The following is a 56,478-nucleotide window of genomic DNA, read 5'->3' as shown; positions in this document are numbered from 1 at the left end:
GTTGTGGTCTCGGCAAGCTCGGCAATTGCGATGTCTACGCCTCGACGGTGGGCGGGATGCGGATCACCGACCCCTCGGCCGATCTCGCACTCGCGCTCGCCGTCGCCTCCGCGGTGCGCGACCAGCCCGTCCCGGTGGGCACGGTGCTGCTCGGGGAGGTCGGTCTCGCGGGCGAAGTCCGTCGCGTGGTGGGAGCGGGGCGCCGCCTCGCGGAGGCCGCCCGCCTCGGCTTCGACCGCGGAGTCGTACCCCGCGATGTCGAGGGAGTGCCGAAGGGCATGAAGAAGTTCGAGGTCGCCAACCTGGCACAGGCGCTCTCCACACTGACGCGCTGAGGCCTCCCGTCGGGCGAGCCGAGATGTCGGATGCCGGTGCGAACATGTGTTCGTGTCCGGTGCGACCGTCCTCCACGCCGATCTCGACGCCTTCTACGCGTCGGTGGAGCAACGCGACGATCCGCGGCTGCGCGGCAGGCCGGTGGTCGTGGGCGGGGGTGTCGTGCTCGCGGCGTCCTACGCTGCCAAGGCATACGGCATAGCCACCGCGATGTCCGGTCGTGCCGCCCGGGCGCTGTGCCCGGGGGTGATCTCCGTTCCTCCCCGCATGGACGCCTATGCGGAAGCCTCCCGCGAGGTCTTCGCGATCTTCGATCGCACGACTCCCGTCGTGGAGGGGATCTCGATCGACGAGGCATTCCTCGACGTCTCCGGGCTCGAGCGCATCGCGGGCAGCCCGGTCGAAATCGCCACGCGCCTGCGCCGTGAGGTGGCCGCCGAGGTCGGTCTGCCGATCACCGTCGGTATCGCGCGCACCAAGTTCCTCGCAAAGGTCGCGAGCGGGGTGGCCAAGCCCGACGGTCTGCTCCTCGTCCCTCCGGACGCCGAACTCGCGTTCCTCCACCCGTTGCCGGTCGAACGACTGTGGGGCGTCGGCAGAGTCACCGCGGCGAAACTGCACGCACACGGAATGCGGACGGTGGCGGACGTCGCCCGCCACTCCGAATCCGATCTCGTGTCGCTGCTGGGGCGAGCGACCGGACGTCACCTGCATGCTCTCGCTCTCGGGCACGACCCGCGTCCGGTCCGACACCGGCCGCGCAGTTCGATGGGCGCGCAACACGCCCTCGGCCACGGACCGCACAGCATCGAGTCGGTGGCGGAAACACTGCAGTTGCTCGTCGACCGTGTGTGCCGTCGGATGCGCCGGGCCCGTCGCCTCGGACGCACGGTGGTACTGCGGGTGCGATTCGCCGACTACAGCCGCGCCACCCGTTCGCACACGCTTCCCGGCGCCACCGCACGCACCGACCTCGTCGGGGCGGCGGCACGCGAGTTGCTGGACCACACCCATCCACTCATCGCCGACCGTGGGCTCACCCTGATAGGGATCGCGGTCTCGAACCTCACCGGCGAGGGCGCCGAGCAGCTCGAGCTGCCCTTCGACGAGGTGGTCGAGAACGGCCATCCCCTCCCGGCGCACCGCGCGATCGACCGGCACGCGCTCGATGCCGTCCTCGACGATCTGCATTCCCGTTACGGCGCCGGGGCCGTCACGTCGGCCACGCTGCTCGGACGCGATCACCGGCCCGGTACGCCCCTGCTCCCGGACCGACCGCCGGGACGGACGCTCTAAGGAGCGGAGATGTCGTGGTCGGTCTGCGGAACGCCGTCCGCGAAGTCCATGCCCTTCGCGAAGTGCTCGTGTCCCACCAGGACGAACAGACCCACGGACGACGCGACCACCACGTCCGGATCGGCCATCGGCCCGTCGACGATGCGGGCCTCCGAGCTCGTGTACACCTTGCGACGCACGGTGCCGTCGACGCGTGCCCGGAACTCGAGGACCGAACCGAGCGGGATCGGGCGGGCGAAATCGGTCTCGAAATGCCCGGTGACCACGGCGGAGCGAAGCGCGGCGTTGCACGCCATCCCCTGCACCTCGTCGAACGCCGTCATCAGGATGCCGCCGTGGATGAAGCCCGGACCACCCTGATAGCGGGTGGCGACGTCGAGCCGGCCCAGCACTTCCAGACCCTCGCCGAAGGTGAACTCCATCGCCAGGCCCGAGGGCTGGTCGTCGCCGCACCCGAAGCACTTCGCCCAATGCTGCGGAAGCGGGGCACCCGGGCCGGGATGATCTTCCGGCAGAGCGGGAACGACGAGGTCGTCGGGCAAAGTCCAGGTGTTGCGCATAAGCAAGTAATGTAGTTGCGCGGTCGGCGACGCCGGTTCGGGAGTTCGCGCAAATGTGACCGTGACCGCAGGCTGCACACGGAAGGGAGTCGCGATGACCGAGTCGGCGTCGGTATCGACGCTGGGCGAAACCATCGCCCGTCTGGCACCCGGCACCGCGCTACGCGACGGTCTCGAACGGATCCTCCGCGGCCGGACCGGGGGCCTGATCGTCCTCGGTTTCGACGAGCAGGTGGCCGCTCTGTGCGACGGCGGATTCGAGCTCGACGTGGAGTTCGCCCCGACCCGGTTGCGAGAGTTGTCGAAGATGGACGGTGCGGTGGTCGTGTCCACGGACGGCACCCGCATCGTGCGTGCCAACGTCCAGCTCGTGCCCGATCCGAGCATCCCGACCGTCGAGTCCGGCACTCGTCACCGCGCCGCGGAGCGCACCGCGATCCAGACCGGCTATCCGGTGGTGTCGGTCAGTCAGTCGATGAGCATCGTCAGTGTGTACGTCGACGGTCGCCGGCACGTCATCGACGATTCGGCCACGATCCTGTCCCGCGCCAATCAAGCCGTCGCCACCTTGGAACGCTACAAGGCCCGTCTCGACGAAGTGACGCGGCAACTGTCGGTGGTCGAGATCGAGGACATCGTCACCCTGCGTGACGCGCTCACCGTGGCACAGCGACTCGAGATGATGCACCGGCTGGCGGTGGAGATCGAACAGGACGTGCTCGAACTGGGCACCGACGGCCGCCAGCTCGCCCTCCAACTCGAAGAGCTGGTGGGCGACAACCAGCTCGCCCGGCAGCTCATCGTGCGCGATTACCTGGCCGGCGATCGTGTCCCCTCGTCACAGGAGGTCGATCAGGCGCTCGAGCGGCTCGCCCGGCTGACCGACGTCGACCTGCTCGATCTCACGACGCTCGCGCGGGCCTTCGGGTATTCGGGCACCATCGAAGCTCTCGACACGTCGATGAGCCCTCGCGGCTACCGCGTGCTCCATCGGGTGCCGCGCTTGCAGACCCGCCAGATCAACCTGCTGGTGGGCGCGTTCGGCACCCTGCAGGGCCTGCTCGCCGCCACCGCGGCCGACCTCCAGGCCGTCGACGGTGTCGGAGCCCTGTGGGCCCGGTACATCCGCGAGGGACTGTCCCGGCTGGCCGAAGCCTCCATCAACCATTACGACTGATCGGCCCCGATCCGGAAGGTGTCAGGGCGCGATGTTGAACGGCTCCGGCGCACTGCGGACACCACCGAGCTGACCCACCACGGTGTAGGCGCCCGGGCCGACCGGCTCGCGTGGTGCCTTGCAGCCGGGTTCGGAGGTCGTCGCCGACCACTTCACGGAATAGGCTGCCTGGTCTCCCGGTGCCAGGGAGCGGATGTCGGCAGTGGACTCCGGGAAGCAGTCGGTGTTCGCCCACAAGCGCTCATTGCCGTCGAGGCTGTAGACGAGCACCTGCTGCAGCCCGGCGCCGAGATCGCGTTCGCACGGCGACGTGCCGATGTTGGTGATGACGATCGTGAAATCGGGTTCGGCACCGATCTTGTAGTTCGCCTCGTCGGCAGTCACACGCACCGCGAGCGACTGATCGGGGCACTGCCCGGGCGCCACGGGCGCCGAGGACTCGGTGGTCGTGGGCGAATCGCCCGCTGTCCCCGAAGTCCCCGGCTCGCGGGAGCCTTCCGGTTCGGCCGAACCGGACGCGTCGTCGCCGCGCGGGGAACTCGCGGCCGCTGCCTCGGCGGACGCGTCGGCCGCGGTGGTCGTGGCCGAGGTCGTGACCTCCGCGGCGGCGGGCTCGGGTTCGGCTTCCCCGCCGTCACCGCCGGTCAACGCCAGTACCAGCCAGACGACCAGAGCCAGCACGACCACCGAGACACCGATTGCGAGAAGGCGTCGTCGCCAGTAGATCTCGGGGGGCAGAGGGCCGGTCGGTTCAAGCACGCCCCTCACGGTATGTGCCTGTACCTGCAGACAGCTACACCACGGTCGGCGTGTCGCCTTCCTCTGCGATCACACCGATGTCTCCGATGTGGCTCCGCAGGCTCACGTGACCGTCCTCGAGCTTGTAGGTCACACCCACGATGGCGCAGCGGCCGTCGGCGATGCGGTCGGCGATGATGCGCGAGCGATCCGTCAGGAGCTTTCCGGTCTCGACGACGTGCCGGCCCTCGAGTTCGTCGACGGTGTTCAGGCCCTCGGCGCGGCCCATGAGGATCGACGGTGCGACCCGCTCGACGAGACTGCGGATGTGACCACCCGGCACCGATCCCTTGTCGAGTGCCTCGATCGTCGCGGCGACGGCACCACAGCTGTCGTGCCCGAGGATCACGATGAGCGGAACGTTGAGGACGTCGACGGCGTACTCGATGGAGCCCAGGACGGAGCTGTCGATGACGTGGCCGGCGGTGCGGACGACGAACATGTCGCCGAGCCCCTGGTCGAAGATGATCTCCGCAGCCACTCGGGAGTCTCCGCAGCCGAACAGGACGGCAGTGGGATGCTGTCCGTTGACGAGTTCGGCGCGACGGTCGATTCCCTGGCTGGGGTGCAGCGGGGTACCGCTGACGAAGCGATGATTACCCTCGGTCAGGGCTTTCCAGGCGGAGATGGGATTCGAGTTCGGCATGCGTACATTATTCACCCGCATGCGCGACCGGGCTCGGGTGGACTCTCCGGAGCGAGACCGGACCCCCGTCACTGCGAACCGAGGAGATGAGAGATGCCGGTGGATTCACCGTCGTTGCTTCGCTGGTACGCCGCCCAGGCGCGCGACCTGCCGTGGCGGCACGACGGGGTGACGGGCTGGCAGATCCTCATGTCCGAGGTCATGCTGCAGCAGACGCCGGTCGCCCGGGTCGCACCGATCTGGGAGGAGTGGGTGCAGCGCTGGCCCGTGCCCTCCGCGATGGCCGCGTCGAGTCAGGCCGAAGTTCTGCGCGCGTGGGGCACACTCGGTTATCCGCGCCGCGCACTGCGGTTACACGAGTGCGCAGGTGTACTTGCCGCCGAGCACGGCGATCGTGTGCCCGAGGACGTCGACATCCTCCTGACCTTGCCCGGCGTCGGCGCGTACACGGCGCGAGCGGTGGCGTGCTTCGCGTACGGACAGCGTGTGCCGGTGGTCGACACGAACGTCCGCCGAGTCGTCGCACGAGCAATCCACGGCCGGGCGGAACCCGGAAATCCTTCCACGACAAGGGATCTCGCCGACGTCGAAGCGATCCTTCCAGCTTCCCGGCCGCAGGCGGCGACGTTCTCGGCAGCGCTGATGGAACTCGGTGCGACGGTGTGCACGGCCCGGACCCCGGACTGCGCCCGATGCCCGCTGCCCGACTGTGCCTGGGTGCTGGCCGGACGACCCGCCCACGACGGTCCGGCGCGGAAGGTGCAGAAGTTCGCCGGCACCGACCGTCAGGTACGTGGACGGCTGATGGCGGTGCTGCGGGAGAGCACCACGCCTGTCGAGCGCCCCGTCCTCGACAGCGTCTGGCCGGCGGATCCGGGTCAGCGCGACCGGGCACTGCACTCGCTGCTGGTGGACGGCCTGGTGGAGCAGACCGACGACGGGCGGTTCGCGCTCGCCGGAGAGGGTTCCGTCTCCTAGCCCGGCCCGCCGGGCAGCGCGTGCGCGGTGAGGAAGCACTCCACCGCTGCGCGGTATTCGGCGGGCCTGTCGTCGTGCACGAGATGCCCGGCTCCCTCGACGAGGACATGGTCGGTCCCGGGCCGTGTCGCCATCTGCCGCATCTGCCCCTCGGGCGTGATGGTGAATTCCCCTTCGAGGAGCAGGGCCGGCACCCGGATCGAATTCCACTCTTCCCAGAAGTGCCGCGACCCCCATTCCTCCGAGATGTCCCGGAAGGTGGCGACATCACCGTGCAGATGCCAGCCGTCGTCGCGGCGGACGAACGAGTCCAGGAAGTAGCGGCCCGCGACGGGACCGAAATAGTCGAGTACCGCGGCCTCCGACGGGAACGGCTGCGGCCACTGCGCGATCATCGTCGCCCAGTTCGCCGCCGTGCGTCCCCGGAAGTCGGGCGCCATGTCCTCGAGGACCAGTGCGGCGACCCGCTGCGGGTGTGCAGCAGCGAGACACCAGGCGTGCAGGGCACCCATCGAATGCCCGATCACGACGAGAGGTTCGATGATCTCGTGCAGGTGCATCGCGAGATCGGCGACGAAGGCCTCGGTGGTGAGTTCGCGGGGAGCGGGCCGGCCGTGTCCGGCGGCATCGAAGGTGTACACGTGACCGTGTTCGCGGAGCCACGCCACGTGGCGACGCCACGTCCGGGCGCTGCCCATGAGTCCGTGCAACAGCAGGATGGGTCGGCCGGTTCCGCCCTCGTCGTGCAACACAATCGATCAAGTTAGCGGAGTAGGCTCTCGCGCATGGCAGTCGTGAAGATCAACGCAATCGAAGTTCCCGAAGGCGCCGGCCCCGAGCTGGAGAAGCGGTTCGCCAATCGCGCGCACACCGTCGACAACTCCCCCGGATTCCTCGGCTTCCAGCTGCTCCGCCCGACCGCCGGCGAGAACCGGTACTTCGTGGTGACGCAGTGGGAGACCGAAGAGGATTTCGCGGCATGGCGGGACGGCGGCGCCCGGGCCGCACACGCCGGTGAGGCGAGGAATCCCGTCGCCACGGGTGCGTCGCTGCTCGAATTCGAAGTCGTCCTCGACGTCAAGAAGTCCTGAGATGCCGGCGTCCGGTGACCCCGGGCGCAACCCGACCTATCCGGAGGTGGGGGCGAGCCTGCGGGCGTTCCTGGGAACCGGTGCACTCCCTTCCGGTTACCGGCATCTGCGGGTCGAAGGCGAACTGGGCAGCGGCGATACCGTTTTCGATCTCGCCGCCGCCCGGTTGTTCGGATGGGACATGCATCGCGGAGCCGGAATCCATGTGCCGCCGGGAACTCCGGCCGCGACAGTCGGTCTCGACGTGGATCTCGGTTTCGGCGTCGGCCCTGTCCGTGCGACGGCCCCGTGCCGTGTCCTCGACGTGCTCCGCACCGATCGGCAGCGGGGCTTCACCTACGGCACGCTCGACGGGCATCCGGAGAGCGGCGAAGAGACCTTCGTCGTCACACGTGGCGCCGACGGGCGTGTGGTCGGAACGGTGATCGCCTTCTCCCGGCCCGCCCGCTGGTACACCCGCGCCGCAGGACCGGTCGGGCACCTGCTGCAGCGGCGTATCGCGCTCCGCTATCTCGCAGCACTCACAGCGTGACCGTCACGTCGTCGACCGCCCTGCGCAGGAAGGCCAGGAAGACGTCCGTCGGCTGAGCTCCCGAAACGGCGACGGCGCGATTGGCGACGAAGAACGGCACTCCCTGCACTCCGATGTTCCGCGCCTCCAGGAGATCGGCGGCCACCGCGTCGCCGGCGGCCTCACCGGCAGGATCGTCGCCCTCGAGGGCCGCGCGCGTCCACTCCGGATCGAGTCCGGCCGCGCCCGCGACCTTCACGAGGACATCCCGGTCGTCGACGACCTCGCCGTCGACGAAGTGCGCCCGGAACAGCGCGTCGAGGACCTCGTCGCGCTTGTCTCCCGCGAGATGGACCAGACGGTGCGCGTCGAACGTGTTGGCCGAGATCACGTTGTCGAAGTCGATCGAGATCCCGGCCTGCGCGGCCGTATCCGAGACCTGACCGAACATCTGCCGGACCTGCGCGGCCGGCATGCCCTTCATCGCGACGAGTGCATCGATCTCCGGGACACGCCGGCCGACGGGGGTGTCGGGTGAGAGCTGGTACGACCGCCACGTGACCTCCACTCGGTCGCGGTCCTCGAACGATGCGAGGGCCTCGGCGAAACGGCGCTTACCGATATAGCACCAGGGGCAGGCGATATCGGACCAGATCTCGATGTGGGCGGTCGGGACGAGTACCTCGGACATGCTCATATCCGGGTCAACTCCGGACCGGCGGGCTGTGTTCCCGGTCAGCCCTCGAGCGCCGCGTCCAGCGAGATCTCCACCCCCGTGAGCGCCTTGCTGACCGGGCAGCCGGTCTTGGCGTCCTGCGCGGCCTTGGCGAAGCCGTCGGCATCGAGTCCGTCCACCTCACCCCGGACCTTCAATGTGATTCCCGTCAGCCGGAACCCGCCCGCCGGATCCGGCCCCAGCGAGACGTCGGCCGTGACCTCGAGGCTCTGCGGAGTACCGCCCGCTTCCGCGATCAGAGCGGACAATTGCATCGCGTAGCACGAGGAGTGGGCCGCTGCGATCAGCTCCTCGGGACTGGTGGTGCCGTCCGCGTTCTCGGCCGAGCGCTTCGGGAAGGAGACGTCGAAGGTGCCGCGTCCCGAGCTGGTGAGCTCGACCTGACCCGACCCCTTCTGGAGATCGCCGTTCCAGGCCGTCCGCGCAGTACGTGTGGGCATGAAGATCTTCCCTTCGTGTCATGATTCGTGTTCACGGCATGCCGTGGCATGTCCACGGACCACCCTCGCAGACTCGCCTGCTCCACGCGGCGCGTTCGCGGCAGACGGTTCCCGATGTCCGGATCTACGCCGAGCGCAGTTCCCGGTCGCGCTCACCGACGGTCTGCACCGCCGTATCGCGCTCGTACGGGCGCACTTCGAGTCGTCGTTTCACCTCGGCGATCGCCTGCATACGCTCGAGATGTCCTCGGCGTGCCGCCCGCGCGGCTCCTCCGGGCAGTGCGACGCTCAGCCGATCCCGTACGAGATTGCGCGCGAACCACAGCGGATACAGTGCCGCCATCGGGCTCAGCCGGGGAATGCCGACGGCGTCGGAATACCCGGAACCCAGCGAGAGCCGGGCGAGGTCGGCGTGGAAGTGGTAGTACGCCCAGCTCCGGATGCGGTTGTGTACCCCGGGAGAATCCACCCCGTAGATCCGGGGAACGGCGCGCAGTGCGGCGTCGGTCAGCGCTGTGGACGACTCGTCCGGGTTCACCTCCGACCAGACCGCGAGCCAGATCAGGCGCAGGAGTTCGTCGAGCGAGGTCACCTGGAGTTCCGCCGTGACGCCCATGGTGTGGGCGATGTAGCGGTAGAGATGGACGATCGCGTCGCGTTCACGCCGGGAGTACCAGTGACCGGCGGCCATGACGGCGAGGGCGACACCGGCGATCGGAATCATCGTCACGCAGTAGTGCAGTTGGTTCACCGGCCGGCCGTGCGTATCGGTGTTCCAGCCTTCGACCCGGGCGATCCCGGCTCGGATGTAGGCGTGGACGACGCGCACCCGGGCGGTGTTCTTGGTGCCCGCTCCGAAGCGTTCCATCCCACCGGGTGCCGTGCAGTCCATCGACCACGCCACGGTCTCGACGATCCGTGCCGCGGCCCGCTTCGCGAGATCACCGCCGCGCAGGAGGACGTCGTTGACCCGCGGTGAGACGTAACTGGCGGGAAAGGCGATAGCGGTGGTGAACGCCATGAGAGTGCTCATCGGCATTCGCGCGATCGCGCGCGCAGCGAGGTCGAGCTTGTCGTAGTCCACCCAGAACGGCACGTCGTCGAGGGTGTCGATGAACGCCCGCACTTCGGGCGCGGGATCGTCCACCGATTCGATGCCGTGCTCGAGCGCCTGCTCGAACTGCCCACGGATCCGGGCCCGGTCCCGGCGCATGGCGGCGACGAGATCGTCGGCCACCGGGTCGCAGGTGTTCGCGAACTTGGCGAATGCCCGGGCCTGCGCACGGGTCGGGCGCACCGAGTCGCCGGCGAGAAGTGACATCGCCAGGCGAGGGCCGCCCTCGGACAGGATCGGCTCGGGCCGGAGCCGGTCGGCTCGGTCGTGCAGGCGGGTGGTCGATGGTGCATCGATCGTCACAGTTCCTCCTCATCCGGATTCGGTGACCGACTATTGCAAGAATCCCACATCTAGTAAACAGATGATTCCGGAATTGATCGATTCCCGAAGAAGGGTGCTGTGACAGACTCGACGATGTGCCCGAGCTCGAAACAACCCGCGCGTACCGCGGCGTCGGCCCGGCCGACCGCCGCGCCGAACGCCGCGAGCGTCTCAAGAACGCGGTGATGGACGTCGTCGCAACCGAGGGATGGTCGGCGGCGACGGTACGGAAGGTCGCAGCCACCGCGGGAGTCGGGCCGCGCTTCTTCTACGAGAGCTTCACCGACATGAACGACCTGCTGACGACCGCCTACGACGAACTCGGCGCCGAACTGCTCACCGCCGCCGTCGCCGCGATCGACTCGGCACCCGACGACCTGCACGCCAAGGCTCGGGCCGCCGTCGGCGCGATCGTCGGCGCGGTCGAGCACAACCCGCAGCAGGGCCGTTTCCTCATCTCCGACGCACCCCCGCTCGCCGAACGCAAGAGCGCGTTCATCCGGGCCGCGGCGGACGAACTCGTCGAGCAGAGCGACGCCGTGGGCACCCGCCTCGACACCCGGCAGGCGGAACTGTGCGCGGTGGTGGTCATGGCCGGCGCCGTCGAACTCGTACGCGGATGGCTCGACGGCAGCCTCGACATCCGTCCCGACGAACTCACCGAGATCGTGGCCAGCACACTGTCGACGCTGACCACGCACATGCCGAACATCGGCAGGTGAGTGTCGCCGGGGCCGGCTCCCGAATCAGCCCCGCACCACAGTGGACAACCCGGCCAGCGCCTGTTCGATGTGCGCGGGCCATTGCCGCGCATCGATTCGATGCACGGCCGACTCACCGGCGAACGCACTGGAGATCACCACGTCCGGGTTCAGTGTCGCCAGGAGTCTCAGGCTCCCGGCGAGGTCACGGGCATCGCTCATGCCGTCGATGTAGCCGGCCCTCCATCGTCCCGACGCTCCGGTGAACAGGGTGTCGCCGGTGAACAGATAGCGAGATCCGCCGGAGCCGGGCACCAGATAGCAGACGCTTCCCGGTGTGTGCCCGGGTGTCGGGACGATCTCCACCCCGTTGTCGTCCACGTGCCTATTCCTCAGGAGGACGTCGATGCGCGCATGGCCGCCGATCCTGTCGCTCTCGATCGCCGGGGCATGCAGTCTCGAACCGAACCGCTCGGCGATCCTGCCGAGCATCGGACCGGCTTCGTCCTGATGGGACAGATACTGATCGGTGACTCCACCCAGCCGCTCCAGTTCGGCGAAGTCCGCGTCACCGGCCACCGAGTAGAACAGCACGTTGCCGTTCCCGGTCCACAGATAGGCATGGGTCGTCAGCCCCGGAAACGGATTGTCCTCTCGTGTCTCCCACACATCGGGCAGTACTCGTCGCATCGTGATCACCTCCGCTGTCGTCGAACTGCACCCAGCCTGCAACCTCGAGTCCACTGGAGGTCAAGGGCGGTCCGGGCAGTCACGACGACGAGAAGGGGCGGCACCCGTATCGGGTGCCGCCCCTTCTCACGTGAACCGTGCGCCTATCCGGCGTCCGACTCGCCCTCGGTGGACTTCGCCAGTGCCACCGCCGGGGTGTCCGGAACCTCGGCCGGCTTCTCGCTCGGCGTGAACGTGAACTTCGCGTTCTCGCCTGCACCCTGGCCGTCCCAGCCGTCGACATCGACGAGCACGATCTGGCCGGGGCCGATCTCGCCGAACAGGATCTTCTCGGAGAGCTGATCCTCGATCTCACGCTGGATCGTGCGACGCAGCGGACGTGCGCCGAGCACCGGGTCGAAGCCGCGCTTCGCGAGCAGCGCCTTGGCCTTGTCGGTGAGCTCGATGCCCATGTCCTTGTTCTTCAACTGCACCTCCACACGGCCGATCATGAGATCGACCATCTGGATGATCTGATCCTGCGTGAGCTGGTGGAAGACGATGATGTCGTCGATACGGTTGAGGAACTCGGGCCGGAAGTGCTTCTTGAGCTCGTCGTGGACCTTGTTCTTCATCCGCTCGTAGTTCGACGCCTCGCCCGTACCGGCAGAGAATCCGAGACCGACGGCCTTCGAGATGTCGGACGTACCGAGGTTCGAGGTGAAGATCAGCACGGTGTTCTTGAAGTCGACCGTGCGTCCCTGGCCGTCGGTGAGGCGGCCGTCCTCGAGCACCTGCAGGAGCGTGTTGTAGATCTCCTGGTGTGCCTTCTCGATCTCGTCGAACAGCACGACGGAGAACGGCTTGCGGCGAACCTTCTCGGTGAGCTGGCCGCCCTCCTCGTATCCGACGTAGCCGGGAGGAGCACCGAACAGACGCGAGGCCGTGAAGCGGTCGTGGAACTCGCCCATGTCGATCTGAATGAGGGCGTCGTCCTCGCCGAACAGGAAGTTCGCGAGCGCCTTCGACAGCTCCGTCTTACCCACACCGGACGGGCCGGCGAAGATGAACGAACCGGACGGACGCTTCGGGTCCTTCAGGCCGGCCCGCGTACGACGGATCGCCTTGGCGACCGCCTTGACGGCATCCTCCTGGCCGATGATCCGCTTGTGCAGCTCGTCCTCCATACGGAGCAGACGCGTGGTCTCCTCCTCGGTGAGCTTGAACACCGGGATACCGGTCCAGTTCGCGAGAACCTCGGCGATCTGCTCCTCGTCGACCTCGGCGATGACGTCGAGATCGCCTGCGCGCCACTGCTTCTCGCGCTCTGCGCGCTGCGCGACGAGCTGCTTCTCCTTGTCGCGCAGGCTCGCGGCCTTCTCGAAGTCCTGCGCGTCGATCGCAGATTCCTTCTCCCGGCGCGCGTCGGCGATCTTGTCGTCGAACTCGCGCAGGTCCGGCGGCGCAGTCATCCGGCGGATACGCATCCGCGCGCCGGCCTCGTCGATGAGGTCGATCGCCTTGTCGGGCAGGAATCGGTCGTTGATGTACCGATCGGCGAGCGTCGCGGATGCGACGAGCGCCTTGTCGGTGATCGAGACGCGGTGATGTGCCTCGTACCGGTCGCGCAGACCCTTGAGGATCTCGATGGTGTGCTCCACCGTCGGCTCCCCGACCTGCACCGGCTGGAAGCGACGCTCGAGAGCTGCGTCCTTCTCGATGTACTTGCGGTACTCGTCGAGAGTGGTCGCGCCGATGGTCTGCAGCTCACCGCGGGCGAGCTTCGGCTTGAGGATCGACGCTGCGTCGATCGCACCCTCGGCGGCACCGGCACCGACCAGCGTGTGCAGCTCGTCGATGAACAGGATGATGTCGCCGCGGCTGTTGATCTCCTTGAGGACCTTCTTCAGGCGTTCCTCGAAGTCACCGCGGTAACGGCTACCGGCGACCAGCGACCCCAGATCGAGCGTGTAGAGCTGCTTGTCCTTGAGGGTCTCGGGCACCTCACCGTTGACGATCGCCTGCGCGAGACCTTCGACGACGGCGGTCTTACCGACGCCGGGCTCGCCGATCAGCACCGGGTTGTTCTTGGTACGACGCGACAGCACCTGCATGACGCGCTCGATTTCCTTCGCCCGGCCGATGACCGGATCGAGCTTGCCTTCGAGCGCCGCCTGCGTGAGGTTGCGGCCGAACTGATCCAGGACGAGCGACGTGGACGGAGTGCCGGTCTCGCCACGGCTGGTGCCGGATTCTGCGGGCTCCTTGCCCTGGTAACCGGACAGGAGCTGGATGACCTGCTGACGCACCCGGTTGAGGTCGGCGCCGAGCTTGACGAGCACCTGCGCCGCCACGCCCTCACCTTCGCGGATGAGACCGAGCAGGATGTGTTCGGTGCCGATGTAGTTGTGGCCGAGCTGGAGCGCTTCACGGAGGCTCAGCTCGAGGACCTTCTTGGCACGAGGAGTGAAGGGAATGTGCCCCGACGGTGCCTGCTGACCCTGGCCGATGATCTCTTCGACCTGGCTGCGGACACCTTCGAGGGAGATACCCAACGACTCGAGCGACTTCGCCGCCACACCCTCACCCTCGTGGATGAGGCCGAGGAGGATGTGCTCCGTGCCGATGTAGTTGTGGTTGAGCATCCTGGCCTCTTCTTGAGCCAGGACGACGACGCGCCGCGCGCGATCGGTGAACCTTTCGAACATCGCACTCCCTCACACTCTCCGGCTGCCGGTCCGGTACGCGGATCGTCCCGCACCCTGCTGCCGCTCTTAGCTCCGGCACTCGAGTCGTTCGTCGGAACCGATGGAGGTTCCAAGCTCCCACTCCACACTCTAGTGGTCGTGGTATCGACTCGCTTTCCCTCTACCCTCCGGAAGGCGGCGAGAAAACCCGGTCTCAGAAGTTAACGCTGCACGTGGCGCATACGTTTCCGCAAGCTGTACGCCACGAGCGAACAGGTACCGCCCCGCGGGTCAGCGGGCGAAGAACCGCTCGATCCGCCGCCCGAGGCCATGCGAGGCGCGTTCGGGATCGGCCAGAGCACTTTCCGCGAGGACACTGTCCTCGCCCTCCACGGTACCCGGCTCGAACGGGCGCAGCGAACGTCCCGGCCCGCGCAACCGCTCGATGGTGGCGACGAGCGAACCACCATCGCTCGTCGCCTCGGCGATCACCTTCGGCTCGACATCCAGATGTTCGGCCACCAGGACGTTGCGCAGTTCCACCGCCGCCTCACCGACCGTATCCCCGGGTTCGGCGGACTCGATGACGAGATCGCATTCGGTGTCGAATCCCATCGAACGGTTGTTCAGGTTGGACGAACCGATCCGCAACAGCCGGTCGTCCATGACGACTACCTTGGCATGCACGTAGATGGGCTCACCGTCGGCGGTGACGGGATAGTAGGCACCGAAGCGCCCGTACACGTCGGCATCCCACAGGATGCGCAACAGCTTGCGCCGGGCACCGTCCATCGCCTTGCGTTCGAGCCAGCCGTCGGCGTTCCGCGGAATCACCAGGACGATCTCGGGACCGTCCGGCTCCTGCAGACGCTTCGCCAGCGCCTTCGCGATCGTGCGCGAGGCCAGGTACTGGCTCTCCAGGTACAGGGTGTGCCGGACTCCTTCGATCACCGCCAGGTACAGCGACTCGATCTCGTGGACTCCGTCCTCGCCCCCGTATGCCGGCAGTGTGCGGGCGACGCCGACGTCGACGCCCCGGAGAGTCGGCTCGAGCGCATCGGGCCAGATCGGCTCCGGGGACGGCACGGGCTCGAGTTCCTCCCCCGTGGCCGCCTTCCAGCGGGCGCGCGCCTGGTCGCCCAGTGCCCGCGCGGCCTCGCCGTCGACCGCGGTCGTCACGTCGTGCCAGGGCCCGTACCGCTTGCCGCTCGGTTCCCGGCGGAATCTGCTCCGGTCCGGATGCTCCGAGGTGTCCCAGCGGTCGACGGTCATATCTATCCCGCCGCAGAAAGCGATGCTGTCGTCGACGACGATGATTTTCTGATGATGGGCGGCACCCACCGGATGTGCGCCGTCTATTTCGAAGTGCAGCCGTGGATCGGTCAGCCAATCCAATACGAACACCGGCGTCATTCCCCGCGCCAGGGCACTGAACGCACCGATGTTCCACTTGAGTAGATAGATATCGAGATCGGGGCGCTGTTCGGGAAGCCATTCGAGGAACCGGCCGAGTTTGTTCGGTCCCTCGAGCGTCTGCCCGTCGGGCTCGAACTTGATCCGGGTGTCGAAATCCCACCCGATCAGCATGATGCGCTTCTTCGCCTGGAGCATTGCCGACTTCGCGTGGCGGAAATAGTCGGCGGCGTCGACGATGCAGGTCAGTCGCTCCGCTCGCGCGATACGCCAGCAGGTCCTACCCGGTTCGAGCACGGTCTCGGCCATGACCGGATGCTACTCCGCGCAGCCACGGCCCTACCGCATCCGTGTGACGTAGCACACTGGGAGACAAGAGGATCGGTTCTCGGCGACGATCTTTCCCACGGCGGTGTCCCCGAATGCGGTCTTCCCACGACGGCGGGGCGCCGTCCCCCCGATGGATGACGCCCCGCCACCGCAGAATCCTCAGTGCGCCTTGTTGTACGCCTCGACGATCTCCGCAGAGATGCGACCGCGCGCCGAGACGGGCAGGTCGTTGTTCCGTGCCCACTCGCGGATCGCGGCCGTCTGCTCCCGGCCGGCACCTCCGGAGGTGCTCTTGCGTGCGGCAGGTGCCGCTACGGCCGCGGTCTTGCTCCGCTTGCGGCCGCCGACCTTACGGGCGTGTTCGATCCAGAATTCCAGCTGCTCGCGCAGACGTGCCGCATTGTCCTCGGAAAGATCGATCTCGTACGTGACACCGTCGAGTCCGAACTCCACCGATTCGTCCGCCGCCGATTCCTGATCCACATCGTCGATCAGGGTGACAGTGACTTTCTTTGCCATGTGGTGTAAATCCTCTCGCATGCGCTTCCCCCCGCGGGACGGGCACCACACTACCCGCCCATTAAGGCACTGCAATATGAAGCGGGAAAATTCGATTAACGGGTGTTCGGCCGCACAATCGGGAAGAGGATTGTTTCGCGGATTCCCAGACCGGTAAGCGCCATCAGGAGACGGTCGATTCCCATTCCGGTACCGGTCGTCGGCGGCATTCCCTGTTCCATCGCGGCCAGGAAATCCTCGTCGAGAACCATTGCTTCGTCGTCCCCTTCCGAGGCCAGACGAGCCTGGTCGACGAAACGCTCCCGTTGAATCACCGGATCGACGAGTTCCGAGTAACCGGTTGCGAGTTCGAAACCGCGGACGTAGAGGTCCCATTTCTCCGTCACGCCGCGCATCTCACGATGATCGCGCGTCAGCGGTGATGTCTCGACCGGGAAATCACGCACGAAGGTGGGCTCGTACAACTGGTCGCCGCACATGTGCTCCCAGAGCTCCTCGACGAGCTTGCCGTGACCCCAGCCCTTGCCCTCGGGAATCTCCAGACCGACCCGGCCGGCGAGCGCCGTCAATTCCTCGACCGTGGTGTCGGGGGTCACATCGGAACCGATCGCCTCGGACAGCGAGGGGTACATTTCGAGGGTTTTCCATTCGCCCCCGAGGTTGTATTCGGTGCCGTCGGCGAGCGTCACCACATGGCTGCCGAAGACCGCGAGCGCGACTTCCTGGATGATCTCGCGAATCATCTTCGCGGAATCGTCGTAGGTGCCGTACGCCTCGTAGGTTTCGAGCATGGAGAATTCCGGAGAGTGCGTGGAGTCCGCGCCCTCGTTACGGAAATTGCGATTGATCTCGAAGACCTTCTCGATACCGCCGACCACGCACCGCTTGAGGAACAGTTCCGGCGCGATACGCAGATACAGGTCGATGTCCAGAGCGTTCGAATGCGTCACGAACGGACGCGCGGCCGCACCGCCGTGCAGGGTCTGCAGCATCGGCGTCTCGACCTCGAGGAATCCGCGACGTTCGAGCGCGTTGCGCAGTTCCCGGACCACCGCGACCCGCATCCGTGCGTTACGGCGCGCTTCGGGGCGCACGATCAGATCGACGTAACGCTGGCGGACACGCGCTTCCTCGTTCATCTCCTTGTGCGCGACCGGCAGCGGACGCAGCGCCTTCGACGCCATGCTCCAGGAGTCGGCCATGACACTGAGCTCGCCGCGCCGGGAACTGATGACCTCCCCGTGCACGAACACGATGTCGCCGAGGTCCACCTCGGACTTCCAGTCGGCGAGCGCCTCCTCGCCGACACCGGCGAGACTCAGCATGACCTGCAGCTGGGTGCCGTCGCCTTCCTGCAGCGTGGCGAAGCACAGCTTGCCGGTGTTGCGCGAGAACATGACGCGGCCGGCGACGCCCACGATGGTGCCGGTGGCGGTATCCGGTTCGAGATCGGGATACTCCGCGCGGATCTGTGCGAGCGTATGGGTGCGCGCAACGGTGACGGGGTACGCGTCCGAACCCTGTGCCAGGAGCCGTTCGCGCTTCTCGCGGCGGACCCGCATCTGCTCGGGGGTGTCGTCGGGCTGCTGAACGGTGGCATCACTCACGGGTAACCAGACTATCGGACACCCGCGACCGTTCTCCCTGCAGATCCGCGCTTCAGTGCGCCGTGACGCGGGCCACGTCCTGAGCGACGTGCCGGGCTTCGGTCACCGCCTCGACGAGACGCGCCGCGCGGATGGCGTCGTAACCCCCGACGAGATCGGTCACCCGGCGCAATCCCTGCGCCTGCAGTTCGGCGACGACGCCGTGGGAGCGTGCGCCGTCGGCCGAGACGAGAATCCATTCGACGTCGTGATCGACGGCGAGTGCGAGACGGCCCGGCCCGGTGGGATCGAGCCGCTCGGCGACGAGATCGGCAGCGATGGCGAGAGCGCCCGGAAGCGTTCCCTGGGCGGTACGTTCGGCGTCGGTGCGGATGTCGACGACGACGGCGCCCCGGGCGACCGCGGTGGACAGTTCGGTGGGATACGTGCGCTCGACGGTCAGGCGGTGGAGAACGACCGGAGCAGCAACAGGGGATGCAGAGACAACGGAAAGAAGCGCAGCGCGCATGAGAAAACTCCCAGGAATGTGTTATCGGTCGAGGCGGACGTCAGCCTCGACAACACTCCTGGGCGCTCATGCAACGGATCACGGGCCCATCTTTACACAGAATGGCGATCAGCGGAACCCGCGACACCGCGTGCCGCTCGTCTCACCTGGTTCCGTTCGTACACCAGGCGCAGACCCTCGAGTGTCAGATCGGGTTCGTGGTGCTCGAGCGTGCGCGACTCCGGCATGATCAACGGCGCGCTGTCGCCGGTGCCGATCACCGCCACGTCGTCACCGTCGAAACCGGGGACTTCGGCGCAGATCCGCCGCACGATCCCGTCGACCATCCCGGCGAACCCGAAGACCGCACCGGACTGCATGCACTCGACGGTGTTCTTTCCGAGAACACCTCGGGGACGGAGTAATTCGACCTTCCGCAGCGCCGCCGACCGGGAGGCCAGCGCATCCATCGAGATCTCCACGCCGGGGGCGATGGAGCCACCGAGGAACTCGCCCTTGCCCGATACGACGTCCACGCACGTGGAGGTCCCGAAATCGACGACGATGCACGGGGATCCGTAATAGTGGTAGGCGGCGAGACTGTTGACGATACGGTCGGCGCCGACCTCCTTGGGGTTGTCCACCAGCAGCGGAACTCCCGTCCGCACTCCCGGTTCCACCACGACGTGCGGCACCGACGACCAGTAGCGGTCGAGCATGACACGCAGTTCGCGCAGCACGGACGGCACGGTCGACAGAGCCGCGACCCCCGTGACCTGCTCGGCGGAGTCGCCGAGAAGCCCGCGGAAGAGCAGTGCGATCTCGTCCGCAGTCATCCTGGGATCGGTACGTACCCGCCAATCGCGCAGCAATCGCGCGTTCGAGCCGCTGCCCGCGAAGACTCCCAGGACGATGTTGGTGTTGCGGACGTCGACGGTGAGGAGCACCTCTAGACCAGCGACGGCGAGTCGAGGGTCGACAGCATGCGCGGGGTGATCAGACCCGAGCCCTCGGGGGCATGGGCCGGATCGTGGCCGAGCTCGACCTGACGGTTGTCGGCGTCGACGAACACCACGCGCGGCTTGTACTCGGCGCACTCCTGCTCGTTCATCACCCCGTAGGCGATGAGGATGACCAGATCGCCGGGGCTCACGAGACGTGCTGCGGCACCGTTGATCCCGATGACACCCGATCCACGCTCACCGGCGATGACGTACGTCTCGAGCCGGTTTCCGTTGTCGATGTCGACGATGCAGACCTGCTCCCCTTCGAGCAGATCCGCCGCGTCCATCAGATCCTGATCGACGGTCACCGAACCGACATAGTGCAGATCCGCGTGGGTGACCGTGGCGCGGTGGATCTTCGACTTCATCATGGTGCGGAACATGCTCGTCCTCGGTTTCTCTCTCGTTTCCGGACTCGATCAGCGGGAGGTCAGGTGGTCTTCTGCGTGCGGGTCCACCGGGCCGGTGGCGCGTTCGAGGAAGCCGGTACCGACGGCCACCCCGACGTTGTCGATGAGCCGTGTCGTACCGAGGCGCGCGGCGACGAGCAACCGGCCGTCACCGCGTTCGGGGGCGGGCCCCAGATCGGCAGCACGCACTTCGAGATAGTCCACCTCGACGTGGGGGCTCTGTTCGAGCACCTCGCGGGCGGCGGACAGGATCGCGTCGGCCCCGCCCGCCGCGGCGTGCGCGCCGGCGACGAGGGCCGCGGACAGCGTGGTGGCGACCTCACGCTGCTCGGGATCGAGATAACGGTTGCGCGAGGACAGAGCGAGACCGTCCTGCTCACGCACTGTGGGTACCCCGACGATACGGATGTCGAAATCGAGGTCGGTGACCATCTGCCGGATGAGGGTGAGCTGCTGGTAATCCTTCTCACCGAAGTACGCGGCGTTCGGGCCGACGATGTGGAACAGCTTCGCCACGACCGTCAACATTCCCGCGAAATGCCCTGGCCGTGAAGCACCTTCGAGTTCCGACCCGAGCGGACCCGGGTGGATCGTGGTGCGGCGGCCGGCGGGATACATCGCCGAGACCGACGGCACGAACGCGAGTTCGACCCCGGCTTCGCGGAGCAACTCGAGGTCGGCGTCGAGTGTGCGCGGATACGCGTCGAGGTCCTCGCCCTGCCCGAACTGCAGCGGGTTGACGAAGATCGACACGACCACGACCGCGCCGGTGAGCTTCGCCTGCCGCACGAGCTCGAGGTGTCCGGAGTGCAGCGCACCCATCGTCGGCACGAGCGCCACGGTGCGGCCGACACCGCGCAGAGCCCTGGTGACCTTGGTCAGGCCCGCGGGATCGTGGTGAACGGTCAGTTCACCCCGCACGTATCCGCGCTGTCCTGCTTCACTCACCGTATTCAGCTCCTTCGAGGATCTCCATCAGTTCCGGCTTCGAACCGGTCCGCTGCGCCGATCGCAGCGACAGTGCGCGATAACCCGCTGCGATCTGCGGGTCGACATCTTCGAGCACGCGCAGGTGCGTGGCGACCGCTTCCGCGTCACCGCGGGCGACCGGACCGGTGAGCGCCGCGGGCCCACGCCGCAGGACGTTGTCGAGTGCTGCCGAGAGCAACGGCTGCAGGACCCGCTCGGCGACGCCGCCGGGTGCATCGTCGACGAGTTGCTGGCCGAGCAGTTCGTCTCCCTGCAGCGCGGCGCGCAGGGCCTCGACGGCATCGGCGACCAGCGTGACCAGATGATTGCTGCCGTGGGCCAGCGCGGCGTGGTAGGTGGGCCGCATGGCTTCGGAGACCCGCACCGGTTCGCCCCCGATCTCCAGCACGAGGGACTGTGCGATGGCATAGCCGATCTCGTCGGCCGCGGTGATGCCGAAGCAGGCCGACGCGAGACGGTCGATGTCCTCGTCGTGACCGGTGAAGGTCATCGCGGGGTGGATCGCCAAGGGCACCGCCCCCTGCTCGGTGAGCGGCGCCAGGACCGAGATGCCGTGCGCTCCCGAGACGTGGACGACGATGGTGCCGGCCGCGACCGCCCCTGTCGCCGCCAGGCCCCGGACCAGGGACGACAACTCCGCATCGGGAACGGCGAGCAGGAGGAGATTGCAGCGCCCGGCGACCTCGTCGACCGGCAGTACCTGCGAATCGGGCAGACGTGTGGCGGCGCGGTGCTTCGAGACGTCGGAGACGGCCGCGCAAGCGACGACCACATGGCCGACACGTTCGAGTGCGACGCCGAGTGCGGTACCCACCCGTCCGGCGGACACGATTCCTACCGACAGGCGCGCAGGCGCGGGCGCGTTGGTGATCCCGAAGGAATTCACGGGAGTCCTCTCGTTCGTTCCAGTCCCGCTCAGCGGGTACCGGACGTTCCGATCGACAATAGCGCGCGCGTTCGAAGGCCCGCCACGGTCGCCAGGAGTGATCTACGCCTCATCAGTCGAGGTGATCGGGGTTGCGCGACGGCCGAACCGCCGACAGCTCAGTGCTCTTCGGAGAGCGAGGCGGCTCAGTGCTCTTCGGAGAGCGAGGCGAGGATCTCCGCGACCGTCCGGCCCTCCGTATGGGCGCCGTCGGCTCGGCGACGACGAGCGCGGCGACCGGACGACTCCTCGTCGGGGTCGTCCGCTTCCCCGGCCGTTTCCGCTGCCTGCTCCGCGGCCGGTTCCCCGGCAGGTCGCGCGCTCGCCTCGGGTTTCTCGCGGGCAGCGACCTCCACCGATTCGGTCTCGGCGGTCAGCGGTTCGTCGTCGGGGGACGCGAAGGCCGGCCCGGACGGGCGTGGAGCGGACACCCGCGCGGCTTCGCTCAGCTCGCGCAGCTTCTCCGCGTGGCCTTCGAGAGCGACGCCGTCCTCGGGCAATCGCCCGTCGAACAGCACCTCGAGCGTGCGACGCAGGGTCGCCAGCTCGGCACGCAACGCCACCATCTCCTCGGCGTCGAGCTTCAGATCGGTGCGGATCTTCTCCTCGACGGTCAGCTCGTATTCACGCCGGGCGGCGATCTCCCGCTGGAGCTGCAGCTCGTACACCGTCTTCAGATCGTCGACCTTCGCCTTGTCGAGTGCCGACTCACGGCGGTACTTGTTCATCGCGATGGCTCCCAGGGTGGCAGCCCACAACGCGACGACCACCGCGACCCTCAGCAACTGCACACTTTCACTGAAGATCAACAACAGCGAGGCGAGCATCGCCAACGCGAGCAGACCGGCCGCGATCATCGAACCGGTACTGCGCCACGGACGGCGATTCCTGTCTACTCGCGCCGAGGAAGCCATAACCCCAGGGTACTTGGGCGGGGCCGCCGCGCGGTGCCGGACGAGAGACCCCTCACCCCACAGGAATCCCGCCTCAGGCTGCAGGTTCGTTGGGATCGTCGGGGTCTTCCGGTGCCCTGCAGCAGTATTCGAGCCACAAGGCGGCAGCGGCCAGGGCGATGCCGGCGATCGCCCCGACGAGTACCCCCGCCATGTCGTCGGTGGCCGCCTGCAGGACACCACGCTGCGGTACGAGATACAGCAGGAAACCGACCCATACCCCGGCACTCGCAGCACCCACCAGAGCGGACGCCTTCGCCAGTGCCACCGCCCGCGCAGCGGTGATGGGATGCAACCGGCCCGGGCCTTCGCCGATCTCGCGCTTGCCCACCCGGGAGCGGATCAGGAAGGCCAGGATCACCTCGATCACCGCGACGGGATACAGGGAGGCTCCCGCATAGACCGGGATGGGCGGCAGCGAGCCGTACATGCTGCGCACGAGCAGCCATGCGACGAGGGCCGCCAGCACAGCGAGCGCCAGCAGGTCGCGGATCCGGGTCTGTTTCAGCACTCGACGTGTCCTAGTCCGCCGGCCCGGTCAGTGTCAGATCGGTGCGGTGCACACCGTTCCGTTCCGCGTCGTCGAGATCGCCGAGCCAGTCGCCGACCGGTCGCTGCCGGCCGTCCGCGGTGAGCACGGCCTCGGGCTCGACATCACGCCACGGGACCAGGACGAACGCCCGCTGGTGCGCCCGCGGATGCGGCAGGATCAGTTCGGGATCGTCGCTGTGCACCTCTCCGGCACCGATGTCACAGCTCACCACGTCCACGTCGAGGCTGCGCGGACCCCACCGCTGCACCCTGACGCGCTCGGCGGCCTCTTCGAGTTCGCGCCCGAACCGCAGCCAGTCGGACGGGCCGAAGCCGGCGTCCTCGGCGACCACGACCGCGTTGAGGAAGTCCTCCTGCTCGACACCGCCCCAGGGTGCCGTCGAGTACACCGGCGAGACGCCGACGACCCGCGTGCCCAGCGATTCGACGACCGACCGCAGATGCGCGAGACGGTCACCGACGTTCGATCCGATCGACAGCACCGCACGGCTCATGACGCACGTCCGGTCGCATCGCCGCGCGCACGGTCGATGACCACGGCGACGTCGCCGAAGGTCAGTGGGATGGGTGCCGACGGTTTGTGCAGCGTGACCTCCACCCGCGCGACCCGGGGATCGGTGAGGACCTCGTCGGCGATCTCACCGGCGACCGTCTCGATGAGATCACGGCCCGGACCGGCGATGATCGCAGCGGCACGCTCGGCGAGCTCGCCGTAGTGCAGCGTGTCGTGGAGATCGTCGGACTGCGCCGCCGGGGCGAGATCGAGCCACGCGACGATGTCGACCACGAAATCCTGGCCGTCGCGCTTCTCGTGGTCGAAGACACCGTGATTGCCGCGGACCGTCAAACCCCGCAATTCGATGCGGTCGTTCATGCATGTACTCCCTCTGCGCTGCCGCGCTGCCAGGCACGCACCACCGCCAGCGCGTCGCGGGTGGCCTGCACGTCGTGGACGCGCACACCCCACGCACCGTGGGTGGCTGCGAGCGCCGAAACGACCGCCGTCGCGATCTCGCGACCCGCCGGCGGCCGCACCGTGCCGTCCGGCGACGAGAGCAGCGACCCGAGGAATCGTTTCCGGGACGCTCCGATGAGCACCGGGAATCCGAGATCGGTGAGTTCGGGCAGACGCTGGAGCAGCTGCCAGTTGTGGTCGGGTTCCTTCACGAAACCGAGCCCGGGATCGAGGACGATCCTGTCCGCCTCGACGCCCGCGGCGAGCGCGATGTCGACCTGCGTGAGCAGTTCCTCCCGGACCTCCCGGACGACGTCGTCGTACTGCGTCGAGCCACCGGCGTGGACGTACTCACCGGCGGGCCGCCAGTGCATGAGGATCCACGGGCGCCCGGAGTCGGCGACGACCGCCGCCATGTCGGGGTCGGCGCGGCCACCCGAGACGTCGTTGATCATCGTCACCCCGGCCGCCACGGCCGCTTCGGCTACCGACGCGCGCATCGTGTCGACACTCGTGGGGATCCCCGACTGCGACAGCGCTTCGATGACCGGCACGACGCGGGACGCCTCGACCTCCGGGTCGACCCGCACCGCACCGGGACGGGTCGACTCGCCACCCACATCGACGATGTCGACGCCGAGCTCACGCAGCTCGAATCCGCGTGCGATCGCCGTCTCCCGGTCGAGATAGCGACCTCCGTCGGAGAAGGAGTCGCTCGTGACGTTCAGTACGCCCATCACCACGGGCCACTGTTCGGCAGGAAAGAGTGTCACCGGCGCAGGATCAGGTCCAGGGCCTCGGCCCGCGAGGCCGAACTGGTCTGGAACAACCCGCGCACAGCAGACGTGGTCGTACTGGCACCGGGCTTGCGGATGCCGCGCATGGCCATGCACAGGTGCTCCGCCTCGACCACGACGATGACGCCGCGCGGCTGCAGCTTGCGCATCATCGCATCGGCGATCTGGCTGGTCAGTCGCTCCTGCACCTGCGGACGCTTCGCGTAGAGATCCACCAGGCGTGCGAGTTTCGACAGTCCCGTGACACGCCCGGTCGGGCCGGGGATGTACCCCACGTGCGCAACCCCGTGGAACGAGACGAGATGGTGTTCACACGTCGAGTACATCGGAATGTCGCGGACGAGAACGAGTTCCTGATGGCCTTCGTCGAAGGTCGTGTCGAGAACCTCGTCCGGGTCCGTGAACAGGCCCCCGAACACCTCGCGATAGGCGCGGGCCACACGCGACGGAGTGTCGCGCAGACCCTCCCGCTCCGGGTCCTCACCCACCGCGATCAGCAGTTCGCGTACCGCTGCTTCGGCACGGGCCTGATCGAACGTGCGTCCCGCATCCACGCTCAGCTCGTGGGTCGTGACATCGTCCGGATCGGAGCCCGTCTCTGGATTCAGGTGGTTCACCGACACCCGCTCGCCCTCCACTCTTCGCTCACTCCTCTGCACCGGCGCCGGCGGCACCGCTGCGCGCCCGGTGCCGACTGCACCGGCACGGATCAGTGCCGGCCCGTCGGGCCTTCCCACGGCTGTGTGGGAGGAGGCTCGGGGGTGCCGTAACCGTCGCGCGGTTGCGAGTCTCCCACGTGGCGCTCACCACGGCGCGACTCTCCCGCGCCGTCGGCGTCGGATTCCTGCGGACGACCGTGATTCTGCGGGTCCTGCACACGCCCGTGATGCTGCGGGCCCTGCGGTGCTCCGGGCGTCTGATCCTGCTCCCGCGGGGGCCAGCCGGGCGCCGACCATCCTGCGGGCGCGCCGTAGTCGGGCCTGGTCGCGTGCCGCGGACCGCCCGGATACGGGGCCGCGGCCGGGAATCCGGGGAGCGGTTCGGAGGCCGGAACCGGTTGCGGCGCGGGGTAACCGTTCGCCTGCTGGGCGGGCTGTGCCGGCTGGTACTGCGGCGGCTGTCCCCCGGGCTGGTAATCGCCGGGCTGGTAGCCCCCGGCAGCGGGCGCCTCGCCCTGGCCGGGATAGGCCGGAGCAGGATGCCGATGTGCCGGCTTCGTCAGCGACGGCGGTTCCGGCGGCCACGGCTCACCGCGCTCGGCGGCGAGTTCGGCGGGGGTCTTGATCGGCGGCTTGTCGGACGGAACCCGATCGCCGAAGTCGTTGAAGGTCGTGATCCGCGGACGCTTCTTCACGTCGGTGAGGATCCGGTCGAGATCCTTGCGGGTCAGCGTCTCGTGCTCGAGCAGTTCGCCGGCGAGCACATCGAGCGCATCGCGGTACTCGTTGAGGATCGACCACGCTTCGGTGTGGGCGGCCTCGATGAGGTTGCGGACCTCCTCGTCGATCTCGCGAGCCACCTCGTGCGAGTAGTCGGATTGCACGCCCATCGAGCGGCCGAGGAAGGGATCGCCCTGTTCCTGGCCGTATCGGACGGCACCGAGCTTCGCGCTCATGCCGTACTCGGTCACCATCGCCCGCGCGATCTTCGTCGCCTGGTCGATATCGGACGACGCTCCGGTCGTCGGCTCGCGGAAGACGAGTTCCTCGGCGGCACGACCACCCATCGCCATGACGAGGCGCGCGATCATCTCCGACCGGGTCATCAGGCCCTTGTCGTCCTCGGGCACCGTCATCGCATGTCCGCCGGTGCGTCCACGGGCGAGGATGGTGACCTTGTAGACCGGTTCGATGTCGGGCATCGCCCACGCGGCGAGAGTGTGTCCACCCTCGTGATAGGCCGTGATCTTCCGCTCGTGCTCGCTGATGATGCGGCTCTTGCGGCGAGGACCACCGATGACACGGTCGACCGCTTCCTCGAGGATCGCCTCGGTGATCACCGTGCCGTTCTCACGGGCGGTGAGCAGCGCGGCCTCGTTGACGACATTCGCGAGATCGGCGCCGGACATGCCCACCGTGCGCTTGGCGAGCGCGTTGAGATCCGCATGGGGATCGATCGGCTTGCCCTTCGAGTGCACGGCGAGGATCGCACGGCGACCCGCGAGATCCGGATTCGTGACGGGAATCTGACGGTCGAAGCGCCCCGGGCGCAGCAGCGCCGGATCGAGGATGTCGGGCCGGTTCGTCGCGGCCATCACGATGATGCCGGACCGGTCGCCGAAGCCGTCCATCTCGACGAGAAGCTGGTTGAGGGTCTGCTCACGCTCGTCGTGACCACCGCCGAGGCCCGCGCCGCGCTGGCGGCCGACCGCGTCGATCTCGTCGACGAAGATGATGCACGGGGCATTCTGCTTCGCCTGCTCGAACAGGTCGCGCACACGGGAGGCGCCGACACCGACGAACATCTCGACGAAATCGGAACCCGAGATCGTGAAGAAGGGAACACCCGCCTCACCCGCGACCGCGCGTGCCAGGAGGGTCTTACCGGTACCGGGCGGGCCGTAGAGCAGCACGCCCTTCGGGATCTTCGCGCCCAGCGCCTGATATCGCGCCGGATTCTGCAGGAAGTCCTTGATCTCGTAGAGCTCTTCGACCGCTTCGTCCGCCCCGGCGACGTCGGCGAAGGTCGTCTTGGGCATGTCCTTCGACAGCTGCCTGGCCTTCGACTTGCCGAAGCCCATCATTCCGCCGCGACCGGCGCCCTGCATGCGGCTCATCACGAAGAAGAACACGCCGAGCAGGATGATCATGGGCAGGACGAACAGAAGGATCGACGTCAGCCAGCTCTCCTGGGTGACATTCGTGTTGTACTTCTGCGCGTCCGACGACGCGACCAGGTCGAAGATCTGCTCGGAGGCCGAGGCGGGATACTTCGCGATGATCTCGGTGCTGCCCTCGGTCGCGTCGTTGCCGTTCTCGAGCCACAACCGCACTTGCTGTTCGCGGTCGTCGATGAGGGCTTCGCTGACGTTCTGCGACTCGAGCTGCGACACTGCCACGGACGTGTCCACCTGGGTGAAACCGCGCGTGTCGTCGCCGAAGTAACTGAAGGCGTAGATCACCAGCAGGATGCCGGCGACGATAGCCAGATTACGGAACACTGTCTTGCGGTTCATACAGGTTCGGCCCGGGCGGCCGGTCCTTTCGATCGAGTTCGTCGGGGTCTCGCAGTCGCGGCGTTTCGCGCCCGGTGGTCACACAGGACGCGACGCACACTCACCAGGCAACGCAAGGTTACCGCGTGGCAACGAGCGGTCGTCCCGGCACCGGACGGATCGACCACCGGGAAGACCTCACCAGAGACAACGACCGGAACGTCGTCGTAGTTCCAGTCGCAGCAGGACTGCAGAGCCCACTCGATCGCAGCTCAGCTGCTGTAGACCTTGGGATCGAGAGTTCCGATGTACGGAAGGTCGCGGTAGCGCTCGTCGTAGTCGAGGCCGTAGCCGACGACGAACTCGTCCGGGATGTCGAATCCGACGTCCTTGACCTCCACGTCGATCTTGACGGCTTCCGGCTTGCGTAGCAGCGTCACGACCTCGAGCGAGGCGGGGTTGCGCGTCGACAGATTGCGGAGCAACCACGACAGCGTCAGGCCGGAGTCGATGATGTCCTCGACGATGAGGACGTTGCGGCCGGCGATGTCCTTGTCGAGGTCCTTGAGGATGCGCACGACACCCGAGGACGACGTCGACGAGCCGTACGAGCTGACCGCCATGAACTCCATCTGCGTCGGAATCGGCAGAGCACGCGCGAAATCGGTCATGAAGAAGATCGCGCCCTTGAGCACGCCGATGAGCAGCAGATCGCCTTCCGGCGCGCCCACCGGGTACCGCTCGGCAATCGACTGCGCCAGTTCTGCGGTGCGCTCCTTGATCTGCTCCTCGGAGATCAGCACCGACGCTATGTCGTTCTCGTACACCCGGGTCCTTCCTACCTTCTGCCGGTCGCCTGCGCCTTCGGCCGGTCGACGTACTCCACGGCAAGACTGCCACGCCGACGCGACACCACCAACCTGGTCCCCGGCCCCGCGCCGCGCCCGACCGCGACCGGTCCCTGCCCTCGCCATGCCGCTACCAGGTCGTCGACCGCTCGCAGCATCGTCTCGTTCGGGCTGACGGTGTGATCGATCAGCCACGATCGGACGGCTCTGCGACGTACCGCGGCGGGCGCCGAGGCCAGTACGCCGGCGTCGAGCCGGTCGCCCTCGAGACAGGCCCGGGCGCGCAGGTCGGCGGCCCACAGGTCGAGAGCGTGACCGTCCTCCTGCAGTTGCCCGGCAGTACGCGCGAGCGCTTCGGCGACACCTCCGTTCAGTACGTCCTCGAGCAGCGGCAGCACCTCGCGGCGCAGCCGCACGCGCGTGAACCGGTCGTCGGCGTTGTGCGGATCCTCGTACGGCTCGTAGCCGAGTTCGCGACACGCCCGGCGGGTCGTGTCGCGCCGCACCTCGAGGAGCGGCCGACCCCACGGCCGGTCGAAGGCCGCCATACCCCGGATCGAGCGAAGCCCCGCTCCCCGGCCGAGACCGAGCAGGACCGTCTCGGCCTGGTCGTCGAGCGTGTGGCCGAGCAGCACGGGCCGGCCGTCGCGGTGCTCGTCGAGCGCTCGGTAGCGGGCCGCGCGCGCGGCGGCCTCGAGCCCTCCCCGCCCGGTGACCTCCACACCGACCACCCGGGCGGTCGCGCAGCCGCGCTCCCGCGCGAATTCCGCGGCGCGCTCGGCGACGATCCCGGAACCGGACTGGAGACGGTGGTCGACGACGACGGCGTGCACGACCTCCGCTTCCGCGAGGGCTGCCGCGGTCAGCGCGGCGGAGTCGGGCCCGCCCGACAGGGCGACCGTCACCTCCCGAGACGGGTGGGCGTGCAGCCACGCCCGCACGGCGAGTCGCACTTCGTGGATCGCGGGGGTCTCGGGCAGCAACGGACGGGCGGACGGTGGTGATGCCACGATCAGCTCAGCACCCGCGCGATCCACCTGCCGGGATCGTCGATCTCCGCCAGGGTGGGCAGAGCGTCCGCTCCGGACCACACCGTGTTGAAGGCATCCATGCCGGCCTCGGCGACGACGGCATCGACGAACTTCTTGCCGTGCACGTACTGGGCCATCTTCGCGTCCATGCCGAGGACGAGCCGGATCAGACGATGGACGGGACTGCTGTTGCGGTGTCTGCGGGCGTCGAATGCCCGCCGGATCCGCGCGACCGACGGGACCACCGCCGGCCCCACACCGTCCATCACGTGATCGGCGTGGCCTTCGAGCAGAGTGCCCAGCGCGAGTATCCGGTCGAACGACTCACGCTGGGACTGGGCCTGCAAGGCACGCACGATGCCGAGCATGCCTCGCTCCGACATCGGCTTGTCGCCGGGAGTCCGTAGGTCCTTGACGGCCGACACCACGCGGGTGGCGACCTCCCCCACGGGTTCCTCGACAGCCGTGGCCAGTTCGGTCGCCGCATCGCGCATCAGATCCGCCATCCACGGCGCCTGCGCGAACTGCACCCGGTGGGTGACTTCGTGCAGGCAGACCCACAGACGGAAATCGGCCGGCGGCACCTTCAGCGCGCGCTCGACCGCGACGACGTTGGGCGCGACGAGCAGCAGGGATCGGGAGAACGGATCGTACTGTCCGAGCACCGCGGACGAGAGATAGGCCAGCATGGCTCCGGCCTGTGCTCCTGCCGGCTTGCCCGTCCAGCGCGGGCCGCCGCTCCGGTCGCTGTCGGCGGCCGTGGTGAGATCGGCCATGGAAGCAGCAGCCGCACGCACCCAGCCCGGCCGGTCGACGACCCGGGCCGGTGCAGGAGCGGTGCCGTCGTCGAGTCGCGTGTGTTCGCGGACGGGCCCTTCGGCCCGCGCGGCAGCCGAGAAGAGTTCCTCGTGCACGGCATCGCGTGTGTATTGCGACATCGCCGGTTCGGAGCGGGCGAGACGCACGCCGACCCCGGCCGCGAACGACCAGTCGACAGCGTCACCGAGACCACGCTCCTTGCCGGTCATCGGCATCCGCACTCTCGCAGTACCGACGCGACCGCGTCGAGGACGGGCCGTGCCTCTCCCGGCGGCCTGCCGTTGGACAGCAGGGCGAACGAGAGCACTCGTCCCTCCGAGTCGACGACATAACCGGCCAGGCCGTTGACTTCGGTCAGCGTGCCGGTCTTCGCACGCACCCATCCGGCTCCGGCCCGGGTCGTGGTGCCGTAGCGATCGGCGAGGGTGCCGGTGGCACCGGCGACGGGAAGATAGTCGAGCATGGGCCGCAGCTCCGTCCTGTTCGGTCCGGCGGCTTCGGAGATCACCCGGTCGAGCGTGCGGGCGGGGATCCGGTTGTCCACCGACAGTCCGCTCAGGTCGCTCAGCGTCACTCCGGTGACGTCCACGCCCGCTTGCTGCAGAGTACCGGTCACAGCCCTCGTGGCCCCTGCGAACGAATGCTCGTTACCGGTCGCGATCGCGACCTCCCGTCCGATGGTCTCAGCGAGGACGTTGTCGGACAGACGCACCATCTGGCCGAGACGTTCGGTGAGCGGAGCCGACTGGACCGAGGCCAGGGGCGCCGCCCCGGGAGAGGCGGATCCGATCGCGACGCGCGCCGGATCGGCTCCCAGCGCCGCTGCCAGGGCACGGCCCGCATCCAGTGCGGGGGTATCGCTTCGAGGAGATTCGTCCTGGAGTGGCTGCAGTCGGCCACCGTCGAGCATGACGGGTTCGATGGGTGCGACGTAGCCCTCGCCGACGTCCTGCGGGAACCAACCGGGGGCCAGCGGGTCGCCGCTGTACAGACTCGTGTCGACGAGCACCGTGTCGACCGTCGCGCCGCTGCGCCGGATCTGCTCGGCGAGGTCCGCGATGCGAGGACCGCCCTCGTAATAGCTGTCCTCTCCCGGAGGCAGCGCGGACAGGGTCGGGTCGCCCCCTGCGATCAGCACGATCTCCCCCGGCTTCGAACCTTCGACGACGCGGGTGGTGATCCGGTGGTCGGAGGGCAGCACGAGCATGGCGGCCGCAGTCGTGAGGATCTTCGTGGTGGACGCCGGGATCAGGGCGCGGTCGGAATCCTGCGACCACAGCACGGTCCCCGTCGCCGGGTCGGTGATCGAACCGGTGAAGTCGCCGAGAGCAGGGCTCTTCACGACCGGTTCGAGGGCGGCTGCGAGCACGTCGGGGTCCGGCACGGGGGCGTCGGGATCGACCGCTGCGACCGCCGGCGTGGCGACGACGGGAGCGGGGGCCGGCAGGACCGAGGCGGAGACGGATGTGCGCACGTCGTAGATCGCGAAGGCTCCGCCGACGACCAGCGCGAGGAAACCGGCTCCCCAGATCGCGAACAGGATCTTCATGTTCCGCCGCCGCCTGCTCGCCAGCGCGCCCTGCTTCTTGCTGCCGCCCTGCTTCTCGATACCGCCCTGCCCCGTCAACGCGCCTCCGCTGCATCCTGCACACACTTGTCGACCAGCTATCCGCAATTCCCGCTGCCGGCCGCACACTGCTGTCACGCACTCGGGGCCCGGTACCTGCGCCTCCAGACTAGCGCCGCGACCGCTATCCTCTCTGCGGACCATCACCGCAGATACGGAAGTCGTATCCACCGGTAAGAAGCGACGAAGTGAGGCAACGCGTGGAGTTCGAGGTCACCATCGAGATCCCCAAGGGGCAGCGGAACAAGTACGAGGTCGATCACGAGACCGGACGCGTCAAGCTCGATCGTTACCTGTACACCTCGTTCGGCTACCCGGCCGATTACGGCTACATCGAGAACACTCTCGGTGAGGACGGCGATCCGCTCGACTGCATGGTGCTGCTGCCCGAGTCCGTGTACCCCGGTGTTCTCGTCGACGCCCGCCCGATCGGCATGTTCAAGATGGTGGACGAGGCCGGAGGGGACGACAAGATCCTGGCCGTGCCGGCCGGTGACCCGCGCTGGGATCACGTGCAGGACATCACCGACGTCTCGCAGTTCGAACTGGACGCGATCAAGCACTTCTTCGTGCACTACAAGGATCTCGAGCCGGGCAAGCACGTCGAGGCCGCCGACTGGGTCGGTCGCGCCGAGGCCGAGGCCGAGGTGACGGCGTCGATCGCGCGCCTGAAGGACAAGGGCGGACACTAGTCCACCGACAACGACGAACTCCCGGCCGCTGGGATCGGCCGGGAGTTCGTCGTTTCACGGGTCTTGCCGGGGAACCGGCCCGTGAACTCTAGTGGCCCTCGAACTGCGGCGGCCGCTTCTCGAAGACCGCCGTGATCGCCTCGGTGAGGTCCTCGGAAGGCAGGAAGGCCGCGTTCCACGCCGCGACGTAACGAAGACTGTCGTCGACACGCGCCGAGCGGGTGTGGTCGAGGACGTTCTTGATGCCGTGGACGACGAGCGGCGGGTTGGCCGCGATCTCCGCAGCGGTCGCGTGGGCTGCGGCGAGAACCGCGTCCGCGTCGTCGAAGACGTCGTTGACGAGCCCGATCTTCTCCGCGCGAGCGGCATCGATGTCCTTGCCTGTCAGCGCGAGTTCGCGGACGTGCCCGTCGCCGATGATGAGCGGGAGACGGGCGAGCGTGCCCACGTCCGCGACCATCCCGACCTTCACCTCGCGAACGCTGAACTTGGCGTCGGCACTCGCGTAGCGGATGTCGGCGGCGGAGATCAGGTCGACCGCTCCCCCGATGCACCAGCCCTGGACGGCGGCGACGACCGGCTTGCGGCAGTCCGCGACGGCGGTGATCGCCGCCTGCATGCTCTTGATCATCGCGTGGAAATCCGTGCGGGGCTTCGCGAGCGCCTTGTCGGCGACGACGGCGCCGAGATTTCCACCCATCGCCACGAGGTCGAGTCCATAGGAGAAATTCCTGCCGGAACCGGCGAGGACGACGGCACGGACCTCGGGGTTCGCATCGAGTTCGCCGAAGAGGACGGGTAGCTCCGCCCAGAAATCGGGGCCCATCGCGTTGCCCTTGCCGGGGCCGATGAGCGTGACCCGGGCGACGTGGTCCTCGTGCTCGACGGTGAACGCTTTCCAAGGAGAGTGATCGGTCATTACTCGACAGTAACTTGTGGACCTGTGCTGCGCATCGGCCTCTCTGCCGGCAGGACGACGGAGGTCGCCCGGAAGGGTGCCCATCGGGCGCCGATTTTCCTACCCTTGATGCATGACCAGGTCGCTGCATCCGAATGCCCATCGCGTCTCGGACACCCTCATCGCCCGCGGCCATCACGGTCTGATCGTCCAGCAACCGGAGACCGTCCACACGGCCGAACAGGCGGCTGCCGCGCTGGGCGTCGAGGTGGGTGCGATCGTGAAATCGCTGGTCTTCCTCCTCGACGAGGAGCCGATCATGCTGCTGGTGTCCGGGGCGCATCGCGTCGACGTCGCGCGGACCGGCGACCGGCTCGACGGCGCACTCGCACCCGCCTCGCCCGATCTGGTCACGGAGGTCACCGGTCAGCCACTCGGCGGGGTCGCGCCGCTCGGTCATCCGGCGAACATTCCCACCTACATCGACCGTTCACTGCGTTTCCACCCCGAACTGTGGGCATCCGGAGGATGCCCGAACACACTGTTCCGCACCGTCTATTCCGAATTGAGGCGTATCACCGCAGCGGTCGACGTCGACGTCGACTGAGGGCACTCGACGTCCGGTACCGTCCGCGCGCTCACCGGGGTACACTCGCCGTCGTGACCGACCGAGCGTGGAGCCGCAGGCATGTCGACCTGTGCCGTACCGGCTCGTGTCTGTGTGTGCTCTGAAATCTGCACCCCCTTTCCTCTTTCCGGCGCCGTCGATTCGCGGCAGTCACCCGTCCGGCGCCGTTCACCTTCCGACCAGCGGAGTCCTCCCATGACCACGTCCCCAGTGGGGAACCCGGCCACCGGGTCTACCGATTCACCCGAACTCGTTCTCATCGTGCAGATCTCGGACACGAATGCCGACTCGCCCGGAGATCTCGCGGCGCTCGCCGACGCCCTACGCGAGACCACCCTCGACCTCCTCCCCGGAGCCCGTACCCGCACTCTGCTCAGTCCGGGCCCGGCACCGCTGCTGATCGATCTCCCGGCCCGCGGACTCGTCCTCGACAACAAGCGGGTCGAGTTGAGTCACAACGAATTCGAGATTCTCGCCCATCTGGCCGGGCGGCCCGGTGTCGTCGTGTCCCGCGCGGCGTTGCGACCGCTCGGTGCGGGATGCTCCGAGAACGGCCGTCTCGACGCGGAAGGCGGCCACCGGAGCGTGGACGTGCACATCTCCCGGATCCGTTCGAAGCTGGGGCGATTCGGCACCGTCATCACGACCGTCCGCGGATCCGGCTACCGTTTCGACCCGGACCCTCGCGTGCACGTGGTCGAAGCGCTCGATCGTCGCACCGCGTGAACGCACAGGAAGGAGGGGCGGGATCGAAATCCTGCCCCTCCTTCGTGTTACACAGCCCGGCCCGGCCGGTCAGAACGCGCGCACCGCTGCCCGCGCACCGTCGCCGAACCGGCGCAGGACCTCGACGACGGTGGGTGAGATCTCGAGCAGACCGCGGGACTGCAACCACGGCAGCGTCCCGTCGACGAGGTGCTCGACGGTGAACGGTTCGGCGAGCGGGATGAGAGTGACACCGTCGGCGACCCGCACGGCGTGGATGTCCGCGATCAGACCCGCGAGACCGTGCGGAGTTCCGACGTAGGACAGCGTCGCTGCGTCACCGCGGCCGGAGTCCGGGTGGGTACGCCGAGCACGGGCGGTCCGGGCATCGGAGGCGAGGACCACCTCGAGATCGACGAGCACCGTGACCGACTCCGGGTCGCGCCCCTCCTCTGCAGCCTCTGCCCGGATGCGGTCTCGCAGTCTTCCTGCCTCGCGCAGGTCCGCGGCACGCACCCGCACGACATCGGGCACTTCGGCGCTCGGGTCGAGGGGCGGATCGCCCGCGCGGCCCACGGTGAGATCGGCCCAGTAGGCCGGCCCGGAGCGGCCTGCGAGTTCGACGGCGACACGCAGTGGCCTGTCGGCGGAAGCGGCGTTCGCCGGGCCCGGATCTGCGGAGACGGCAGCGACATGAGATGTGACGGACATGGGAGACCTCTCGGTACAGGCCGCACAGCGGCGCGAGGGAACCGGCCGCGTCCGGCCGGAATACCGTATGGGAGAAGATCTTCAGCCCGTACAGATTCCCGACGCCGTGCGACAGAGGTCGACATGGCGACGGCACCAGCGTGCCGCGGCGATCGCCCTCGTCCGTTCCATGCGAATACCCTATTGTTCCTATGGGGAATTGTCGACTGCTACACGCACGGCGATGTGCCGCTACCGGCCTGCCCGAGGCCCGGCCGTGTCTCCGGCGAGGGGTTCCACACGCCGTCGGTCTTCGCGTGCACCCACGCCGGTCCGTTCTCGACGAGCGACCGAAGTGCTGCGAGAAGCCGCTCGACATCGTCCGACGAACTACCGAGTCCGAGCGAGGCGCGGACGGCGCCGCCGGCCCGTCCGACCCGGGCGAGCAGGGGATGAGCGCAGAATCGCCCGTCGCGAACCCCGATACCGTGCTCGGCGGACAGATACGAAGCGACGTGGCCGGGTTCGTAACCGTCGACGGTGAAGGTCACGATGCCGACCGTGTCCGCCGAATCGTCCCACAGGCGAAGGATTTCCACACCGCCGATGTTCCGCAGTCCGTCGATGAGCAGGGCGCACAGGGCCTCCTCGTGCCGGGTCGCCGCGTCCGGGTCGAAACCGGCCAGCTCGTCGCACGCGGCGGCGAGCGCGGCGACTCCGAGCACGTTGGGGGTACCGGCCTCGTGACGCGCAGGGGCGCAGGCCCATTCGGCACCGTCGAGGCGCACCTCACGCACGGCTCCGCCGCCGGCAAGATACGGCTCGGCCGCGTCGAGCCAGTCGCGGCGCCCCACGAGCACGCCCGCCCCGAACGGCGCGTACAGCTTGTGCCCCGAGAAAGCGAGGTAGTCCACGCCGAGCGATGCCAGATCGACGCGACGATGGGGCACGAGTTGGGCACCGTCGACGAGGATTCGAGCGCCGAACGCGTGAGCGAGCTCGGCGAGGTCCGCGATGGGCAGCACCTCACCCGTGACGTTCGAGGCACCGGTGACGGCGAGCAGTGCTGCCGGAGCGCGCCGGAGTTCGGCCGCGAGCCGCTGTACCGTCCCGGACACCGTGTCCGCAGCTTCGACGATCCGGGAGTTCTTCCACGGCAACAGGTTCGCGTGATGCTCGATATCCAGCACGACGACCTCCCCCGGCACTGCGCTCGCGAGCAGATTCAGGGCGTCCGTGGTGTTGCGGGTGAAGACGACCACCTGGTCGTCGGCCGCACCGACGAACCGCGAGACCGACGTCCGTGCATCCTCGTAGGCGGTGGTGCTGATCCGCGATGCGTAACCGGCACCACGATGCACACTGGCGTAGAAGGGCAGCAGTTCGGCGATGCGGTCGGTGACGGCCGCGAGCGCCGGGGCGCTCGCCGCGTAGTCGAAGTTCGCATAGGTGCAGCTCTCGCCCTGGACGAGCGGGACCCGGGCGTCACAGCCCGATACGGTGGCGAACGGAGCGATGCAGGTGGTGGCTACAGCAGTCATGACAGATCCCTCGTGGTGTCAGGGACCCGCCGGTGACGCCTACGACAGAGATTCCTCGTCGCCGGCGGAGTCCGCGCTTGCCGTGTCCGGTAGTGGATTCACAGCCTGGTCGTCACCCGGAGCACCCCACCGCGGTTGGAGGGTTGCCGACCAGCGAGCCGGGGCTTGACGCTGGTACTCATGACCTGGCGAAGAGAATGGCAGGACGATCGAGACGTGTCAACCCGTGACCCCCGTCGCTCCGGCGTCGAACGTTCACCCGGCGTCCACCTGGACGTGAGATAACCGGGAGACACATCGAGCAGAAGGACCCGCGGACTTGTCAGCCATATCCCCGACCGCTGTCGGCCGCTCGCCCATCCCGGACGAGTTCCTCCGCGCATCGCACGCACCGGCCCCCCGGACCCTCGTCGACGTGCTGCGCAGCACCGCCGAAACCCACCCGGACGCTTCTGCCCTCGACGACGGCACGACCGTCGTCGAGTACGCGGAACTCGTCGAGAAGGTGATCGCCGGTGCATACGCACTGAACGACGCCGGTGTGGGGGCGGGCGACCGGGTCGGGGTACACATGACCTCGGGGCGCGCCGAACTGTATGTGACGATTCTCTCGATTCTCGCGGCCGGAGCCGCATACGTCCCCGTCGATGCCGACGATCCGGACGACCGTGCAGAACTCGTCTTCTCGGAAGCACAGGTCACCGCGATCGTGACCGACGACGGCATCGGCCCCGGAGCGGCTGCACCGTCCGGTAGCCCGGTCGTGCGGGGTCCGCGTCTCGACGACGATGCGTGGATCATCTTCACCTCCGGGTCCACCGGGACACCCAAGGGTGTCGCGGTCAGCCACCACAACGCGGCGGCCTTCGTCGACGCCGAGGCACGCCTGTTCTGCCGGGACTCCCCGCTCGGGCCGGGTGACCGCGTCCTGGCCGGTCTGTCGGTGGCGTTCGACGCGTCGTGCGAGGAGATGTGGCTCGCGTGGCGACACGGCGCGTGCCTGGTTCCGGCACCACGAGCGCTCGTCCGCTCCGGCATGGATCTCGGCCCGTGGCTCGTCTCCCGCGACATCAACGTCGTCTCGACCGTGCCGACGCTCGCGGCGATGTGGCCGGCCGAAGCTCTCGAAGCGGTCCGGCTGCTCATCTTCGGCGGGGAGGCCTGTCCGCCCGATCTCGTCGAACGTCTCGCAGTACCGGGACGCGAGGTGTGGAACACCTACGGCCCCACCGAGGCCACGGTCGTGGCGTGCGCGTCGCTCATGGACGGCGCCGGCCCCGTCCGCATCGGCCTTCCTCTCGACGGCTGGGATCTCGCCGTCGTGGACGCCGAGGGCACGCCTGTCGCGGAAGGTGCGACCGGCGAACTCGTCATCGGCGGTGTCGGCCTCGCGCGCTATCTCGACCCCGCGAAGGACGCCGAGAAGTACGCTCCCATGCCCTCACTCGGCTGGGAACGCGCCTACCGCAGCGGCGATCTCGTCACCCTCGACCGCCAGGGCCTGCTGTTCCAGGGCCGCGCCGACGATCAGGTCAAGATCGGCGGCCGGCGCATCGAACTCGGCGAGGTCGACAATGCACTGCAGAACCTCCCCGGCGTGGCCGGGGGCGCGTGTGCGGTGCGCAAGACGGGTGCCGGGCATTCGGTCCTCGTGGGCTACATCGCCTCCACCGACCCGGACTTCGACGTCGCATCCGCCCATGATCTGTTGTCCGAACAACTCCCCGCAGCCCTCGTGCCGCGACTCGCGCTCGTCGACGAACTGCCCACCCGCACCTCCGGCAAGGTCGACCGCAACGCGCTGCCGTGGCCGCTGCCGGGCGCCGATGCCGATTCGGTGGAGGCGCTCGGTTTCGACCCCACCGCCGAATGGGTCGCGGGACTGTGGACCGACATCCTCGGTGCGCGCATCGACGGGCTCGACGACGACTTCTTCGAACTCGGCGGCGGCTCGCTCGCGGCAGCCCAACTCGTCACGGCACTGCGGAGCAGGTATCCGGAGATGACGGTCGCCGACCTGTACGACCACCCCCGGCTCGGCTCACTCGCGGTCTATCTCGACGAACTGGCGCCGACGGAGGCCGCGGCACCGCGAGAGGTCGCCCCCGTGCCCCGGCTCGCCCAGTTCGCCCAGATCGCGGCGACCGTCGTCCTCACCACCCTGACCGGCCTGCAGTGGGTGACCTGGCTGGCGATCCTCAACAACGTCATCGCCCTCGTCGTCGACGTGCCGTGGACCGTCACGCTGTCGTGGTGGTGGGTCGCGGCGGGTGCGCTGCTCTTCCTCACCCCCGTCGGCCGCATGGCCGTCTCCGTGGCCGGCTCACGCCTGCTGCTGCGCGGTCTGAGACCGGGAAGCCATCCACGCGGGGGCAGCGTCCACCTCCGATTGTGGACGGCACTGCGCCTGTCCGAGGCCGTCGGCGCGACGAACATCTCCAGCGCGCCGTGGATGCGGCAGTACGCGCGGGCGCTGGGAGCGAAGGTCGGACGTGACGTCGACCTGCACAGTCTCCCGCCCGTCACCGGTCTCCTCGAACTGGGCGACGGATGTTCCGTCGAGCCGGAAGTGGATCTCGGCGGTTACTGGGTGGACGGGGATCTCGTCCACATCGGGAGTATCCGGATCGGTGCCGGCGCCACCGTGGGGGCGCGGTCGTTCCTCGCACCGGGTGCGCGCATCGGCAAGAACGCAGAGGTGGAAGCCGGATCCGCGGTGTTCGGCCGGGTGAAAGCGGGCCAGAGCTGGGCCGGCTCTCCCGCACGCAAGACAGGTAAGGCCGAGCGATCGTGGCCGGAGCGGACCCCGCCGCGCGGCAAACGGTGGGTGCCGGTCTACGCGCTGTCCTCGCTCCTCCTCGGCGGCCTGCCGATCGTGTCCATCGCGGCCGGTGTCGCTCTGCTGGTGTGGTGGGTGCACGACACCGCGACCGTCTCCGACGCCGTGCTCCGTTCGCTTGCGATGCTGCCCGTCGCGGCTCTGCTCACGATGTTCGTGTTCGCCCTGCTCACCCTGATCTCCGTCCGGATGCTGTCCGTCCGGATGACGGAGGGCTGGCATCCGGTGCGCAGCCGCGTGGGCTGGCAGGTCTGGTGCACCGAACGGCTGATGGATTCGTCGCGCACCTTCCTCTTCCCGCTCTACGCGTCGATGCTCACGCCCATCTGGCTGCGACTGCTCGGCGCCGACATAGGCAAGGACGTCGAGGCGTCGACGGTGCTCATGGTGCCGAAGTTCACGAAGGTCGCCGACGGGGCGTTCCTCGCCGACGACACGATGGTCGCCTCGTACGAACTCGGCGGCGGGTGGCTGTACATCTCGCACGCCAAGGTGGGAAAGCGCGCATTCCTCGGCAACTCCGGTATGGCGGCACCGGGCCGGCGCGTACCGAAGCACGGCCTCGTCGCGGTGCTCTCCGCCGCACCGCAGAAGGCGAAATCCGGATCGTCGTGGCTGGGTAGCCCTCCGGTTCGCCTGCGACGCGCGAGCGGGGGCAGCGACGCGAGTCGCACCTTCGAACCCCCGCTGAAACTGAAGGTCGCACGCGGCGCCGTCGAGACCTTCCGCCTCGTACCCATGATCGTCACCTACGGCATCGGACTCGGAGTGCTGTTCGCGCTGAACACACTCGCCGTGCACCGGGGATATCTCGCTGCAGCACTGCTCGGCGGCGTCGTCCTCATGATCGCGGGAGCAGTGGCGTGCCTGGTGACCGTCGCGGCCAAATGGCTCGTGGTGGGACGGATCGGACGCGTCGAACACCCACTGTGGAGTTCGTTCGTGTGGCGAAACGAGGTCTCGGACACCTTCGTCGAAACGGTGGCTGCGCCGTGGTTCTCCCGGGCCGCCTCCGGGACTGTCGTGATGAACCTCTGGCTGCGGGCGCTGGGATCGAAGATCGGCCGTGGCGTGTGGTGCGAGAGTTACTGGCTGCCCGAGGCCGACCTGGTGTCACTGGGCGACGGCGCCACGGTCGAACGCGGTTGTGTTGTACAGACCCACCTGTTCCATGATCGGATCATGTCCATGGACACCGTGACTCTCGGCGACGGCGCCACGCTCGGACCCCAATGCGTCGCGCTACCCGCCTCGGGCATCGGCGACGGCGCCACGGTCGGACCGGCCTCGCTGGTGATGCGCGGGGACGTCGTTCCGCCGTCCACCCGCTGGCAGGGCAACCCCATCGCACCGTGGACCACGCCGAACGACTGGTCCCCGCGGTGAAGCCCATCAAGGCAGCCAGGCCCGTCGCGCCCGTCGCCGCCGACCGGCCCCTCGACCCCTATCTGCCCGAGAGCGGAAACCGCGGGTACCGCGTGTCGCGCTACGAGCTCGAGCTGACCTACAAGGTCGTGTCCAACCGGCTGGACGGCCGGGCGAAGATCATCGCCACGACGACGGACGTGCGCGCGAAGTACTCCCTCGACCTCGCGCAGTCGATGCGGGTGTCGAAGGTGACGGTCAACGGACGCCGCCCCGCGAAATTCACCCACCGCGACGGCAAGCTCACCATCACTCTCGCCGAGGAGCTCCCCGCAGGTGCGGTACTCGTCTTCGGCGTTCAGTACTCGGGCACACCCGACCCGCTGCGGACCATGTGGGGAGAGGTCGGCTGGGAAGAACTCGACGAGGGCTCGCTCGTCGCGAGTCAACCCAACGGTGCGCCGACCTGGTTCCCGTGCGACGACCATCCCGGCTCGAAGGCCACCTATCGCATCTCCGTCACCACCGACGCCCCGTTCGTGGCGGTCGCGAACGGAACTCTGGTCCACAAGACCACGAAGTCCAGTCGCACCACCTGGGTCTACGAGCAACCCGAGCCCATGGCGACCTACCTGGCGACCGTGCAGACCGGCCACTACGAGGTGCGCACGCTCGCATCGGACCCGGTGCCGCAGTACGGAATCCATCCACCTCGCCTACGCGCCTCGTTCGATCGCGATTTCGCTCGCCAGACCGGGATGCTCGAGCTCTTCACCCGCTTGTTCGGTCCCTATCCGTTCGCGCACTACACCGCGCTCGTGACCGACGACGACCTCGAGATCCCCATCGAGGCACAGGGCATGTCGATCTTCGGCGCCAACTTCTGCGACGGCACAGGACGCGAGGAGCGGCTCGTCGCGCACGAGCTGGCACACCAGTGGTTCGGCAACAGTCTCACCCTCTACCGCTGGTGCGACATCTGGCTCCACGAAGGCTTCGCCTGCTACGCCGAATGGCTGTGGTCGGAGAACTCCGGCGGCAGGTCCGCGCACGCACACGCTCTCGATGCGCACCGGGGGCTGGCCCGCAAACCCCAGGACATCCTCCTCGAAGACCCCGGACCGGAGGACATGTTCGACGACCGCATCTACAAGCGCGGAGCGCTCACACTGCACGCGCTCCGGTTGCGTCTCGGCGACGACTCCTTCTTCTCCCTGCTGCGGACGTGGACCGCCGAGCATCGGCACGGCAATGTGACGACCACGCAGTTCAAGGATCTCGCAGCACGATTCTCGGATTCCTCCCTGCGTCCGCTGTGGGACGCGTGGCTGAGCACGAAAGCGCTTCCGCCCGCGCCGGCCGCGTGAACGGGAACGCGCTCAGGGCAGGTCGACCTGGGACGCGAGCCACCGGCCGTCGACCAGTTCCATCGTCATCACCACCCGGCTGCGATCGAGTCGAGGTTCGGGAACGAGGGTGTTCGTGACGCTCTGGTCCACGAACAGCAGTACTTCGACCTTCGTCGTGGTCGCGGACTTGATGCCCGATTCCACGACGATGCCCTCGGCCCGTGCCTGGTTGTCGATCAGCAGCTGCTCGAGTTGTTCGCTCGACTCCGCGTACATCTGCTCGAATTCGCCGGTGGCCCCGTCGAGCACCGCAGCGAAATCCGCATCGAGGTTCGCGGAGTCCACCGACGTCAACGTCACCGCGAACTGTTCCGCAGCCTCCGACGCCGCTCGCGCGGCATCCTCCGTCGCACGTGCGCTCCGCAACTGAGTGGCCAGTACCGCGAGGGCGGCCAGCGCGGACAGCGTCACGAGCACGAGAAGCACGACCGGAAGGTGCGCGAACCACCTTCTTCCCGAACGCTTGTCATCCCCGCCATGCCCTGTCCCGAGGACGGTCCCGTCCGTACCGTCGGCCGTGCCGGTCTCCCCCGTGACGGTCGCGCTGTCGGTGCTCATATCGGTTCTCCTGGTTCGGTTCTGAACGAATGGTGGCGGTCCGGGTCAGTTCGGCACTTTCGGACCGCCGTAGTCGAGCGGAATGCTGTGCGGCCCTATCGGGGCCGGGTCGGACGTGCGCAGGGGATCGACGCCGGGAGGAATGTTCGCCGCACCCTCCTCCCCGGGTGGCCGAGGCGCGTTGCGGGCGCCGCGGACGAGCGTCGAGGGGTCGGGATCGGTGCAGTAGGTGTACAGGAACGGTTCCGGATGATCCGCGAGCGTCGGTGCTCGTCGCGGCAAGTCGTAGTCACACGAGTTCCGCGGATAGATGTTCACGAGGGCCCAGACACCTCCGTCCCGGAAAGCGGTCATGAGCGCTTCGAGCGTCGACCCGTTCCGTTCGTTCGGGAAGAAGAACTCGTGCAAGGCCGGTACGCGCACATGCGCCATCTGCGCCACCGTCGTCAGATTTCCCAGCAGTTGCACCATCGTCGGGGAGTTCTCCGCGAGGAGGTCGTCGACGGCGCGCATCGTCGCGGGGGCGCGCTCGACGAAGGTGCGGAAACCTCCGTCCATCGCTTCGATTCCGCCCAGCAGGGCCGACATCTCCCCCGACATCCTCTGCAGTCCGGGGGCGGCGTCCGCGAGGGTGCGGAGCACGATCTTGCCGGAACGCAGCAGGGACACCGTCTGGGGCAGCACCTCGTCGAGCGTGGAGATCAGAAAGGAACCCCCCTCGACGATGTCGGTGAGCTTGCGTGGTCCCTCGGGTCCGACACCGAGTTCCTCCACGACGACCCGGAGGGCTTCGGGATCGATCTGTGCGAGCATGCCGTCGAGATCGTGCATGAGAGCCGACAAGGGAACGGGCGTCGACGTGTCGTCGGACGAGATCTCGGCACCGTCCTGCAGATAGGGGCCTTCATCGTTGCCGGGACGCAGGTCGAGATACTGTTCACCTGCGAGCGACAATCCTGCCACGCGAACCTCCCCACCGGCAGGAATCGATACGCCCGAGTCGATCTCGGCGACCGCGACCACTCCGCGCTCGGTCGGTTCGACGGACGCGACCGTGCCCACCGCGACCCCCCGCAGCGTGACGTCACGACCCGGGAGCAGGCCCCCGGATTCCTCGAAATGCACACGGATACGGAAGGTTCCGGATGCCGGATGCGCCTCGAACACACCGAACACCAGGTAGGCGAAACCCAGGGCGAAGATGGCCGCGAGCGCGACGACCGACAATCCCAGCCGGCGGGCGTAGCCGTACCGCACTCCCGTGACGATTCCACCCGCGACGAGTTCGACAGCTCCGCCCGGGTTCACCGGCCTTCCCCGTCCAATCGCTTCTGCAGTCGCATCAACGTGTACGTCAGGGTTCCCACGAACGCCTGCCGATCGGTCTCGTCGGGCAATCGGCTCCCGGGGTCACCGGAATGCCCCGGGGACGGGAGCGCGCCGAGCACCAGCTGCTCGAGATCGGCGTCGACATTCGCGGATGTGCTGTTCGTGACCCGCATGATGGGTGCGAGCAGACGGTTGACCGCGTCCAGGTCGGCCTCCGCGTGGGTGGCCGCGGCGTTCAGCTGCTCGGCGATCCGATCGAGGTCCGCGAGTGTGCTGCGGGTGTCCGTGCCCTGCACCGAGGGGAATCGCCCGACCTGCCGGCCGATCCGGTCGACCTGCGCGACGACATCGAGTATCCGGGAGGTGTCCGCGGCCACGACGTCGAGCGCCGGACGGGCCGCCAGCATCACCTCGTCGATCGTCTCCCGCCGCTCCGTGAGAGTCGCGATCAGCCCGTCGGTGCGGATCATGGACTCCTCGATCTCGGCGGAACGTGCGGTGATCAGACCCGCGAGCCTGGTCGACTCGTCGACCAGCGCCGCGAGCCGATCGCCGCGGCCCCCTACGGCCTCCCCCACTCCGTCGACGATCTTCGTGAGGTTCCGGAATACGCCTCCGTTGACGAGAACCGACGCGGTGGACAGCACTTCTTCGATGGTCGCCGCTGCTGCGGTCGCCGGCAGCGGGATCGTGTCCCCCGGTGCGAGAACCGCTCCGTCCGCCGTGCCGGACGGTGGTTGCAGCGATACGAAGACGTCACCCAGTGGGGTGGCGGATCTCAGTTCGGCGGTGGTGCCCGCCGGAACGGCGACATCGTCGGCGATGCGCATGGTCACGATCGCGGAGTATTCCTCGACCCGCATGGACGCGACCTCACCGACGTCCGCACCCGCGAGTTTCACCTTCGCTTTCGTCGGCAGATTGAGTGCGTTCTCGAAAGCAGCATGGAGCAGATAGGACTCGCCACCGACGCCCGGTTCGGGAAGGGGCAATCTCTCGAGACCCACGGAACAGGCGGTGGTGCCGAGAACTGCCGCTGCGATCGTCGCGACCGTGATTCGCATCCGTGGTCTCCGGTCGGTGCGTACACGTGTCATCCCGGCAACCCCGCAATTCCTTCGAGCATCGACGCGATACCGAATCCCGGACCGAAGTCCTTCAGATTGCCGGAAGTGCACCCGAGATCACGGATCTCGAGTGCAGCACACACCTGCGAGACGAGATGCCCGTCGAAGAAGACCTTCTCGAGTTGTGCATGCACGCGAGCGGCACCGTGCTGCTGATCGATCGCGTTGTAGGCGTTGGCCAGAAGCAGTGGCGACAGATCGAGGAATTCGGCGACCTCGTTGCGGTAGTCGACGATCGCGCGCGTGACCGACTCCGCGTGGGTCACGGCCGAGTTCACCGCGCCGCGATCGGCGACGAGCAGCTGCTCGGCCTGCCCCAGGATCTCGTTGAGTTTGCTCCCGGTGTCGCCGGTGCCGATCCGTGTCTCGGCCAGTACAGCACTGATCCTCCCGGTGGCCTCCCCGAACTCGCGGATCTCCGCATCGTTGGCTGCCGCGATGTCGGTCAGGACGGAGAGATTGTCGATGATGGTGGTGATCTCGTTCTCGGTCATCGCGCCGTTCTCCGCGCTCATGCGCAGTGCGTCCGACACGCGACCGAGAGCGGCTCTGATGCCGACACCGTTTCCCGCCGTCATCCCCGCGCCGACATCGAGCAGCCGTGCGACCGGTCCGTCGCCGGCTCCGTCACCTTCGAGTTCGAGAGCGAGGCTGTCGGCCATGGCGAGCAGGCGGTCGAATTCGACAGGGGTACGGGTGCGGTCCGGGCCGATGACGGTCCCGTCCGTGAGGGTCGGTCCGCCCCGGTAGACCGGGGTGAGTTCCACGTGCCGGTCGGTGAGCACCGACGTCGACACTGCGACCGCGTGCACGTCCGCCGGGACATCGATGTCTGCGTCGATCTCCAACGTGACGGCGACGTGGGTACCGTGCGGAACGATCTCCGATACTCGTCCCACAGGTATCCCGAGGACCGACACCTCGTTGCCCTCGTACAGACCGGCAGCATTGTCGAACCGCGCGGTGACGGTCACGGACCGGTCGGATGTCAGGACCCGGTCGAGAACGAAGGAGACCGCCAGCCCGACGATCGCGAGCAGCACGATCCCTTTCACCAGCCACTTCGTGGTCATCGGCACTCCCCGAGGTAGTCGCGCAGGGTCGCCTCGTCCGTGTGCCCCACCAGAGCGCACATCCACGAGTCGATCATCGGCCCGGCCGGGGCGGTGAAGTCGACCTCGTTGCCCGTGCCCGACGCATTGGTGAAATTCCGGATCGGTACCGGCAGAACCTGAAGGATGTTGCGCAGGAGCGCATCGTTGTTCGCCAGGGTCGTCAGGAACTCGTCCAGGTCGGTGATCATCGCGTCGATATGGCTTCGGTCCTCCACGACGACCGAATGCAGGGCGTCCACGAGGTGCGTGGTCGAGTCCGACAGACGCTGCACGAGGTCGCGACGGCTCTCGAGATCCGCGAGCATGGCGTGGCCGTCTCGGACCAGCACACCGAGGCTGTCCTGCTGAGCGCGCACGATGCCCGTGATCGATGCGGTGGCCTCGAGGATCGATCCGATCTGCCGACGCCGATCGGCGAGGGTCCCGGCGAGGCTCTCGATGTTCTGCAGCACCTGAGGGAGGACTTCGGGCATCCCCTCGAGCTCGCCCGCGAGGACGTTCATCGTCTCGCCGAGTTGCTCGGCGTCGACCTGTTCGAAGGTGGTGGTTGCATCCGCGAGCAGGTCCTGCAGGTCGTAGGGAACGACGGTATTCGAGAGAGGAATCCGATTGCCGTTCAGAGGTTCCGGGCCCGCAGGCCGTAGTTCGACATATCGGGATCCGAGCAGTGTGGTGAGCTTGATCGACGCCACGCTGTCGGAGCCGAGTTCGATCCCCCTGTCGATCTCCATCGCCACCACGACGTGATCACCGGCGAGACGTGCCCCTTCGACCGTCCCCACCTGCACGCCTGCAATCGTCACGGCATCTCCCGCACTGATCCGCGCAGCCTGGGCGAACTCGGCTTCGTACCGCACGGACGAGAATCCGATGCGGGAGACGACCACGGTGGCCACCAGCGCGAGTGCGATCACCGACACTGCAACGATCCCGATCGCCAGGGGGTTGCGTTCCTCGAGAGTCACGCTCCGCTTCGAAGGACGTCCCCGACTCGACGTTCCACGTTCGGTTTTCACGGCCTCACCTGCAGACCGGGGAGTGAGTGATCCGCCCCTCGGGGGTGACCTGGGAGACCAGGGAAGGAATGATCGTACCGACCTCCGGAACGAGGGTGACATTGAAATTGCACAGGTAGGTGTTCAGATAACTGCCCTCCTGACTGACGCGCGCCAGACCCTTGAGAAGTCCCGGAAGGTTCGCCCCGAAGTACGCGAAACTGTCCTTGTTGTCGAGGAAGTGCCTGGTGAATCCTGGTTGCCGGATTATCATCTCGTGCAGATCGGGCCTGACGCGCCCGCTGATCTCCGCAATTCTGCCGACCGTCGCAGCGACGGAATCGAGCGAGTCGATCGTCTCGTCTCTCCGCGCCGACAGTTCGGAGAAGATCGCGCGGGCACTGCTCAGCACGGCGTCGACGTCCTCGCTCTGCGTCCCGAGATCTCCGATGACCGCATCCAGGTTGACGATGATGTCACCGAGGATCCGGTCGGGTTCGGCGAGCGATTCCGCCAGGCGTGATGTTTCGGCGACGAGCACGGTCACCGCACCACCGTCGCCCTGCAGTGCGGCGACGATCGCGCCGGTGATCCGATCGACCTGTTCGGGATCGAGCACGCTGAACAACGGTTCGAACCCGTTGAGCAGCACGGAGATGTCGAACGACGGATCGGTCCGTTCGAGCGGGATCTCCCAGTGCGGTGGGACCGGATTCCCGGAGCCGTCCTCACCGCGTGAGAGTCCCAGATACCGCTGTCCGATGATGTTCTGATAGGTGATCGCGGCCTCGGTGTCGTCGTAGATCGTCTGTCCCGCCTCGATGCGGAAGGCGACCTTCGCGACCGTCCCGTCGAGCTCGATCCCGTCGATGCGCCCCACCCGTACGCCCGCCATCCGGACGTCGTCGCCGACCCGCAGGCCCGATACGTCACTGAATACGGCACTGTAGACGGCCGTGTTCCCGTGCACGTCGCGTTGGAGCGTGACGACCACCGGCCATGTCGCCGCGAGGGAGATCAACAGGAAGAGAGTGAAGCCGATCAATGGCCTGCGATAGCTCATCCCGGGCCCCTCTCCTCGTCCGGGAGGACCGAGATCAGCGCTCCGCGCGCGACCGGCCCGAGCAGCATTTCCGCAGCCGCCGACGCGTCACCGCCGAGAAGTGCCCCGAGCAGCTTCTTCTCCTCCTCGCTACCGATCGAGCCGACATTGCCTCCGGACGGCGCGTTGCCGAGAACGTGCCCTCCGGTGTCCAGGGATGCGACGGGCGGCGCCCCGGTCTCGGGTGCCGTCTCACAGCTCGGGCCCGCCAGAGCTCCGTACCGGGGGCAGTCGGCGCGCGTGTACATCCGGTGCGGGGTGAACTGGAAGATGAACTTGCCCATCCCGCGTGGCGCACCGTGGGGCCAGAAACTCTCGAACCACTTGTCGGAGATGCGACGCATCCGGGTGGTGATACGCGGGAACTCCTCTGACCCGTCTGCCACGACGCCCAGCACAGGTGTCAGAGCGGTGGTCACTCCGATGACCTGCTCGGTGTGTCTCTCGAAACCGCTCGCCACGAGATCGAGCGTGCCGGCGCTCGATGCCAGGAACGTTCCGAGTTCGGCGTGCTTCTCCGCCACGGTTCGCATGGGCACCACCGCGTGGTTCACCGCGTCGAGCAGATCCGGTGCGGATTCCTGGAGCCCCCGCACGGCATCGGACAGGGCGACCAGCGTCGACGGACTGCCATCGGGTGTGAGGACCGCTCCGATCTCGCGCACCATGCGGTCGAGTTTCTCGCCGGCCGAGACGATATCGGCGCCGCGCCGATCGGTCGCTTCGGCGACGGTCGCGAGGATCCCGAGTGTGTGCCGGGTGTCGACGCGGGCTGTCGCTGCCGTGATGTTCCGGAGTTTCGTCAGTGCCGTCTGCAACTGGACGGTCGCCAGGCTCGTGTCCTGCGGGATCGACGTACCTGCCGCCAACGGTGGTGCCGCGCCGTTGTCGACGAGTTGCACGGACGATACCGCGAAGACATTGCTCGGCACGACACGCGCGGTGACGGTGCGCGGAATCGAGTGGGCGTGTTCGGGTTTCAGAGACAGTTCCGCCACCAGTGAGGACGAGTTCGCGCGTACGACCTCCCGCACCTCACCGACCAGCACACCCCGGAACTTCACGTCCGAACGCGGAGGCAGTCCGTCGCCGATCTCCGAGAGCACGGCCTCCACCTCGACCGTCCGGGTGAATCTGCCGTCGGCCTTCGCCACGACCACAACCACCCCGAGGACGGCGAGAAGCAACGCCACCGCACCGGCGACGAACAATCGCGCGGGCGTCGACCGTCCGATATCGCTCTCGAGCAGGATGGACATGTCTAGCCACCCAGCCTTGCACCCGAGCCGATACCCCACAGGGCCACGGTCAGGAGGAGGTTGACCACGATCATCGCGGAGATGCTCGCCCGCATGGCCCGGCCGGCAGCCGTCCCCACGCCCTGTGGCCCCCCGGCGGCGTAGAAGCCGTAATAACACTGGATCGTGGTGGTGATGACGACGAACACCACCGTCTTGAGCAACGAGTAACCGATATCCGTGGCATCGAGCACCAGCGAGAAATAGTGACCGTACGTGCCGGCCGACACTCCCCCGGTTAATCCGATCACCGATTGCACGGCAACGTAGTTCACTGTGAGACAGACGAGATACAGGGGCACCACGGCCACGACCGAGGCGAGCAGACGTGTCGTGACGAGATACGGGATCGAGCGGATCGCCAGCGACTCCATGGCATCGATCTCTTCCGAGATGCGCATCGCGCCGAGCTGGGCGGTGAAGCGACATCCGGCCTGCGCTGCGAAGGCGAGCGAGGCCATGATGGGGGCGAGCTCGCGGGTCGTAGCGGTCGAGGACACCATTCCCGTCGCGGGTTCCAAACCGAGGAGATGGAGTGCGTTGTATCCCTCGATGGCGACGATCGCTCCTGCGGATGCACCCAGGACGATGATCACCCCGGCCGTACCTCCCCCGACGACGAGAGAACCGTTGCCCCACGTGACGTCGGAGAGGATGCGCAGGAACTCCTTCCTGTAATGCCGCAGTGTCGTGGGTATCGCAGCGACTGCACGCAGGAAGAAGACGACGATGTGCCCGAGCCGCTGGATCGACCGGGTCTGTGCCGACGCGAGGGCGACGAGTGGCCGGACGCCGGGCGGGAAGTACCGGGAGGCCATGTCAGAATCCCGTCCGCGGGAACAGCAGCACATAGAGCTGGGTGAAGGCGACGTTGACGATCATGAGCAGCAGGATCGAGGCGACGACGGTCGCGTTGACCGAGTTCGCGACCCCGGCCGGCCCCCCGCGTGTCGACAAACCCTTCTGACAGGCGACGACGGCGACGATCGCACCGAAGACCGCCGCTTTGATCATGGTCAGTACGAAATCGCCGATCGTTGCGAACGAAGCGAAGGTCGTCACGAAACTTCCTGGAGTGCCGTTCATTACGAAGGTGTTGAAGACGTAACCGGACAGGAATCCGACGAAGCAGACCAGACCGGTGAGAGCGAGACCGACCACGATCGCGGCTACCAGGCGGGGCACCACGAGGCGTCGGACCACCGACAGGCCCATCACCTCCATCGCGTCGATCTCGTCACGGATCTTGCGGGACCCGAGATCGGCACACACCGCCGAACCGGCCGCAGACGCCATCAGGAGAGCGGCCACCATCGGCGCGCCCTGTTTGACGACCGCGAGCCCACTGGCCGCGCCGGCCAGGGAGGTGGCCCCGACCTGTCCGGCGAGGAGACCGAACTGGATCGACAAGGTGACTCCGATCGGGATCGCCACGAACATCGTGGGCAAAGCGGAGGCCGACGCCATGAATGCCGCCTGCCGCACGAATTCCGCGAACGGGAACCGTAGGGTGACGATGTCGACGATCAGGTACCGAAAGACGCGGATTGCGAGAACGCATTGGCCCCCGACGGTTTCGAGCGCCGCAACGGGATGCCGCCGAATGTACCCACGTGCCCATCGGCCGATCTCGTCGGTGGCCGGCGCCCCCACGGCGGATCACCGAGCCGATCCGGAGAATGCGTCCGCCCGCCGGGAACTGCGCTGCGTCGAACCCGAAACCGTATGTGCCACGGGCGCTCCCCTTCAGGAGTGAACGAGTACGTGAATGTCACCGGAAGATCGAACGGTGACGAGAATCAGTGAGATCGGCTGCCTTCACACGGTTTCCGAGAAATTTCCGGAATCCCACCGATCGCACGTCACCGTCGGCACGACGGCAGATCGGACCGATACCACCTCGCGCGTCACGAAATGTCGTCTCGGCCACCCGCGGGCGATCGGGCACCGAAGTCGGGCAGTCCGCCCGAGCCAAAAGTAGAATACAATTCTCTTAGTTGCAATACATGATTTCGGACAACTTCGGTCCGGTCACCCTCCGGAAGCGGTCACGGCAGGCGGTCCGGCCGCGCGACGTTTCCGGCCTCGCGAGGATCGACGTCACCCTCGAGCACCGACAGACACCACTCCACCAGCTCGAACGTCTCGGCATGACCTGCTGTGAGCCCGAGCGCCTCCTCCATCACCACGACACGGGAGATGCTGGTCATGAGTACCGACAGCACCACAGGAGGAAGCCGGGTCATGTCGTATCCGGATCGCGCGAGCGCTGCACGCGCGGCGTCGCGCTGACCGATCCGGAAGAGTTCCGAGTAGCGGGCGATCTCGGAACGAAGAGCGGCCCGGTGGCGCGCCAGGGCGATGAACTCCATCGTCACGGCCACAGCAGCAGGATCGGTGCTGAACTCCCACAGTGCGCGTAGCGGCCTGTCGGACTTCGTCATGTCCGCCTGGATTGCCAGGCCCTCTTCGGCGCGGCGCCGGAACATCTCGAGGAACAGTTCGTCCATGGTTCGGAAGTAGTAGTGCACGAGCTGCGGTTTGAGACCGGCGCGTTCTGCGATACGCCTCGAAGTGACAGCGGCGTAACCTCGTTCGAGCATCAGCCGCTCGGCTGCGTCGAGCAGGACCGTCCTGTTCTTTGCATCGGGTGCTCCGATCCGTCGCGACGACGCCATCTCCACCTCCGTTGTAGCCGGCACAGCGCGACCCCGCGTCGCAGGCGACCCGCCGGCCGCGGAGCACCGATCGATCATCATGCTAACCGGACCCCGCAATGTGTCCTTGACCACATTCGGCGGTCCGTGCTATCCATGTAGCCAGCACTGCTAGGCAGGCGCTCAGCATCGGGCGAGGCTGGCGTTCTCATCGGAAACACCGAAGCTGCGTACCTCGTGTGCGCACGACGTCAGGAGCCCCGAGTGAACGACTTCGACTCGAAGGACTTCTTCACGGATCCTTCCTTCATCCCGGATCCGCATCCCTACTTCGATCACCTTCGCTCGCAATGCCCGGTACGGTTCACGGATCCCCGTGGCGTAGTGGCAGTGACGGGCTTCGAAGAATGTCTCGCCGTACTTCGAGACACGTCGACCTACTCGAGCATCAACGCCGCCACAGGTCCGTTTCCCGGTATGCCGTTCGAACCCGAGGGCGACGACATCAGCGAGCAGATCGAGCGTCATCGCCCCGAGATTCCACTGAACGAGCATCTCGTGACGATGGATCCACCCCAGCACACGCGAGTCCGCCGGCTCCTCGGTGGACTGTTCACTCCTCGGCGACTGGCCGAGAACGAGGACTTCATGTGGCGACTGGCGGACCGATTGATCGATACCTTCCACGAGTCCGGGAAGGTGGAACTGCTGCACGGGTACGCACAACCGTTCGCGCTGCTCACCATCGCCGATCTTCTCGGCGTTCCGGAAGACGACCATGCCGCCTTCATCGCACACCTGTCCACGCAGACACCCGGTGCAATGGCCGAAGACGGAGCACTCGGAACCAACCCGCTGGAGTTCCTGGATTCGAAGTTCTCGGCGTACATCGACGACCGGCGTCGGACGCCGCGGAAGGACGTCCTCTCGATCCTCGCCGAATCGGCCTATGCAGACGGCGGTACTCCCGATGTGGTCGATCTCGTCCGGCTCGCAACCTTTCTGTTCGGCGCCGGGCAGGACACCACGGCGCGCCTGATCACTGCAGCCTTCCGTCTGATCGCCGAGAACCCCGATCTGCAGAAACAGCTTCGTGAAGACCGCAGCCTGATACCCCAATTCGTGGAGGAAGCCCTGCGCCTGGAGGGGCCCGTCAAGAGCGATTTCCGTCTGACCAGGAAGAAGACCAGCCTCGCAGGTGTGGAGATCCCTGCAGGTACCACCATCATGATCTCGCTCCCGGCCGGCAACCGAGATCCTCGCCGGTTCACCGATCCACACGAATTCCTGCTCGACAGAGAGAATTCGCGCGAACACATCGCCTTCGGCCGCGGTGTCCACTCGTGCCCCGGAGGTCCGCTCGCCAGAGTGGAAGCTCGGGTCACCGTCGCGCGACTTCTGGATCGGCTCGGTGACATCCGGATCTCCGAGGAGAAGCACGGCCCTGCCGACGACCGTCACTTCGCCTACGAACCGACGTACATCCTCCGCGGGCTCACCGAGATCCATCTCGAGTTCACTCCCCTCGCGGTCGCGGAAGGAAGCACCCATGCCCACTGACAGCGATTCGACTGCGGCGGGACGGGTGGCTGTCGTCACGGGTGCCGGATCGGGAATCGGCCGAGCAATCGCCGGAGAACTCGCCGGAGGTCGCCATCCCGTCGCTCTGCTCGATCGCAACGGTGAGGCGGCCCGGGCAGCGGCAGACGAATTGGCAGCCGAGGGCGCTCGGGTTGTGGCGCTCGAAGTCGACGTCGCAGATCGGGGGAACGTCGATTCGGCGGTCGAGAAGGTGCGCGCCGAACTCGGATCCGTCTCGATCGTCGTCACCAGTGCCGGCATTCAGGAGAGCGCCCCGTTCGGCGAGATCACTGCGGATTCATGGCGACGGATACTCGACGTGAACCTCACAGGTACGTTCCACACGATCCAGTCGGTTCTCCCCGATCTCGTCGAGGCAGGATGGGGGCGCATCGTGACGATCTCCTCGTCGAGCGCACAGTCGGGTGCACCGGACCGAGCACACTACGTCGCGTCGAAGGGCGGAGTCATCGCTCTGACGAAGGCCCTGGCGTTCGAGTTGTCCCCGAAAGGAATCACGGCCAATACGATTCCTCCGTCGATCATCGATACCCCGATGGCGCGAGCCGAGGAACAACCTGGGCAGATGATCGATCTGGAGGTGCTGGCCACCATGACTCCGGTGCGCCGGACCGGAACACCCCACGACGTGGCCGCGGCCGCCGCGTTCCTGTGTACGGACGATGCAGGCTTCATCACCGGACAGGCCATCGGAGTGAACGGTGGGTGGTATCTGTAGGTCGCGCCTACCGAGCTGCGATCCGGTGGGACCTTCCGGCACCGTTCGACGACCCCCCTGCTACCGCTCACGCAGGGAAGCATCCAGAGCGCTCATCAGTTGGCCCACGCGACTTTTCGAGATCGGCGCACGCGGATACCTCGACAGGACGGCAACCAGTAGGGGCGACGCTCGGCACCGGGCCTGCTCGACAGCCGCCATTCCGGCTGCCTCGTCGCCTCCTGCGTGGAGTTCGGCTATACGCGCGGCGCCGGCGGCAGCACGCAGGATGTGGCCGACCTGGGTGGCCTTCGCGATCGGATGCAGGTAGCCAGCCGCAGCGGCATCCCCTGCACACCGTGCCGCAAGTGCGGCCGGCTCGGAGGGCGCTTCCTTCGCTGCCCGATGTGCGTCCAGCGCGGTGACGCGTTGCAGTCTCGTCCGCCTCTCCCCACCTGCGAAGTCCCATGCAGCATCGAGAGCTGCCCGCGGACGCAGGTCCGCGGGAACCGCCTGCTCGAAGACGGGGAGCACCGCCTGCGCGCTCTCCGCCGCGTAGCGCGTGACCTCTCGCAATTCGTCCATGGTGAGTTCGACATCACCGAAGGCATTTTCTGCCGACTCGACCCGTCCCATGTCCGGAGGCTATGCCACCGGATACCCCCATACGAGAAAAGGGGACCCGCACAAGCGGGTCCCCTCCTCAATGCCGAAGACCCCCAACAAGGTTGGGGGTCTTCGGTAAC

The 56,478-nt window shown here is 67.4% G+C and carries 58 protein-coding genes and 1 riboswitch (1 of these 59 only partly in view); of the genes, 15 read left to right on the top strand and 43 right to left on the bottom strand.

Annotated features, from left to right (window positions below; genetic code table 11):
• Together radA and dinB are read left to right on the top strand one after the other, a co-directional pair.
• Positions 1–335, top strand: partial view of a DNA repair protein RadA gene (gene radA / locus MOM01_RS17205; protein WP_241386651.1) — the 3' portion only. Its footprint begins 1,057 nt before the window's first position; 335 of the gene's 1,392 nt are visible here — the last part of the coding sequence; its start codon lies off the left edge, out of view; the stop codon is at positions 333–335.
• Between the two features lie 46 nt (positions 336–381).
• Positions 382–1,632: a DNA polymerase IV gene (gene dinB, locus MOM01_RS17200; RefSeq protein ID WP_241386650.1), complete on the top strand. Its 1,251-nt coding sequence runs from the start codon at positions 382–384 to the stop codon at positions 1,630–1,632.
• Here the strand turns inward: dinB and MOM01_RS17195 are convergent.
• Positions 1,629–2,192, bottom strand: coding sequence for a PaaI family thioesterase (locus MOM01_RS17195; RefSeq protein WP_241386649.1), 564 nt, complete (start codon positions 2,190–2,192; stop codon positions 1,629–1,631). The two genes, dinB and MOM01_RS17195, sit on opposite strands and share 4 nt — an antisense overlap.
• Before the next feature lie 94 nt (positions 2,193–2,286).
• On the opposite strand from MOM01_RS17195, the gene disA reads away from it, so the two are divergent.
• On the top strand, positions 2,287–3,369 hold the full coding sequence (gene disA, locus MOM01_RS17190) for a DNA integrity scanning diadenylate cyclase DisA (RefSeq protein ID WP_241386648.1): 1,083 nt from the start codon (positions 2,287–2,289) through the stop codon (positions 3,367–3,369).
• Between the two features lie 21 nt (positions 3,370–3,390).
• On the opposite strand, the gene MOM01_RS17185 is transcribed toward disA, so the two are convergent.
• Both MOM01_RS17185 and MOM01_RS17180 read right to left on the bottom strand, forming a co-directional pair.
• Positions 3,391–4,128, bottom strand: coding sequence for a hypothetical protein (locus MOM01_RS17185; protein ID WP_241386647.1), 738 nt, complete (start codon positions 4,126–4,128; stop codon positions 3,391–3,393).
• A 34-nt stretch (positions 4,129–4,162) separates the two neighbouring features.
• Positions 4,163–4,813, bottom strand: coding sequence for a carbonic anhydrase (locus MOM01_RS17180; RefSeq protein ID WP_241386646.1), 651 nt, complete (start codon positions 4,811–4,813; stop codon positions 4,163–4,165).
• A gap of 93 nt (positions 4,814–4,906) precedes the next feature.
• Between MOM01_RS17180 and MOM01_RS17175 the strand changes: the two genes are divergently transcribed.
• Positions 4,907–5,791: an A/G-specific adenine glycosylase gene (locus tag MOM01_RS17175; RefSeq protein ID WP_241386645.1), complete on the top strand. Its 885-nt coding sequence runs from the start codon at positions 4,907–4,909 to the stop codon at positions 5,789–5,791.
• Here the strand turns inward: MOM01_RS17175 and MOM01_RS17170 are convergent.
• A complete protein-coding gene (locus tag MOM01_RS17170; protein ID WP_241386644.1) occupies positions 5,788–6,543 on the bottom strand; it encodes an alpha/beta fold hydrolase in 756 nt (251 codons plus the stop codon). The two genes, MOM01_RS17175 and MOM01_RS17170, sit on opposite strands and share 4 nt — an antisense overlap.
• A 33-nt stretch (positions 6,544–6,576) precedes the next feature.
• Between MOM01_RS17170 and MOM01_RS17165 the strand changes: the two genes are divergently transcribed.
• Positions 6,577–6,882 carry an antibiotic biosynthesis monooxygenase family protein gene (locus tag MOM01_RS17165; protein ID WP_241386643.1) on the top strand — a complete coding sequence of 102 codons (306 nt, stop codon included), beginning with the start codon at positions 6,577–6,579 and terminating at the stop codon, positions 6,880–6,882.
• A 1-nt stretch (position 6,883) separates the two neighbouring features.
• The gene (locus tag MOM01_RS17160) at positions 6,884–7,414 is read left to right on the top strand and encodes a DUF1990 family protein (protein WP_241386642.1); all 531 of its coding nucleotides are present in this window, start codon (positions 6,884–6,886) and stop codon (positions 7,412–7,414) included.
• On the opposite strand, the gene MOM01_RS17155 is transcribed toward MOM01_RS17160, so the two are convergent.
• The 3 genes from MOM01_RS17155 to MOM01_RS17145 all read right to left on the bottom strand — a co-directional run bounded on the left by MOM01_RS17155 (position 7,404) and on the right by MOM01_RS17145 (position 9,986).
• A complete protein-coding gene (locus tag MOM01_RS17155) occupies positions 7,404–8,084 on the bottom strand; it encodes a DsbA family oxidoreductase (RefSeq protein ID WP_241386641.1) in 681 nt (226 codons plus the stop codon). The genes MOM01_RS17160 and MOM01_RS17155 overlap by 11 nt on opposite strands.
• Before the next feature lie 44 nt (positions 8,085–8,128).
• Positions 8,129–8,569 (bottom strand): OsmC family protein, encoded by a 441-nt coding sequence (locus tag MOM01_RS17150; RefSeq protein WP_241386640.1) that lies wholly within the window; start codon positions 8,567–8,569, stop codon positions 8,129–8,131.
• Between the two features lie 124 nt (positions 8,570–8,693).
• Entirely contained in the window at positions 8,694–9,986 is a 1,293-nt protein-coding gene (locus MOM01_RS17145; RefSeq protein WP_241386639.1) for an oxygenase MpaB family protein, read from the bottom strand.
• A gap of 116 nt (positions 9,987–10,102) precedes the next feature.
• Between MOM01_RS17145 and MOM01_RS17140 the strand changes: the two genes are divergently transcribed.
• Complete coding sequence (locus tag MOM01_RS17140) at positions 10,103–10,729, top strand: TetR/AcrR family transcriptional regulator (protein WP_241386638.1); 627 nt, start codon at positions 10,103–10,105, stop codon at positions 10,727–10,729.
• 24 nt (positions 10,730–10,753) lie between these two features.
• On the opposite strand, the gene MOM01_RS17135 is transcribed toward MOM01_RS17140, so the two are convergent.
• The 21 genes from MOM01_RS17135 to dacB all read right to left on the bottom strand — a co-directional run bounded on the left by MOM01_RS17135 (position 10,754) and on the right by dacB (position 32,407).
• Positions 10,754–11,398: an MBL fold metallo-hydrolase gene (locus MOM01_RS17135; RefSeq protein WP_241386637.1), complete on the bottom strand. Its 645-nt coding sequence runs from the start codon at positions 11,396–11,398 to the stop codon at positions 10,754–10,756.
• Between the two features lie 143 nt (positions 11,399–11,541).
• Positions 11,542–14,085, bottom strand: a complete 2,544-nt coding sequence (locus MOM01_RS17130; RefSeq protein ID WP_241386636.1) for an ATP-dependent Clp protease ATP-binding subunit — start codon at positions 14,083–14,085, stop codon at positions 11,542–11,544.
• Between the two features lie 270 nt (positions 14,086–14,355).
• Positions 14,356–15,786: a phospholipase D-like domain-containing protein gene (locus MOM01_RS17125; RefSeq protein WP_241386635.1), complete on the bottom strand. Its 1,431-nt coding sequence runs from the start codon at positions 15,784–15,786 to the stop codon at positions 14,356–14,358.
• A gap of 180 nt (positions 15,787–15,966) precedes the next feature.
• Positions 15,967–16,326 (bottom strand): histone-like nucleoid-structuring protein Lsr2, encoded by a 360-nt coding sequence (locus tag MOM01_RS17120; protein WP_241386634.1) that lies wholly within the window; start codon positions 16,324–16,326, stop codon positions 15,967–15,969.
• A 95-nt stretch (positions 16,327–16,421) separates the two neighbouring features.
• On the bottom strand, positions 16,422–17,888 hold the full coding sequence (gene lysS, locus MOM01_RS17115) for a lysine--tRNA ligase (RefSeq protein WP_277609892.1): 1,467 nt from the start codon (positions 17,886–17,888) through the stop codon (positions 16,422–16,424).
• A gap of 97 nt (positions 17,889–17,985) precedes the next feature.
• Complete coding sequence (locus MOM01_RS17110) at positions 17,986–18,441, bottom strand: rhodanese-like domain-containing protein (RefSeq protein WP_241386632.1); 456 nt, start codon at positions 18,439–18,441, stop codon at positions 17,986–17,988.
• Positions 18,442–18,533: 92 nt separating this feature from the next.
• Positions 18,534–19,367, bottom strand: coding sequence for a type III pantothenate kinase (locus tag MOM01_RS17105; protein ID WP_241386631.1), 834 nt, complete (start codon positions 19,365–19,367; stop codon positions 18,534–18,536).
• 2 nt (positions 19,368–19,369) lie between these two features.
• Entirely contained in the window at positions 19,370–19,807 is a 438-nt protein-coding gene (gene panD / locus MOM01_RS17100; protein WP_241386630.1) for an aspartate 1-decarboxylase, read from the bottom strand.
• Positions 19,808–19,843: 36 nt separating this feature from the next.
• Positions 19,844–20,782, bottom strand: a complete 939-nt coding sequence (panC, locus tag MOM01_RS17095; RefSeq protein ID WP_241386629.1) for a pantoate--beta-alanine ligase — start codon at positions 20,780–20,782, stop codon at positions 19,844–19,846.
• On the bottom strand, positions 20,775–21,710 hold the full coding sequence (locus MOM01_RS17090) for a Rossmann-like and DUF2520 domain-containing protein (protein WP_241386628.1): 936 nt from the start codon (positions 21,708–21,710) through the stop codon (positions 20,775–20,777). Before MOM01_RS17090 ends, panC begins: the two co-directional genes overlap by 8 nt.
• Before the next feature lie 185 nt (positions 21,711–21,895).
• Complete coding sequence (locus MOM01_RS17085; RefSeq protein ID WP_241386627.1) at positions 21,896–22,663, bottom strand: DUF6779 domain-containing protein; 768 nt, start codon at positions 22,661–22,663, stop codon at positions 21,896–21,898.
• A 73-nt stretch (positions 22,664–22,736) separates the two neighbouring features.
• A complete protein-coding gene (locus MOM01_RS17080; protein WP_241386626.1) occupies positions 22,737–23,213 on the bottom strand; it encodes a DUF3180 domain-containing protein in 477 nt (158 codons plus the stop codon).
• Positions 23,214–23,223: 10 nt separating this feature from the next.
• Positions 23,224–23,748 (bottom strand): 2-amino-4-hydroxy-6-hydroxymethyldihydropteridine diphosphokinase, encoded by a 525-nt coding sequence (folK, locus tag MOM01_RS17075; RefSeq protein WP_241386625.1) that lies wholly within the window; start codon positions 23,746–23,748, stop codon positions 23,224–23,226.
• A complete protein-coding gene (gene folB, locus MOM01_RS17070) occupies positions 23,745–24,128 on the bottom strand; it encodes a dihydroneopterin aldolase (protein WP_241386624.1) in 384 nt (127 codons plus the stop codon). The genes folK and folB overlap by 4 nt, the downstream gene beginning before the upstream one ends.
• Positions 24,125–24,946, bottom strand: a complete 822-nt coding sequence (gene folP, locus MOM01_RS17065; RefSeq protein ID WP_241386782.1) for a dihydropteroate synthase — start codon at positions 24,944–24,946, stop codon at positions 24,125–24,127. Before folP ends, folB begins: the two co-directional genes overlap by 4 nt.
• 32 nt (positions 24,947–24,978) lie before the next feature.
• The gene (gene folE, locus MOM01_RS17060; protein ID WP_374112320.1) at positions 24,979–25,644 is read right to left on the bottom strand and encodes a GTP cyclohydrolase I FolE; all 666 of its coding nucleotides are present in this window, start codon (positions 25,642–25,644) and stop codon (positions 24,979–24,981) included.
• 71 nt (positions 25,645–25,715) lie between these two features.
• Positions 25,716–28,181, bottom strand: a complete 2,466-nt coding sequence (ftsH, locus tag MOM01_RS17055; RefSeq protein WP_241386623.1) for an ATP-dependent zinc metalloprotease FtsH — start codon at positions 28,179–28,181, stop codon at positions 25,716–25,718.
• Between the two features lie 251 nt (positions 28,182–28,432).
• A complete protein-coding gene (hpt, locus tag MOM01_RS17050; RefSeq protein WP_241386622.1) occupies positions 28,433–28,987 on the bottom strand; it encodes a hypoxanthine phosphoribosyltransferase in 555 nt (184 codons plus the stop codon).
• An 11-nt stretch (positions 28,988–28,998) separates the two neighbouring features.
• Positions 28,999–30,045: a tRNA lysidine(34) synthetase TilS gene (tilS, locus tag MOM01_RS17045; RefSeq protein WP_241386621.1), complete on the bottom strand. Its 1,047-nt coding sequence runs from the start codon at positions 30,043–30,045 to the stop codon at positions 28,999–29,001.
• Entirely contained in the window at positions 30,021–31,073 is a 1,053-nt protein-coding gene (locus MOM01_RS17040; RefSeq protein WP_241386620.1) for a zinc-dependent metalloprotease, read from the bottom strand. The genes tilS and MOM01_RS17040 overlap by 25 nt, the downstream gene beginning before the upstream one ends.
• Positions 31,064–32,407, bottom strand: a complete 1,344-nt coding sequence (gene dacB, locus MOM01_RS17035; RefSeq protein WP_241386780.1) for a D-alanyl-D-alanine carboxypeptidase/D-alanyl-D-alanine endopeptidase — start codon at positions 32,405–32,407, stop codon at positions 31,064–31,066. Before dacB ends, MOM01_RS17040 begins: the two co-directional genes overlap by 10 nt.
• Positions 32,408–32,685: 278 nt before the next feature.
• Between dacB and MOM01_RS17030 the strand changes: the two genes are divergently transcribed.
• Positions 32,686–33,177, top strand: a complete 492-nt coding sequence (locus MOM01_RS17030) for an inorganic diphosphatase (RefSeq protein WP_241386779.1) — start codon at positions 32,686–32,688, stop codon at positions 33,175–33,177.
• Between the two features lie 88 nt (positions 33,178–33,265).
• Here the strand turns inward: MOM01_RS17030 and MOM01_RS17025 are convergent, their stop codons facing one another.
• A complete protein-coding gene (locus tag MOM01_RS17025) occupies positions 33,266–34,096 on the bottom strand; it encodes a crotonase/enoyl-CoA hydratase family protein (protein WP_241386619.1) in 831 nt (276 codons plus the stop codon).
• Positions 34,097–34,208: 112 nt separating this feature from the next.
• Here MOM01_RS17025 and MOM01_RS17020 point away from each other — a divergent pair, with 112 nt between their 5' ends.
• The 3 genes from MOM01_RS17020 to MOM01_RS17015 all read left to right on the top strand — a co-directional run bounded on the left by MOM01_RS17020 (position 34,209) and on the right by MOM01_RS17015 (position 35,429).
• Entirely contained in the window at positions 34,209–34,682 is a 474-nt protein-coding gene (locus tag MOM01_RS17020) for a YbaK/EbsC family protein (protein ID WP_241386618.1), read from the top strand.
• The gene (locus MOM01_RS23455; protein WP_374112319.1) at positions 34,604–34,807 is read left to right on the top strand and encodes a putative leader peptide; all 204 of its coding nucleotides are present in this window, start codon (positions 34,604–34,606) and stop codon (positions 34,805–34,807) included. Before MOM01_RS17020 ends, MOM01_RS23455 begins: the two co-directional genes overlap by 79 nt.
• Before the next feature lie 91 nt (positions 34,808–34,898).
• Complete coding sequence (locus tag MOM01_RS17015) at positions 34,899–35,429, top strand: winged helix-turn-helix domain-containing protein (protein WP_241386617.1); 531 nt, start codon at positions 34,899–34,901, stop codon at positions 35,427–35,429.
• 69 nt (positions 35,430–35,498) lie between these two features.
• On the opposite strand, the gene MOM01_RS17010 is transcribed toward MOM01_RS17015, so the two are convergent.
• The 3 genes from MOM01_RS17010 to MOM01_RS17005 form a co-directional block, all read right to left on the bottom strand.
• Entirely contained in the window at positions 35,499–36,119 is a 621-nt protein-coding gene (locus MOM01_RS17010; protein WP_241386616.1) for a hypothetical protein, read from the bottom strand.
• 81 nt (positions 36,120–36,200) lie between these two features.
• Positions 36,201–36,290: a putative leader peptide gene (locus MOM01_RS23450; protein ID WP_374112318.1), complete on the bottom strand. Its 90-nt coding sequence runs from the start codon at positions 36,288–36,290 to the stop codon at positions 36,201–36,203.
• Positions 36,291–36,328: 38 nt separating this feature from the next.
• Positions 36,329–37,639: an aminotransferase class V-fold PLP-dependent enzyme gene (locus MOM01_RS17005; protein ID WP_241386615.1), complete on the bottom strand. Its 1,311-nt coding sequence runs from the start codon at positions 37,637–37,639 to the stop codon at positions 36,329–36,331.
• A 68-nt stretch (positions 37,640–37,707) separates the two neighbouring features.
• Positions 37,708–37,825, bottom strand: a riboswitch (SAM riboswitch).
• A gap of 133 nt (positions 37,826–37,958) precedes the next feature.
• Here MOM01_RS17005 and MOM01_RS17000 point away from each other — a divergent pair.
• Both MOM01_RS17000 and MOM01_RS16995 read left to right on the top strand, forming a co-directional pair.
• Positions 37,959–41,864 (top strand): Pls/PosA family non-ribosomal peptide synthetase, encoded by a 3,906-nt coding sequence (locus tag MOM01_RS17000; RefSeq protein WP_241386614.1) that lies wholly within the window; start codon positions 37,959–37,961, stop codon positions 41,862–41,864.
• Positions 41,831–43,210 carry a M1 family metallopeptidase gene (locus MOM01_RS16995; RefSeq protein ID WP_241386613.1) on the top strand — a complete coding sequence of 460 codons (1,380 nt, stop codon included), beginning with the start codon at positions 41,831–41,833 and terminating at the stop codon, positions 43,208–43,210. Before MOM01_RS17000 ends, MOM01_RS16995 begins: the two co-directional genes overlap by 34 nt.
• Before the next feature lie 12 nt (positions 43,211–43,222).
• On the opposite strand, the gene MOM01_RS16990 is transcribed toward MOM01_RS16995, so the two are convergent.
• The 10 genes from MOM01_RS16990 to MOM01_RS16945 all read right to left on the bottom strand — a co-directional run bounded on the left by MOM01_RS16990 (position 43,223) and on the right by MOM01_RS16945 (position 53,454).
• Entirely contained in the window at positions 43,223–43,810 is a 588-nt protein-coding gene (locus tag MOM01_RS16990) for a hypothetical protein (protein ID WP_241386612.1), read from the bottom strand.
• 45 nt (positions 43,811–43,855) lie between these two features.
• Positions 43,856–45,118 (bottom strand): MlaD family protein, encoded by a 1,263-nt coding sequence (locus tag MOM01_RS16985; protein WP_241386611.1) that lies wholly within the window; start codon positions 45,116–45,118, stop codon positions 43,856–43,858.
• The gene (locus tag MOM01_RS16980; RefSeq protein ID WP_241386610.1) at positions 45,115–46,203 is read right to left on the bottom strand and encodes an MlaD family protein; all 1,089 of its coding nucleotides are present in this window, start codon (positions 46,201–46,203) and stop codon (positions 45,115–45,117) included. The genes MOM01_RS16985 and MOM01_RS16980 overlap by 4 nt, the downstream gene beginning before the upstream one ends.
• Positions 46,204–46,232: 29 nt before the next feature.
• A complete protein-coding gene (locus tag MOM01_RS16975) occupies positions 46,233–47,339 on the bottom strand; it encodes an MCE family protein (RefSeq protein ID WP_241386609.1) in 1,107 nt (368 codons plus the stop codon).
• The gene (locus MOM01_RS16970) at positions 47,336–48,346 is read right to left on the bottom strand and encodes an MCE family protein (protein WP_241386608.1); all 1,011 of its coding nucleotides are present in this window, start codon (positions 48,344–48,346) and stop codon (positions 47,336–47,338) included. The genes MOM01_RS16975 and MOM01_RS16970 overlap by 4 nt, the downstream gene beginning before the upstream one ends.
• A 55-nt stretch (positions 48,347–48,401) precedes the next feature.
• The gene (locus MOM01_RS16965) at positions 48,402–49,439 is read right to left on the bottom strand and encodes an MCE family protein (RefSeq protein WP_241386607.1); all 1,038 of its coding nucleotides are present in this window, start codon (positions 49,437–49,439) and stop codon (positions 48,402–48,404) included.
• Positions 49,436–50,737, bottom strand: coding sequence for an MlaD family protein (locus tag MOM01_RS16960; RefSeq protein ID WP_241386606.1), 1,302 nt, complete (start codon positions 50,735–50,737; stop codon positions 49,436–49,438). Before MOM01_RS16960 ends, MOM01_RS16965 begins: the two co-directional genes overlap by 4 nt.
• Before the next feature lie 2 nt (positions 50,738–50,739).
• Positions 50,740–51,594: an MlaE family ABC transporter permease gene (locus MOM01_RS16955; RefSeq protein WP_241386605.1), complete on the bottom strand. Its 855-nt coding sequence runs from the start codon at positions 51,592–51,594 to the stop codon at positions 50,740–50,742.
• Position 51,595: 1 nt separating this feature from the next.
• On the bottom strand, positions 51,596–52,429 hold the full coding sequence (locus MOM01_RS16950) for an MlaE family ABC transporter permease (RefSeq protein WP_241386604.1): 834 nt from the start codon (positions 52,427–52,429) through the stop codon (positions 51,596–51,598).
• A gap of 395 nt (positions 52,430–52,824) precedes the next feature.
• A complete protein-coding gene (locus MOM01_RS16945) occupies positions 52,825–53,454 on the bottom strand; it encodes a TetR/AcrR family transcriptional regulator (protein ID WP_241386603.1) in 630 nt (209 codons plus the stop codon).
• A gap of 243 nt (positions 53,455–53,697) precedes the next feature.
• On the opposite strand from MOM01_RS16945, the gene MOM01_RS16940 reads away from it, so the two are divergent.
• A complete protein-coding gene (locus MOM01_RS16940) occupies positions 53,698–54,993 on the top strand; it encodes a cytochrome P450 (protein ID WP_241386602.1) in 1,296 nt (431 codons plus the stop codon).
• Positions 54,983–55,753 (top strand): SDR family NAD(P)-dependent oxidoreductase, encoded by a 771-nt coding sequence (locus MOM01_RS16935; protein WP_241386601.1) that lies wholly within the window; start codon positions 54,983–54,985, stop codon positions 55,751–55,753. The genes MOM01_RS16940 and MOM01_RS16935 overlap by 11 nt, the downstream gene beginning before the upstream one ends.
• Positions 55,754–55,813: 60 nt before the next feature.
• Here the strand turns inward: MOM01_RS16935 and MOM01_RS16930 are convergent, their stop codons facing one another.
• Positions 55,814–56,368 (bottom strand): putative immunity protein, encoded by a 555-nt coding sequence (locus MOM01_RS16930; protein ID WP_241386600.1) that lies wholly within the window; start codon positions 56,366–56,368, stop codon positions 55,814–55,816.
• Positions 56,369–56,478: the final 110 nt, after the last annotated feature.

The sequence above is a fragment of the Rhodococcus sp. CH91 genome (assembly GCF_022554085.1).
In the GTDB taxonomy this organism is placed as follows: domain Bacteria; phylum Actinomycetota; class Actinomycetes; order Mycobacteriales; family Mycobacteriaceae; genus Rhodococcus.
This window is presented reverse-complemented; position numbering and strand designations above follow the sequence as displayed.

Excerpts from the sequence above, each read along its gene's own strand:
- MOM01_RS17195 (WP_241386649.1), bottom strand. The coding sequence starts at position 2,192 with ATGCGCAACACCTGGACTTTGCCCGACGACCTCGTCGTTCCCGCTCTG.
- disA (WP_241386648.1), top strand. The coding sequence starts at position 2,287 with ATGACCGAGTCGGCGTCGGTATCGACGCTGGGCGAAACCATCGCCCGT.
- MOM01_RS17180 (WP_241386646.1), bottom strand. The coding sequence starts at position 4,813 with ATGCCGAACTCGAATCCCATCTCCGCCTGGAAAGCCCTGACCGAGGGT.
- MOM01_RS17175 (WP_241386645.1), top strand. The coding sequence starts at position 4,907 with ATGCCGGTGGATTCACCGTCGTTGCTTCGCTGGTACGCCGCCCAGGCG.
- MOM01_RS17165 (WP_241386643.1), top strand. The coding sequence starts at position 6,577 with ATGGCAGTCGTGAAGATCAACGCAATCGAAGTTCCCGAAGGCGCCGGC.
- MOM01_RS17160 (WP_241386642.1), top strand. The coding sequence starts at position 6,884 with ATGCCGGCGTCCGGTGACCCCGGGCGCAACCCGACCTATCCGGAGGTG.
- MOM01_RS17155 (WP_241386641.1), bottom strand. The coding sequence starts at position 8,084 with ATGTCCGAGGTACTCGTCCCGACCGCCCACATCGAGATCTGGTCCGAT.
- MOM01_RS17150 (WP_241386640.1), bottom strand. The coding sequence starts at position 8,569 with ATGCCCACACGTACTGCGCGGACGGCCTGGAACGGCGATCTCCAGAAG.
- MOM01_RS17135 (WP_241386637.1), bottom strand. The coding sequence starts at position 11,398 with ATGCGACGAGTACTGCCCGATGTGTGGGAGACACGAGAGGACAATCCG.
- MOM01_RS17130 (WP_241386636.1), bottom strand. The coding sequence starts at position 14,085 with ATGTTCGAAAGGTTCACCGATCGCGCGCGGCGCGTCGTCGTCCTGGCT.
- MOM01_RS17125 (WP_241386635.1), bottom strand. The coding sequence starts at position 15,786 with ATGGCCGAGACCGTGCTCGAACCGGGTAGGACCTGCTGGCGTATCGCG.
- MOM01_RS17120 (WP_241386634.1), bottom strand. The coding sequence starts at position 16,326 with ATGGCAAAGAAAGTCACTGTCACCCTGATCGACGATGTGGATCAGGAA.
- lysS (WP_277609892.1), bottom strand. The coding sequence starts at position 17,888 with ATGCGGGTCCGCCGCGAGAAGCGCGAACGGCTCCTGGCACAGGGTTCG.
- MOM01_RS17110 (WP_241386632.1), bottom strand. The coding sequence starts at position 18,441 with ATGCGCGCTGCGCTTCTTTCCGTTGTCTCTGCATCCCCTGTTGCTGCT.
- panD (WP_241386630.1), bottom strand. The coding sequence starts at position 19,807 with ATGTTCCGCACCATGATGAAGTCGAAGATCCACCGCGCCACGGTCACC.
- MOM01_RS17085 (WP_241386627.1), bottom strand. The coding sequence starts at position 22,663 with ATGGCTTCCTCGGCGCGAGTAGACAGGAATCGCCGTCCGTGGCGCAGT.
- folK (WP_241386625.1), bottom strand. The coding sequence starts at position 23,748 with ATGAGCCGTGCGGTGCTGTCGATCGGATCGAACGTCGGTGACCGTCTC.
- folB (WP_241386624.1), bottom strand. The coding sequence starts at position 24,128 with ATGAACGACCGCATCGAATTGCGGGGTTTGACGGTCCGCGGCAATCAC.
- folP (WP_241386782.1), bottom strand. The coding sequence starts at position 24,946 with ATGGGCGTACTGAACGTCACGAGCGACTCCTTCTCCGACGGAGGTCGC.
- ftsH (WP_241386623.1), bottom strand. The coding sequence starts at position 28,181 with ATGAACCGCAAGACAGTGTTCCGTAATCTGGCTATCGTCGCCGGCATC.
- MOM01_RS17040 (WP_241386620.1), bottom strand. The coding sequence starts at position 31,073 with ATGCCGATGACCGGCAAGGAGCGTGGTCTCGGTGACGCTGTCGACTGG.
- dacB (WP_241386780.1), bottom strand. The coding sequence starts at position 32,407 with ATGAAGATCCTGTTCGCGATCTGGGGAGCCGGTTTCCTCGCGCTGGTC.
- MOM01_RS17025 (WP_241386619.1), bottom strand. The coding sequence starts at position 34,096 with ATGACCGATCACTCTCCTTGGAAAGCGTTCACCGTCGAGCACGAGGAC.
- MOM01_RS17020 (WP_241386618.1), top strand. The coding sequence starts at position 34,209 with ATGACCAGGTCGCTGCATCCGAATGCCCATCGCGTCTCGGACACCCTC.
- MOM01_RS23455 (WP_374112319.1), top strand. The coding sequence starts at position 34,604 with ATGCCCGAACACACTGTTCCGCACCGTCTATTCCGAATTGAGGCGTAT.
- MOM01_RS17015 (WP_241386617.1), top strand. The coding sequence starts at position 34,899 with ATGACCACGTCCCCAGTGGGGAACCCGGCCACCGGGTCTACCGATTCA.
- MOM01_RS17010 (WP_241386616.1), bottom strand. The coding sequence starts at position 36,119 with ATGTCCGTCACATCTCATGTCGCTGCCGTCTCCGCAGATCCGGGCCCG.
- MOM01_RS23450 (WP_374112318.1), bottom strand. The coding sequence starts at position 36,290 with ATGGAACGGACGAGGGCGATCGCCGCGGCACGCTGGTGCCGTCGCCAT.
- MOM01_RS17005 (WP_241386615.1), bottom strand. The coding sequence starts at position 37,639 with ATGACTGCTGTAGCCACCACCTGCATCGCTCCGTTCGCCACCGTATCG.
- MOM01_RS16990 (WP_241386612.1), bottom strand. The coding sequence starts at position 43,810 with ATGAGCACCGACAGCGCGACCGTCACGGGGGAGACCGGCACGGCCGAC.
- MOM01_RS16980 (WP_241386610.1), bottom strand. The coding sequence starts at position 46,203 with ATGCGAATCACGGTCGCGACGATCGCAGCGGCAGTTCTCGGCACCACC.
- MOM01_RS16975 (WP_241386609.1), bottom strand. The coding sequence starts at position 47,339 with ATGACCACGAAGTGGCTGGTGAAAGGGATCGTGCTGCTCGCGATCGTC.
- MOM01_RS16965 (WP_241386607.1), bottom strand. The coding sequence starts at position 49,439 with ATGAGCTATCGCAGGCCATTGATCGGCTTCACTCTCTTCCTGTTGATC.
- MOM01_RS16960 (WP_241386606.1), bottom strand. The coding sequence starts at position 50,737 with ATGTCCATCCTGCTCGAGAGCGATATCGGACGGTCGACGCCCGCGCGA.
- MOM01_RS16955 (WP_241386605.1), bottom strand. The coding sequence starts at position 51,594 with ATGGCCTCCCGGTACTTCCCGCCCGGCGTCCGGCCACTCGTCGCCCTC.
- MOM01_RS16945 (WP_241386603.1), bottom strand. The coding sequence starts at position 53,454 with ATGGCGTCGTCGCGACGGATCGGAGCACCCGATGCAAAGAACAGGACG.
- MOM01_RS16935 (WP_241386601.1), top strand. The coding sequence starts at position 54,983 with ATGCCCACTGACAGCGATTCGACTGCGGCGGGACGGGTGGCTGTCGTC.
- MOM01_RS16930 (WP_241386600.1), bottom strand. The coding sequence starts at position 56,368 with ATGGGACGGGTCGAGTCGGCAGAAAATGCCTTCGGTGATGTCGAACTC.